This is a genomic window from Desulfurella multipotens (assembly GCF_900101285.1).
GTDB lineage: Bacteria > Campylobacterota_A > Desulfurellia > Desulfurellales > Desulfurellaceae > Desulfurella > Desulfurella acetivorans.
This window is the reverse complement of record NZ_FMYU01000003.1, coordinates 1-57,671: the sequence shown is the minus strand read 5'-3', so window position 1 is coordinate 57,671 and position 57,671 is coordinate 1. Positions and strand designations below refer to the sequence as shown.

The 57,671-nt window shown below is 31.9% G+C and carries 55 protein-coding genes, 2 tRNA genes and 1 pseudogene (1 of these 58 running past the window's edge); 16 read left to right on the top strand and 42 right to left on the bottom strand.

Annotated features, from left to right (window positions below):
- Together BLQ93_RS02315 and surE are read right to left on the bottom strand one after the other, a co-directional pair.
- On the bottom strand, positions 1 to 216 hold the 5' portion of the coding sequence (locus BLQ93_RS02315; RefSeq protein WP_092127918.1) for a peroxiredoxin. The gene continues 444 nt to the left of window position 1, outside the view; only the first 216 of its 660 coding nucleotides appear in the window; its start codon is at positions 214 to 216; its stop codon lies off the left edge, out of view.
- Between the two features lie 362 nt (positions 217 to 578).
- Positions 579 to 1,325, bottom strand: a complete 747-nt coding sequence (gene surE, locus BLQ93_RS02310; protein ID WP_025392179.1) for a 5'/3'-nucleotidase SurE — start codon at positions 1,323 to 1,325, stop codon at positions 579 to 581.
- Between the two features lie 97 nt (positions 1,326 to 1,422).
- On the opposite strand from surE, the gene BLQ93_RS02305 reads away from it, so the two are divergent.
- On the top strand, positions 1,423 to 2,571 hold the full coding sequence (locus tag BLQ93_RS02305; protein ID WP_092127916.1) for a glycosyltransferase family 4 protein: 1,149 nt from the start codon (positions 1,423 to 1,425) through the stop codon (positions 2,569 to 2,571).
- Entirely contained in the window at positions 2,543 to 3,151 is a 609-nt protein-coding gene (locus BLQ93_RS02300; protein WP_092127914.1) for an HAD family hydrolase, read from the top strand. The genes BLQ93_RS02305 and BLQ93_RS02300 overlap by 29 nt, the downstream gene beginning before the upstream one ends.
- Here BLQ93_RS02300 and speB read toward each other — a convergent pair.
- The 9 genes from speB to BLQ93_RS02255 all read right to left on the bottom strand — a co-directional run bounded on the left by speB (position 3,146) and on the right by BLQ93_RS02255 (position 11,012).
- Positions 3,146 to 3,973, bottom strand: a complete 828-nt coding sequence (gene speB, locus BLQ93_RS02295) for an agmatinase (RefSeq protein WP_092127912.1) — start codon at positions 3,971 to 3,973, stop codon at positions 3,146 to 3,148. The two genes, BLQ93_RS02300 and speB, sit on opposite strands and share 6 nt — an antisense overlap.
- Positions 3,970 to 4,452, bottom strand: coding sequence for a pyruvoyl-dependent arginine decarboxylase (locus BLQ93_RS02290; protein WP_025392183.1), 483 nt, complete (start codon positions 4,450 to 4,452; stop codon positions 3,970 to 3,972). The genes speB and BLQ93_RS02290 overlap by 4 nt, the downstream gene beginning before the upstream one ends.
- Complete coding sequence (gene speD / locus BLQ93_RS02285; protein ID WP_025392184.1) at positions 4,449 to 4,847, bottom strand: adenosylmethionine decarboxylase; 399 nt, start codon at positions 4,845 to 4,847, stop codon at positions 4,449 to 4,451. The genes BLQ93_RS02290 and speD overlap by 4 nt, the downstream gene beginning before the upstream one ends.
- Positions 4,848 to 4,957: 110 nt before the next feature.
- Positions 4,958 to 5,473 (bottom strand): hypothetical protein, encoded by a 516-nt coding sequence (locus tag BLQ93_RS02280; RefSeq protein ID WP_092127910.1) that lies wholly within the window; start codon positions 5,471 to 5,473, stop codon positions 4,958 to 4,960.
- On the bottom strand, positions 5,470 to 6,540 hold the full coding sequence (locus tag BLQ93_RS02275; RefSeq protein ID WP_092127909.1) for a PilW family protein: 1,071 nt from the start codon (positions 6,538 to 6,540) through the stop codon (positions 5,470 to 5,472). Before BLQ93_RS02275 ends, BLQ93_RS02280 begins: the two co-directional genes overlap by 4 nt.
- The gene (locus BLQ93_RS02270; RefSeq protein WP_159427473.1) at positions 6,537 to 6,929 is read right to left on the bottom strand and encodes a prepilin-type N-terminal cleavage/methylation domain-containing protein; all 393 of its coding nucleotides are present in this window, start codon (positions 6,927 to 6,929) and stop codon (positions 6,537 to 6,539) included. Before BLQ93_RS02270 ends, BLQ93_RS02275 begins: the two co-directional genes overlap by 4 nt.
- Positions 6,907 to 7,338 (bottom strand): pilus assembly FimT family protein, encoded by a 432-nt coding sequence (locus BLQ93_RS02265; RefSeq protein WP_159427472.1) that lies wholly within the window; start codon positions 7,336 to 7,338, stop codon positions 6,907 to 6,909. Before BLQ93_RS02265 ends, BLQ93_RS02270 begins: the two co-directional genes overlap by 23 nt.
- Positions 7,335 to 10,733, bottom strand: coding sequence for a pilus assembly protein (locus BLQ93_RS02260; RefSeq protein ID WP_092127903.1), 3,399 nt, complete (start codon positions 10,731 to 10,733; stop codon positions 7,335 to 7,337). Before BLQ93_RS02260 ends, BLQ93_RS02265 begins: the two co-directional genes overlap by 4 nt.
- A 3-nt stretch (positions 10,734 to 10,736) precedes the next feature.
- Complete coding sequence (locus BLQ93_RS02255) at positions 10,737 to 11,012, bottom strand: hypothetical protein (protein ID WP_092127900.1); 276 nt, start codon at positions 11,010 to 11,012, stop codon at positions 10,737 to 10,739.
- A 171-nt stretch (positions 11,013 to 11,183) separates the two neighbouring features.
- Between BLQ93_RS02255 and nikR the strand changes: the two genes are divergently transcribed.
- Positions 11,184 to 11,597, top strand: coding sequence for a nickel-responsive transcriptional regulator NikR (nikR, locus tag BLQ93_RS02250; RefSeq protein WP_092127898.1), 414 nt, complete (start codon positions 11,184 to 11,186; stop codon positions 11,595 to 11,597).
- 1 nt (position 11,598) lies between these two features.
- Here nikR and BLQ93_RS02245 read toward each other — a convergent pair whose 3' ends face one another.
- From BLQ93_RS02245 to BLQ93_RS02205, 9 genes are all read right to left on the bottom strand, one after another.
- Complete coding sequence (locus BLQ93_RS02245) at positions 11,599 to 12,351, bottom strand: ABC transporter ATP-binding protein (RefSeq protein WP_025392192.1); 753 nt, start codon at positions 12,349 to 12,351, stop codon at positions 11,599 to 11,601.
- Positions 12,348 to 13,355, bottom strand: coding sequence for a FecCD family ABC transporter permease (locus BLQ93_RS02240; protein WP_092127896.1), 1,008 nt, complete (start codon positions 13,353 to 13,355; stop codon positions 12,348 to 12,350). The genes BLQ93_RS02245 and BLQ93_RS02240 overlap by 4 nt, the downstream gene beginning before the upstream one ends.
- Positions 13,355 to 14,395, bottom strand: a complete 1,041-nt coding sequence (locus BLQ93_RS02235; protein ID WP_092127894.1) for an iron ABC transporter substrate-binding protein — start codon at positions 14,393 to 14,395, stop codon at positions 13,355 to 13,357. The genes BLQ93_RS02240 and BLQ93_RS02235 overlap by 1 nt, the downstream gene beginning before the upstream one ends.
- Complete coding sequence (locus BLQ93_RS02230; protein WP_092127892.1) at positions 14,396 to 15,070, bottom strand: FmdE family protein; 675 nt, start codon at positions 15,068 to 15,070, stop codon at positions 14,396 to 14,398. It abuts the gene before it with no gap.
- A 9-nt stretch (positions 15,071 to 15,079) separates the two neighbouring features.
- Positions 15,080 to 17,263, bottom strand: coding sequence for a TonB-dependent receptor (locus BLQ93_RS02225; RefSeq protein ID WP_092127890.1), 2,184 nt, complete (start codon positions 17,261 to 17,263; stop codon positions 15,080 to 15,082).
- A gap of 77 nt (positions 17,264 to 17,340) precedes the next feature.
- Positions 17,341 to 17,922 carry a phosphatase PAP2 family protein gene (locus BLQ93_RS02220; protein ID WP_025392197.1) on the bottom strand — a complete coding sequence of 194 codons (582 nt, stop codon included), beginning with the start codon at positions 17,920 to 17,922 and terminating at the stop codon, positions 17,341 to 17,343.
- On the bottom strand, positions 17,919 to 18,476 hold the full coding sequence (locus BLQ93_RS02215) for a DUF4337 domain-containing protein (protein WP_025392198.1): 558 nt from the start codon (positions 18,474 to 18,476) through the stop codon (positions 17,919 to 17,921). The genes BLQ93_RS02220 and BLQ93_RS02215 overlap by 4 nt, the downstream gene beginning before the upstream one ends.
- A gap of 58 nt (positions 18,477 to 18,534) precedes the next feature.
- Entirely contained in the window at positions 18,535 to 19,323 is a 789-nt protein-coding gene (locus tag BLQ93_RS02210) for a COG4705 family protein (RefSeq protein ID WP_092127888.1), read from the bottom strand.
- 57 nt (positions 19,324 to 19,380) lie between these two features.
- On the bottom strand, positions 19,381 to 19,680 hold the full coding sequence (locus BLQ93_RS02205; RefSeq protein ID WP_025392200.1) for a DUF2325 domain-containing protein: 300 nt from the start codon (positions 19,678 to 19,680) through the stop codon (positions 19,381 to 19,383).
- 120 nt (positions 19,681 to 19,800) lie between these two features.
- Here BLQ93_RS02205 and BLQ93_RS02200 point away from each other — a divergent pair.
- The 4 genes from BLQ93_RS02200 (at position 19,801) to BLQ93_RS02185 (ending at position 21,617) form a co-directional block, all read left to right on the top strand.
- Positions 19,801 to 19,890 (top strand) — tRNA-Ser (locus tag BLQ93_RS02200).
- Between the two features lie 11 nt (positions 19,891 to 19,901).
- Positions 19,902 to 19,995: transfer RNA gene (locus BLQ93_RS02195), tRNA-Ser, on the top strand.
- 6 nt (positions 19,996 to 20,001) lie between these two features.
- Positions 20,002 to 20,670, top strand: coding sequence for a M48 family metallopeptidase (locus BLQ93_RS02190; RefSeq protein ID WP_092127886.1), 669 nt, complete (start codon positions 20,002 to 20,004; stop codon positions 20,668 to 20,670).
- A complete protein-coding gene (locus BLQ93_RS02185; protein WP_092127884.1) occupies positions 20,667 to 21,617 on the top strand; it encodes a hypothetical protein in 951 nt (316 codons plus the stop codon). Before BLQ93_RS02190 ends, BLQ93_RS02185 begins: the two co-directional genes overlap by 4 nt.
- Here the strand turns inward: BLQ93_RS02185 and BLQ93_RS02180 are convergent.
- From BLQ93_RS02180 to BLQ93_RS02115, 14 genes are all read right to left on the bottom strand, one after another.
- Positions 21,614 to 22,906, bottom strand: a complete 1,293-nt coding sequence (locus tag BLQ93_RS02180) for a diguanylate cyclase (RefSeq protein ID WP_092127882.1) — start codon at positions 22,904 to 22,906, stop codon at positions 21,614 to 21,616. The two genes, BLQ93_RS02185 and BLQ93_RS02180, sit on opposite strands and share 4 nt — an antisense overlap.
- Positions 22,907 to 23,983, bottom strand: a complete 1,077-nt coding sequence (gene pheA, locus BLQ93_RS02175; RefSeq protein WP_025392204.1) for a prephenate dehydratase — start codon at positions 23,981 to 23,983, stop codon at positions 22,907 to 22,909.
- 9 nt (positions 23,984 to 23,992) lie between these two features.
- A complete protein-coding gene (locus tag BLQ93_RS02170; RefSeq protein ID WP_092127880.1) occupies positions 23,993 to 24,943 on the bottom strand; it encodes an acetyl-CoA carboxylase carboxyltransferase subunit alpha in 951 nt (316 codons plus the stop codon).
- Positions 24,944 to 24,946: 3 nt separating this feature from the next.
- Entirely contained in the window at positions 24,947 to 26,539 is a 1,593-nt protein-coding gene (gene cimA / locus BLQ93_RS02165; RefSeq protein WP_092127878.1) for a citramalate synthase, read from the bottom strand.
- A 23-nt stretch (positions 26,540 to 26,562) separates the two neighbouring features.
- Positions 26,563 to 27,783, bottom strand: a complete 1,221-nt coding sequence (locus BLQ93_RS02160) for an aspartate kinase (protein ID WP_025392207.1) — start codon at positions 27,781 to 27,783, stop codon at positions 26,563 to 26,565.
- 12 nt (positions 27,784 to 27,795) lie between these two features.
- Positions 27,796 to 29,913 carry an FtsK/SpoIIIE family DNA translocase gene (locus tag BLQ93_RS02155; protein ID WP_143338660.1) on the bottom strand — a complete coding sequence of 706 codons (2,118 nt, stop codon included), beginning with the start codon at positions 29,911 to 29,913 and terminating at the stop codon, positions 27,796 to 27,798.
- Positions 29,914 to 29,915: 2 nt separating this feature from the next.
- Positions 29,916 to 31,562 carry a ribonuclease J gene (locus tag BLQ93_RS02150; RefSeq protein ID WP_092127874.1) on the bottom strand — a complete coding sequence of 549 codons (1,647 nt, stop codon included), beginning with the start codon at positions 31,560 to 31,562 and terminating at the stop codon, positions 29,916 to 29,918.
- A complete protein-coding gene (gene rsmA, locus BLQ93_RS02145) occupies positions 31,553 to 32,311 on the bottom strand; it encodes a 16S rRNA (adenine(1518)-N(6)/adenine(1519)-N(6))-dimethyltransferase RsmA (protein ID WP_025392210.1) in 759 nt (252 codons plus the stop codon). The genes BLQ93_RS02150 and rsmA overlap by 10 nt, the downstream gene beginning before the upstream one ends.
- Complete coding sequence (pdxA, locus tag BLQ93_RS02140; protein WP_092127872.1) at positions 32,290 to 33,291, bottom strand: 4-hydroxythreonine-4-phosphate dehydrogenase PdxA; 1,002 nt, start codon at positions 33,289 to 33,291, stop codon at positions 32,290 to 32,292. The genes rsmA and pdxA overlap by 22 nt, the downstream gene beginning before the upstream one ends.
- On the bottom strand, positions 33,281 to 33,544 hold the full coding sequence (locus tag BLQ93_RS02135; protein ID WP_092127870.1) for an RNA-binding S4 domain-containing protein: 264 nt from the start codon (positions 33,542 to 33,544) through the stop codon (positions 33,281 to 33,283). Before BLQ93_RS02135 ends, pdxA begins: the two co-directional genes overlap by 11 nt.
- Positions 33,534 to 34,394 carry a peptidyl-prolyl cis-trans isomerase gene (locus BLQ93_RS02130; protein ID WP_092127868.1) on the bottom strand — a complete coding sequence of 287 codons (861 nt, stop codon included), beginning with the start codon at positions 34,392 to 34,394 and terminating at the stop codon, positions 33,534 to 33,536. The genes BLQ93_RS02135 and BLQ93_RS02130 overlap by 11 nt, the downstream gene beginning before the upstream one ends.
- 27 nt (positions 34,395 to 34,421) lie before the next feature.
- On the bottom strand, positions 34,422 to 37,484 hold the full coding sequence (locus BLQ93_RS02125) for a helicase-related protein (RefSeq protein WP_092127866.1): 3,063 nt from the start codon (positions 37,482 to 37,484) through the stop codon (positions 34,422 to 34,424).
- 78 nt (positions 37,485 to 37,562) lie between these two features.
- The gene (locus BLQ93_RS02120) at positions 37,563 to 38,420 is read right to left on the bottom strand and encodes a complement resistance protein TraT (protein WP_092127864.1); all 858 of its coding nucleotides are present in this window, start codon (positions 38,418 to 38,420) and stop codon (positions 37,563 to 37,565) included.
- Between the two features lie 65 nt (positions 38,421 to 38,485).
- Positions 38,486 to 39,835 (bottom strand): GGDEF domain-containing protein, encoded by a 1,350-nt coding sequence (locus BLQ93_RS02115; RefSeq protein ID WP_092127862.1) that lies wholly within the window; start codon positions 39,833 to 39,835, stop codon positions 38,486 to 38,488.
- A gap of 156 nt (positions 39,836 to 39,991) precedes the next feature.
- On the opposite strand from BLQ93_RS02115, the gene BLQ93_RS02110 reads away from it, so the two are divergent.
- From BLQ93_RS02110 to BLQ93_RS02070, 9 genes are read left to right on the top strand one after another with little or no spacing between them, the layout of a single operon-like run.
- Positions 39,992 to 41,290, top strand: a complete 1,299-nt coding sequence (locus tag BLQ93_RS02110) for a putative manganese-dependent inorganic diphosphatase (protein ID WP_025392218.1) — start codon at positions 39,992 to 39,994, stop codon at positions 41,288 to 41,290.
- A gap of 13 nt (positions 41,291 to 41,303) precedes the next feature.
- A complete protein-coding gene (locus BLQ93_RS02105) occupies positions 41,304 to 43,373 on the top strand; it encodes a sodium-translocating pyrophosphatase (RefSeq protein WP_051438131.1) in 2,070 nt (689 codons plus the stop codon).
- A gap of 14 nt (positions 43,374 to 43,387) precedes the next feature.
- The gene (purS, locus tag BLQ93_RS02100) at positions 43,388 to 43,630 is read left to right on the top strand and encodes a phosphoribosylformylglycinamidine synthase subunit PurS (protein ID WP_025392220.1); all 243 of its coding nucleotides are present in this window, start codon (positions 43,388 to 43,390) and stop codon (positions 43,628 to 43,630) included.
- Positions 43,611 to 44,276, top strand: coding sequence for a phosphoribosylformylglycinamidine synthase I (gene purQ, locus BLQ93_RS02095; RefSeq protein ID WP_092127860.1), 666 nt, complete (start codon positions 43,611 to 43,613; stop codon positions 44,274 to 44,276). The genes purS and purQ overlap by 20 nt, the downstream gene beginning before the upstream one ends.
- Before the next feature lie 2 nt (positions 44,277 to 44,278).
- Positions 44,279 to 45,580 carry a glutamate-1-semialdehyde 2,1-aminomutase gene (gene hemL, locus BLQ93_RS02090; RefSeq protein ID WP_092127858.1) on the top strand — a complete coding sequence of 434 codons (1,302 nt, stop codon included), beginning with the start codon at positions 44,279 to 44,281 and terminating at the stop codon, positions 45,578 to 45,580.
- Positions 45,577 to 45,837: an AtpZ/AtpI family protein gene (locus BLQ93_RS02085; RefSeq protein ID WP_025392223.1), complete on the top strand. Its 261-nt coding sequence runs from the start codon at positions 45,577 to 45,579 to the stop codon at positions 45,835 to 45,837. The genes hemL and BLQ93_RS02085 overlap by 4 nt, the downstream gene beginning before the upstream one ends.
- On the top strand, positions 45,815 to 46,165 hold the full coding sequence (locus BLQ93_RS02080) for a hypothetical protein (RefSeq protein WP_092127856.1): 351 nt from the start codon (positions 45,815 to 45,817) through the stop codon (positions 46,163 to 46,165). Before BLQ93_RS02085 ends, BLQ93_RS02080 begins: the two co-directional genes overlap by 23 nt.
- Positions 46,165 to 46,839 (top strand): F0F1 ATP synthase subunit A, encoded by a 675-nt coding sequence (gene atpB / locus BLQ93_RS02075; protein WP_025392225.1) that lies wholly within the window; start codon positions 46,165 to 46,167, stop codon positions 46,837 to 46,839. The genes BLQ93_RS02080 and atpB overlap by 1 nt, the downstream gene beginning before the upstream one ends.
- 32 nt (positions 46,840 to 46,871) lie before the next feature.
- A complete protein-coding gene (locus BLQ93_RS02070; RefSeq protein WP_092127854.1) occupies positions 46,872 to 47,213 on the top strand; it encodes an ATP synthase subunit c family protein in 342 nt (113 codons plus the stop codon).
- A gap of 46 nt (positions 47,214 to 47,259) precedes the next feature.
- On the opposite strand, the gene BLQ93_RS02065 is transcribed toward BLQ93_RS02070, so the two are convergent.
- The 8 genes and pseudogenes from BLQ93_RS02065 to BLQ93_RS02030 form a co-directional block, all read right to left on the bottom strand.
- Complete coding sequence (locus BLQ93_RS02065; RefSeq protein ID WP_092127852.1) at positions 47,260 to 48,072, bottom strand: HD domain-containing protein; 813 nt, start codon at positions 48,070 to 48,072, stop codon at positions 47,260 to 47,262.
- 36 nt (positions 48,073 to 48,108) lie between these two features.
- On the bottom strand, positions 48,109 to 51,153 hold the full coding sequence (locus tag BLQ93_RS02060; protein ID WP_092127850.1) for an efflux RND transporter permease subunit: 3,045 nt from the start codon (positions 51,151 to 51,153) through the stop codon (positions 48,109 to 48,111).
- Positions 51,150 to 52,199, bottom strand: coding sequence for an efflux RND transporter periplasmic adaptor subunit (locus BLQ93_RS02055; protein ID WP_092127848.1), 1,050 nt, complete (start codon positions 52,197 to 52,199; stop codon positions 51,150 to 51,152). The genes BLQ93_RS02060 and BLQ93_RS02055 overlap by 4 nt, the downstream gene beginning before the upstream one ends.
- Before the next feature lie 11 nt (positions 52,200 to 52,210).
- Positions 52,211 to 53,545 carry a TolC family protein gene (locus BLQ93_RS02050; RefSeq protein ID WP_092127846.1) on the bottom strand — a complete coding sequence of 445 codons (1,335 nt, stop codon included), beginning with the start codon at positions 53,543 to 53,545 and terminating at the stop codon, positions 52,211 to 52,213.
- A 58-nt stretch (positions 53,546 to 53,603) separates the two neighbouring features.
- Positions 53,604 to 54,965, bottom strand: coding sequence for a sensor histidine kinase (locus tag BLQ93_RS02045; RefSeq protein WP_092127844.1), 1,362 nt, complete (start codon positions 54,963 to 54,965; stop codon positions 53,604 to 53,606).
- Positions 54,946 to 55,617, bottom strand: a complete 672-nt coding sequence (locus BLQ93_RS02040) for a response regulator (protein ID WP_092127842.1) — start codon at positions 55,615 to 55,617, stop codon at positions 54,946 to 54,948. Before BLQ93_RS02040 ends, BLQ93_RS02045 begins: the two co-directional genes overlap by 20 nt.
- Complete coding sequence (locus BLQ93_RS02035) at positions 55,614 to 57,161, bottom strand: DHA2 family efflux MFS transporter permease subunit (RefSeq protein ID WP_092127840.1); 1,548 nt, start codon at positions 57,159 to 57,161, stop codon at positions 55,614 to 55,616. The genes BLQ93_RS02040 and BLQ93_RS02035 overlap by 4 nt, the downstream gene beginning before the upstream one ends.
- 10 nt (positions 57,162 to 57,171) lie before the next feature.
- A pseudogene (locus tag BLQ93_RS02030) lies at positions 57,172 to 57,671 on the bottom strand (hypothetical protein); the annotation flags it as partial.

Sequence of the window (57,671 nt, the reverse complement as noted above, 5' to 3'; positions counted from 1 at the left end):
ACCTAAAATTTCGCAGTTTCTCTTTTTAAACTCCTCGTACTCTTTATTGAAAGCAATAAATTCTGTCGTGCAAACAGGTGTATAATCAGCAGGATGAGAAAAAAACACAACCCATTTTCCTTTGAAATCATCAGGAAAATTGATATAACCTTTTGTTGTTTGTGCTTGAAATTCAGGTGCTTTTTCACCTATTAACGGTAATCTTTGCTCGTCCATATAAACCTCCTTAAAATAATTATCTTTTTATTATTTTATTTATATATCTGTTTTATTTATATATCAAGTAAAATTTTACTTGATATTTTATAGAAATTAATTTTATTTAATAAAAAACTGACCAAAGCAACATCTCTTAATATATTTGGCGGTATAGCACAATGCAATAATTTGCAAAAATATGGTTCGCTACCAGTTTTATAAAATAACAAGCTTGTTTACACTATATCAGATAGAGATATTTTTAAGTTAATATAAGCATAACAGCTTCAAGCAAATGGATTAGAATATACGCTCAAATATTAGAAAGCCAATTAACTAAAAAATTTGGATTTGTATTAATTCAAAAGTTTTAATTTGTTTTAATCTGTTTTAATGAGTTTTTCTAAAAGCGCATAATTTGTTAAATCGGCTTTTATTGGTGTAATGGATACATAGTTGTTTTCCAGTGCCCAAAAATCAGTATTCTCAGAATTATTAGTTTTAATTAAATGACCGCCTATCCAAAAATAAGAGTTTTTTCTTGGATCCTGACGCTTAATAATATTTTCTTGATAGATACGAGAACCCTGTTTGGTAAATTTTATACCTTTTATTTGATCCAATGGTTTGTTTGGTACATTAACATTTAAAATTGTGTTTCCATTTAAATCTATGCTTTTAATTATTTCTATAACTTTTTGGGCATAGAAAAAAGCGCTGTCAAAATACTTTGGTTCATCATCAATCCATGCAAGACTTATAGCAAAAGATTTTATACCAAGCAATCTTGCCTCAAATGCTGCTGCAACAGTACCAGAATATATTACATCTTCACCCAAATTTGCACCATCATTTACACCAGAAATTACCAGATCAGGCAAATTATCTTTGTATAAATACCTGATTGCTATTAAAACACTATCTGCTGGGGTACCATCAATAACATGTACATTTTCCTGAACTTTCCTTAGTCTGAGAGGTCTGTGTAGAGTAAGAGAGTGACTTGAGCTGCTTCTATTTCTATCTGTAGTCACTATAAAAACTTCGTTATTTTTTGATAAATATTCCTTTAATTTACTTATACCTTCACTAAAAAAACCATCATCGTTTGTTAATAGGATTTTCATAAACAAAACCTTTGCCTAATTCCTTATAATAATAATCTGATTTAATGTCAAGAAAAATCTTGTATGTACCTAAAAATCTGGTATAATAAAGGAGTAGATGAAAAAAGTATTGCTCGTATATAAAAAATTATCAAACTATGGTGGTACAGAACGCTCCATTGTATATACAGCAAAAGAACTTATTGAAAAAGGCTACAGCGTAAAGATTTTAGCATCGCAGGTAGATAAAATAGATACATCAAATCTTGATATAAAAGTTATAAAAGTCCCCCACTGGCCAAGCTGGCTGAAACTTGCAAGCTTTGCTATTGTAAGCTATATTTACATAAAAAAAGCCCAAAAAGACAATTATATTTCATATTGCTTTGGAAACAGTATAGGTTGTGATATATTAAGAGTAAGCGGTGGAACTCATAAATGTTATGTCAAACAAGCCTATTTAAGACATACAAATAAATTGTCCTTAATGCTTGCCAAATTAAAACGAAACTTATCTGTTTATCATTGGTTGTTAATATATATTCAAAAAAAAGCTTTTACTTATAATAACACCAAGTATTTTGTTGTCCCTTCTGAATATGTTAAAAACCAATTAATACAAGGTTATAATGTTGATAGTTCAAAAATTGTTATTCAATATAATAAAATTGATTTAAAAAAATTTAATCCCGAAAACAAAAATAAAGTATTTTTAAAAACCCTAAACCTAAATCAAGACAAATTTTATTTCTTGTATGTCTCAACAAACTTCTGGCTTAAAGGTTTTTTTTACTTACTTGATGCTTTTAAGATTGCATGCAAAGATAAAGAATTTTTTGCCAGAGCACACTTAATTGCTGTTGGACAAGATAGCGTTAATAAATTTAAAGCAAAAGCCAAAAAACTATCAATTGAAAACAAAATATCATTTTTTGGAAAAAGAAATGATTTAGAAAACTTTTATAAGTCTTCTGATTGTTTTGTTTATCCAAGTTTATACGATAGTGCAGGTTTTGTAATAGAAGAAGCGCTTGCCTGCGGTCTACCAGTTATTGCAAGCAAATTTGCAGGCTACAGTGAGCTTGTAGAAAAATCTAAAGCAGGCATTGTAATAGATCCTACAAATCTTAAAGAATTTTCAAAAGTGCTATTAGATTTTTTCTACAAGAAGACTGATGAGCTTAAATTAATGTCTAGTAATGCATCTAACTTTATGGTACAATTAGACAAATTAGAAAATGAAGACATTTTTGATAGATTTGGATAAAACGTTATACAAACCTCAAACTGGTATATTTGACCATATTAACAAAAATATTAAAAAATTTATGATGCAATATCTAAATATGGAAGAAAAGTTTATAGAAAATTTAAGATCTTTTTATGTAAAAACATATGGTTCTACACTTATGGGATTAATTAAAAATTACAACATTGATCCTTATTTTTTTTTAGAGTTTGCACATAATGTAGATTTATCCTCTATTAAACCAAATAATAATTTGAAAGAAAAACTTAAAAAAATAAATGGCAAAAAAATCATCTTTACAAGTGCACCCAAAAAACATGCTTTAAATGTTTTAGAACGCCTAGAAATCCTTAGTGAATTTAATGACATATTTGATATAATAGAAGCAGACTTTATAGCAAAACCAAATAAAGAACCTTACATTAAAATTATTAAAAAATTTCCTTCTTTGTTTTATACAATGATTGATGATATGGAACAAAATTTAATTACAGCAAAAATGTTTAAATTTAAAACAGTACTGGTTAATACAAAAAAATCTGATTGTGTAGATTTATGTGTTGAAAGCTTTGAAGAAATACCTATTGAGTTTTTATAAAAAACACAAGACTTCCCTTGCAACACTTGCTGCAACAATTGAAGAAACGCCGCTTGTGTCATATTGTGGTGATAATTCAACTATATCGCAGCCAACAATATTTAAAACGCTAAGTTTTTTGAGACAATCAATTAGTTCTTTGTAAGTAACACCACCAGGCTCTGGTGTACCTGTGCCTGGGAAAATTGAAGGGTCTAATACATCTAAATCTATTGTTAGATAAACTGGCCTATCACCAATCCTTTCAACAAAATCTTGAGCTTTATCAAAATTAAACAAACATAAGTTTTCTTTTCTATATGGGAGATTTAGATCTGTGCTATTTAAACTTCTAATCCCAAGTTGGTAAACATTTTCAAAACCTACTATTTCACAAACACGCCTAATTACACTCGCATGAGACAATTTTTCTGAGCGATAAGAATCTATTAAATCACTATGAGCATCTAAGTGTACTACTGAAATATTTTGGTATTTATTTGCAAATGTTTTGATTAAAGGAAAAGTTATTAAGTGTTCTCCCCCAATAGATAAAAGCTTTTTTCTGTTTTTAATAAGCTTGTAAGAAAACTTTTCTATTATATCAAGCACAAAAGCTTTATCACCAAATGGCAAAGGCATATCACCCATATCACAAATTTTTTTTTCTCTTAAATCTTTATCAAAATATGGCGAGTAAGACTCTATACCGTAAGAATTTTCCCTTATAGCGTTTGGAGCAAACCTTGAACCAGGTCTAAAAGAGGATGTGCCATCATAAGGCACACCCACAATAACTATTTGAGCTTTTTCAAAACTTGAATTTGCACAATAATAATTCATTTCCACCACAACACAACACAGGCAAAAGCACAACCGCATTTTTCAACTGTGTGTTCGGCAGAAATACTAACAATTTTTTCTATTTCGTAACCTCTTCTATCCATTCCCCACTTTGCCATCTCAATAACTATTCTTTCTGCCTCATTTTTTGAGATATCGTAGTTTTCGTATTCCATAATAAGACCATTTTTTGTTTTGTCTTTAGGTATTGCTGCTGCAACAGCTGCAGCAATTTTTTGTCCTTTTTTATCTGACACTATCGATGCATAAGCAACGGGCACTAGTGCACCCAATGGAAGCTTGATTTCTTCTTGATACTCGCAGTTTGGTGGCAAAATTGAACTCATTTTTACAAGGTTAGTATTTCCTACACCGCTTTCAAGTAAAGCTACATCAAATGCATTTAACAAAGTCAAGCCTTCTGCGTTAGAAGAAGAAAGCTTATAAATATTTGGAACACTTGAAAAGATGTCTATCATTGCTCTACCACCAAATTACATTGAGCTTTATAAGTAAAATGTTCTAAGTCGAGGACACCTCTTAAAACCTCTTGCTCTTTTGTGTAAAGTGGTTTGAGCAAATTCTTTAGATACTCATGCGCTTTCCATGGATCTGCAGAATCCCCGCATGTAAAAAAGTCTATTGCTGCATAACCATATTCTGGCCAAGTGTGGATCGCCAGATGAGATTCGGCAATTATAACTATACCGCTTACGCCAAAAGGCTGGAAAGTTCGAAAAGATGAAGAAATAACAGTAGCGTTTGCAGCTTTTGCTGCATCGTTCAAATACTTTTCCAAAGCAACCACATCATTTAAAATGTCTTTATCACAGCTAAAGTACTCTGCTAAAATATGCCTCCCGAGTGCCTTCACCCATGTGCCCTCCTTAAAACATAAAATTTTTTACTAGCTTTTAAAATGCTAGCAGCCTTTTTTAGCATTTATTTTAAAAATTGTCAATACCTTTTTAAAAATTTGCAAAATCACTGACCCAATGCATAAACAAAATCAAGACCTGATTTGTCAAGCCTTGTAGAGTTTGTTGCATCAATTGAAACCGAATAGTAGTATTTTGCAGGGCTTGAAGATGCAGCACAAGGTGGCGCAATAGTCGTAGATGTTATAGTAACATTTACAGTGTAATAATCACTGCTTGAGTTAATCTTGCCAAAATTTATAACAAGATCTGGGTTAGAATTTAAACAATTTCCCCAATACTGTATTGGATTTTCTCTTTTTGTTCTAAAGCATGTTTGATCATTTATATTGTAAGAATTATCTGGCAAACTTGGGTTTTGCCCCCAATACAGAGCATCTATTATAACCTCTGCACCACCAATTGCTGCATCGTGCGCACTTGCGTATTGCTTGTACATGCCACTCATTTTTGTCCCAGAAATGACAAGCCACATCAATGCACTAATTAAAGTCAATGCCATAAAACTAAGCAGTATCGCTACAATTAATGCTATGCCTTTTTGGTTTTTTAAATCTTTCATTGAACTAAATTCCTCGGTACTATTGATAAATTAATTGTCTTCCATTGGTAATGCACTTGATTGCCAGACGGTGTAAAAGTGCTTAAAATACCCGTGTCGCTATCGCCAAGATTGATTGTTTTGGAATTTGTATATTCTTGGTTAAACTTTCCAGATTGTTGGAGTATAAATATTCTTATTTCTTGAGTGTTTTGAGCATCAATTTGACTACCAAGAGGGTTTTTGCTTGTATACCAATTATTGCCACTTTTAATTGCAACCTCAAAATCCTTAACACAATCCAAAAGCGGCTGTTTGTTTATTGCACCATTTGATTGGTTAATGGTAGCTCTATATAATTCATAAGTTGAAGGCTCGCAAAATTTTGGCAAATTAGTATTATCCAAAAAATAATCTACTCTATTAAAAGGCATGCGAAGTGTAGTATCTGCATCAACACCATACACAACATATGTATAATCGGATGGTGGTATATTGGCATTTGATGGAAGTGTGCTAAGCTTAAAGTAATACAAACCGTTTGATTTAGCATACAGGTCTTTATTGTGTAAAATTATTACATAATCATTGTCATCTGTGCCTTTTGTAAAATGATTGTCAGCTTCATTTTTTGGCCAGCTTAAACTATCGCTGTAACCCTGAATTTGCCAATTTGTGCCATCATAATACATTACGCTCCACTTCCTTGAAGCAGAGTTTATATTGGCTATAGTTGAACGTATAACTAAATACGAAGCATTGTTATATGTGCCAATTTGCACTGGCCAAGGCACACCTGGTTCATTATTGTAATTATTAGCTGGACTTGAGGATGCTTCGGCATAGTTGCTTGAGTCGACCCCTTTGGGTATGCTTTGCGTAAGACCATAACCTGCCATCTCGCAATCGTACCTTAGCAAATCAATACCCATTAATGTATTAATCTGGGATTTTTGCGTGCTTGAATGATAAAAGGATAACTTTAAAACTTTGACAAAAGTATAATAACCTATTGCCAAAGCCACCATAACTATAAATAGCGTAACAATAATCTCTAAAAGCGTAAATCCTTTTTTATTGTGATTCATTGTTTCCTCACTACAACAATCCTTGTTGTATGCTCTAATTTACCTTTATAATTCCAACTAAAATTTGCAATACATATGGTATTTGAAGTCTGGTCTTGTTTTGTAGTTTGTATTGTATAGCTTGGGATATACTTTGATATAGTTGAGTTTGTAATATTTATATTTGTTGGTTGAGAGTAATCATCACAAAGCGCAATATTCGATTCAATCTCATTGCGCTTTTGATCAATGATTTTTAGCACAGCATTTCTTACTTCATTTTGGCTTTCTACATTCATTGCCAGGTTTAGTGCACCTAAAAGCCCAATTAAAGCAATCAAAATTATAAATAGCGCAATTATGGCTTCTATCAAAGAAAAACCATTTTTATTGCGTGCAGCTTGTACCATCATAAACTCCTGATATTATTCTTGTAAAAGATACGCTTGTGCAGTTTGGGTTATTGCTTTCAACAGTATATACGCTTGCTGGTGTAGGATATCCAAGCGGGTAAAATATTATTGGTGAGTTGGCTGGGTTTGTAGAACAACTATACTTTAAATTTATTGGTCCTTTAATAATTTTGTTGTTTGTAGAGTCAAAAATTGTGTAGCTATTTGCAGAAAATACGACACTTACCTGGACTTTGCGTGTAAATGCGTATGTTTTTGACCAATCTAAATCTGATTCAATCTGGTTAAACTGACTTGTAATCTCAAAGCTTTTCATGTATTTATTAAAATTTGGTATAGCAATAGCAAGTACTATAGCCAAAATCGCTATAGTTACAATAACTTCAAGCAATGTAAAAGCTTTCACTTCTCCAACCACTGAATAATAATACCTTTATTTGTTCCAGCTGGGACTTGCGTTGGTTTTTTAACAGCTGGTATACCGGTATATGTGCCAATAATTCCTGTTGTATTAGAAGTATTTGCACTTGCTGAATACAAGCCTCCAGAAGATGTAGAAATAATATAGCTTTGTCCGCTTGTATTTGGTGCACCCGTTCCGCAAGATAGAGACCACACTCTTGTTTGGCCGCCATAACCACTGATGCATAAAGATTTAGAAGCATTTCCCCCACCTGATGGTATTGCTGTTGTAAATGTAACAGAGTTTGAATCTGCTGCAGGATCACTAATATCTCTTTCTCCCAATTTTGCATCAAGTGGTACGTACCATGAAAAACCTGGTACATAAGATTTTCCTATTTGATTAGATGGTGTAATTTTTGTTAAACTAACAGTACAACTTTCTGAATTTATACAGCTTGTCACATCTGCGCCAAAGATATTTTCGTTTGGACTTGTAATACCATCTGTAGCTTTAAAGTACCTGCCTGTCCCAAAATATATATATTGTCTGCTATTTTGGCACTTTGAAGTCGCAACCTGAGCGGTAACTGGCCCAATATCAATATTAAAAGTAACGGGCACGATTTTCCATTTTGTATAATCAGCATTTTCAAAAGTATTAAGTAAAAAAACCTTCCCATGCCAATTACCACTGCTGTCTTTATAGGATATACCAAATGGTATTGCTGCTGTTAAGCTATTTGAATTATCCACTATGCCTCCAGTAAATAATCTTCCACCAAAAGCATTCTTGTAAATTGAGCCGCCAAAATTTGTAATGGTTTGTTTAAGCTCTCCAGAAAACAAATCTAATATATATGCGCTCAAAGACTGATTTGATGTTCCATCATAATCGGTTGGGCCAGATAAAAACATTACAAAATACTTATTTTCTTTATCATATTCTTTTATTATAGCAGGTCCAGAATAGCTAAAACCTAAACTTGCGTCGCTAAACTCCCACAACAAACTTGGGTTTTTGGGGTCTGTAACATCAAGTGCATAGTATGAAGAATAACCTGCGCCATTTGCATCACTTGGTGGATTTACACAACCACCAAGCCTCATACCTCCAATTAGGATTGTTTTCACACCGCTTGATGTAAAAACTCTAAATACAAAAGGTTCTAAATCATTAAAATATATATGTTTGCTTGCATCATAGTTTGGATCTGCCAAGTATTTTAAATACGGCAAGGAATTTTTTGGTATAAATGCCCAAAGCTCACTGCCCACCTTGTCATTGTCATCTGTGCAGGTTATGTTTCCTTGACTATCTGTTGTAAATTTATCATCATTGCAAAGTTTTACTATCGTATCTTTTTGGTAGGTATTTATGGGCTGCCCCATAAGAAACGCATGCAGCATACCATCGTTTGCACCAGCAAATATAACATTGTAGGTTTTTGAAGCGTCGTTATAGTTAACTGCCTGCATAACAGCTGGAGACGAATATACAATATCACCAAGCTTCCAGACGCCTGTTGTACCACTTTGAGTAACGGTGCGATTTCTTGCGCCACTTATATCTGTGCCTCGTATATAGTTTATTAAATTAGTTGCTTGATTTGAGCTACCCAGATAGTCTGGCAAACTGCCAAAATAAGGACTTATTTTATTAAGATTAACACTACTAAAGTCTATTAAAGTTTTGCCATCAACTGTAGTATAAATAGTCCTTTTGTCCGGGCTTGTACTAAGCAAAACCGCGCCTGATTCAAATACCGGTGTGTTGTTGTCAAATACACTTGATGGGTTTGTGCCAAAAGTTATTGTAGGGTCTGTCGTGTCAAGCTGTTTGTTGCCATTGTCTGCTTTCAGCAAAGGCGCAGAACCAGGGCTCTGGTATAGCCACCATGCATATAGCTTTCCTACCCAAGAAAGTGTATTACCATTATCAAATGTTTTTTGGGGCCAAAATACAGATTGCAAAACAATAGAACCCTGATTGCTTGAGCTTGCAATGGCTGCAGATGAGCCAGATGAAACATTTTTTGCTATATCTTCAAATATCGCAGCAAGGCTGTTTTTTAGCTCAAGTGCATTGTTTGCACTAAAGGCTGTTGGAGGATTTGTTTGAGTTGGATCCGGGTTTGGCGTGTAGCAGTAGCTGCCGTATGCACCGTAATAGCCATAATCTGTATTTGAGCAACTATTATTGCAATTTGAACAATTAGTAGGATACGTAGCAAAATTATTTGACCCGTAAAGTGAAACATTCTTTAGTGCCTTAAAACCACAAGCACCGCTTCCTGTGCTTAAAAACATACCCACACTGTAGACTCTGTTTATCTTAAAATCTGTGTTATTTAGCGTCCTTTTAAATTTATTGTGCATATACCATGCAGGCTTTAGTGGATCACCACCTGTATTCCAATCACCATCAGACATCAAAATTACATAGTTATTGGCGCACTCTGCAGAACAAAAATCACAGTTTTCTGTTATACAGTCTTGGTTGCAGGGCTGATACATAGGATCCTTCCATGTACCCTGACCATAGCTGAAACCGTTGCCGTATGGGTAGCCTTGGCCTTTACAATCTGTATCTATATCTAGAGTGCCTTGATTAAAATAATCCAAAGCTGCTTTCATCGCTGGTCCTGTTGCCGTTGCACCACCTGGAGTTGCACCGTTTATCATTCTAATTAAATATGTATAAGGATAATTTGGATCAGTATTGCCTGAGCTATCATAACCGCCAATATATACTTTTTTTGTATCTACGTTTGACGAAAACATTTCTAAACCAATGCGAGGCTTAACATTTTTGGAATCGTTAGCTAAAGATAAAAGCAAAGAATTATTTATTCTACTAATTGGAGAAAGGATTTGTATACCATTATAAGTTGATAATAAAATACTACCGCTTATTTTATCATTTGGGTTAGGAGTTCTTGGGTCGCAGTCTGAATCTGCAGATGAGCAATGCGCTGGTGAGCCTCCAGTTAATACCCACTGCAAAAGGTCAATGCGTGTCATATAGTGGTAATTTAGACACGATCCTTTATAGCTTGTATCAGAGGAAATATAATAACTGCTCTTTGGACATGCAGCTGCTTTAGCATTATTATTTATATACCAATAAGAACCATTGTAAGAATAAACGCTATTTGGGTCAAAATAGCCCTCTTCGTTTCCTTGATAAGGACTACCAGGAGTATAATAGCTAGGAGCATAAGCAGGCCAGCTCATAGAGCCGCTTATATCCATAACAATTAATACATTTGGAGCTATAGCAGTCTGCTTACCAAGAAACGGTGGTATTGCAGCAGCACTTGGCGAGGAACAATCTGCAAAAGACACATTAGCAGAAAAAACCAAAAACGCTATTGCCAAAAACAACTTCTTTATCATCTTTTACTCTCCTGTAATTACAATAGCTTCTTCACAATCTTTTACCAAATACAAGGCAATGTTTGAGTGCTCTTTTAATTTTTTCAAAACTTCATCATTTTGTATTGAAAAAGTATGAATGCCTGTGCATCTTTTAGAGTATACATCCACTTTGATCGAGGAATCCTTCAAATTAATGCTAATTACTTTACCAATAACCATTGTATATTCTGCCGCAAACGATACATTGATATACACTAACAAAGCTATACTTATTACCAAAACAAATACTTTTTTCATACTGCAACTCCAAATTTCTTTAATTTTAAATTATATTTTATATTGGATGATTTATAAATGCAAGCAAAAAATTAAAAAATGCAATAAAAAATACATAATATTGACAAAATATTTTAGTCAAGTAAAATAAGTTTGATTGTTTTGGTAAACAAAAACTTTGGGAGTATACTTATGGATGAAACAATTAGATTCAGCATATCTTTACCTGAATCTCTTTTAAAAGAATTAGATGAAAAGATGATAAAAAAAGGTTACGCTTCAAGGTCTGAGTTTGTTAGAGATTTAATAAGAAAAGAGCTTGTAGAAGAAAAATGGTCAAGTACGAGTGAAGAAGTCTACGGCGTATTGACTATAATTTATGATCATCATAAAAAAGAATTAGCAGAAAGACTCATTGACATTCAACATGATTGGCCACTTAATATTGTATGCACGACACATATCCACATGGATCATCACAATTGCCTGGAAAATACTATTTTAAGAGGCATACCAGAATCAATTGAAGAAATTGCAATAAAAATAAGTGGACTAAACGGCGTGAAGTTTTCCAAACTCACGCGCGCAGCAAGTATTGAAAAATGATTTAAAAGTAAGGAATGCATATCTTTTTTCCTTTTTGGTTTAATATATCCATTTTAACACCGTATGTTTTGTCTATGACACAGTTATCCAATTGTTCTAAGCTGCAAAAATCAATAACATAACCATCCCTTAGAAACAGTAATTTATCAGCATAATTAAAAGCGATATTGAGGTCGTGCATAGCTACTATAACTATAAGGTTTTTTTGTACAATCAAACTTTTTAATAAACGCATGACTTCAATCTGATTCTTTAAATCAAGGTTATTTAAAGGCTCATCTATTAGTAAAATTTTTGATTCCTGCGCTAAAAGTTGTGCAATGCGAACTTTTTGTGCTTCTCCCCCGCTTATATGGTCTAGTTTTTTTAGTGATAAGTGGGCTATATTTAGCATTTTTATAATCGATTGAACAATTGCATAATCTTTTGCGCTAAATGAATTTTTAATGTGTGGTTTTCTTGACAATAAAATACTTTCAAATACACTTAAACCACTATTTCCAGAACTTTGGGCAAAATAAGAAACTATTTTTGAAATTTCTTTAAAAGACATTTTGTTTAATAATCTACCGTCAAATATTACTTCTCCAAAAGGTTTTAAAAGCCCAGATATACATTTTAGCAATGTTGTTTTTCCTGCACCATTTGGCCCTAAAAGTGCCAAAAGTTCACCTTTTTTTGCAACAAATGATACATCTTTTAAAATTTTATTGTATTTGTAAGAAAAACTCATATTTTTAACTTCTAAACTCATTTTTTACCTCTTATTATAAGATAAAAAAATGCTGGAGCACCAATAAATGAAGTTACTATACCAACAGGCAAAACAACGTTTTGTAAAACATTTTTAGCAAGTAAATCTGCCCCAACTAAAAAAATCGATCCAGTAATTGAACTTGATATTAAAAAATAATCAAGACCCATTATCCTTTTTGCAACATGAGGCGCAATTAAACCAACAAAACCAATAATGCCGACAAATGCAACAATACTTGCACTAAGCAAAGATGCAATTACCATACTGGTAAGCCTTAAATTTTCTACGTTTACACCCAAAGACTTTGCTTGATCATCACCAAAAAGCAATAACTTATAGTCTATCGAGTTTTTTAAAAAAAACAAAAAACTTAAAATATACAAAACAAAAATTACAAATATTTCATGATAACTAGCCCTTGAACAATCACCAAACATCCAAAAAATAATAGCGCTAATCTGCGTATCACTTGAAAAATACTGTAAAATTGCAAGTAACGCGCTAAAGAGCGATCCGATTGCAACACCAGATAAAATAAGTGTTTCATTTGATGCATTTTTTAACTTTGAGATAAATACTATTATAAATGTTGCAATCAAAGAACTTAAAAAAGCACTAAAACTTACAGCGTACGGATTTTTTAAAAAAGCAGAACCAAAAAAAATTGCCAAAGCTGCACCAAAGGCACTTGAAGATGAAATTCCAAGTGTAAATGGTGAAGCTAATGGATTTTTAAGAACAACTTGTAACACAGCCCCGCATAGCGCAAGTCCACCTCCTGCTAAGCTAGCAGTAAGCGCTTGGGGCAGTCTCATTTGCCAAATCACAAGCTCTGAATTTGAATTAGCCTTAAAAACAAGCGCTTTTAGACATTCGTAAACTGAAATATTGTAAGAGCCAATCATTACAGAAGCAAAAATTAATACAAAAAGAATAATTACTAAAGCCAAAAGATAAAACAATTTTATTCTTTTTTGCTTAAGGTATGTTTTTGCTATCATTAAAAATTTAACTTGCCTAAATTCCTTTTGTAAACTTTAAGCATTTTATCGTACAAAGGTTTATTAAGCAAAAATTTGTATATTTCATCAGCTATTTGCTTTATATTATAATTTTGTTTATAAACAACATTGGCTATAAAGTATGTATCAATTAAAGCATTATCTATATTTGTAGCGTAGTAATTGTATGGCCACTCAATATACACATTGCCATTTTTAAAAGCACTTAAACTTTTATAAAATTGTTGATTTTTTTTATAATCTTTTTCAACCAAGGCTAAGCCGCCCAAATCAATAAATATATACTGGGGATTTAATTTTAGAATTTCTTCTTTACTAACCATAACTGCACCTTGAGATTTTACGCTTTTGATAACATTGTCTATACCAAGTAATTCAAAAGGTAAAAAATTGCCTTGAGTGCTTTCTATGCCATGTGCGCCCTTCATGCCCAGTGCTCCAATATATGCACTGACTTTTGGTTTATTTAAAGAAATTTCTTTAATATAGTTAAATTGCTTATCCAAAAAAGATATGATCTGTTTTGCTCTGTCTTGTTTGTCGCAAGTTTGCCCTATTAACATTAATGATTTTTTAAAATCATCATTATTGAAGGTTGCAATCTGACCATAGCTTAAAACAACAACTGGTATGTGTGTTTTATCCTGTATTAATTGTGCACCATTTTTGTCTAGCAAGTATGTTACAAAAATAACATCAGGTTTTAAGCTTAATATCTTTTCTGTATTTATACTAGAATTTGGACCACCCTGGCCTATAACAGGCAATTTTAATAATTGTTGGTTTGCAATCATATATGGTGCAGTAGATTTTTTTTCTATATTTTCTATGCCAACTACATTATTAGCTAAATCCATATAACAAATAAGCCTCAATGTGCCAGGACCAATAGCCACTATTCGCGAGACTTTGTGATTAATAGAAACGTGCCTTCCCAATAAATCCACGACTTCCATCGCGTTAGCTTTATTTGCAATAATAACGAAAAAAACTACGAGAAGTATAATAAATCTTTTCATTTAAACCTCCAAAAATAAAGATTGTATTGTTTGTATACCTCTTCCAATTAAAGCCTGGTATTCTATATTTGCGCATGTAGCGCAATAGTGTTTGCCGTCTTGTTCAATAATTTTTGTTGACATAACAAGCTCAGAACAGTTATCACACTTAAGACTGTCAAAAATTGGTGCTCTTTCAATAGGTTTTATTTTTACAGGTTTTATATCAAATATACTATTATCAATCTCTAACATTTTATAGCCTGTTTCTTCCCATAAAGCAGACATTTCCTTTATTTCCTCTTGGTTGGCGTTTCTTTGCTTAACAACTTTGTCAAAAAGCTTAAGTCCTCTTTTTGGAAAGTAACCTTTAACTTTATCGGAATCCATGTATAACCTTAAGCCTTCAAAATTGCTTCTTCTAACTATTGATAGAGAATTTTTACCAGTATCTAAGTAAATGAGGCTATTGTTTCCTATTGTGCATCCTGTTGCAATCTGAACACCATCAAGAAAACAGTTATTACACTCAACAATCGCAAGCAAATTTTCATTAATTGTATCTTCCGTGCTTGCACGTTTTATATTTAACTTTGATAAAAGCAACAGAGATGCTTTGACACCAAGCGCTACATAAGGGCAAATATGGCCGTGAAATTTTTTTGCATAATCCAGCCATTCTTTTTTGTAATTCATTAAAGCCCCCTAAAATGTTAAGCTTGCAGTTAAACTCGCATTAAACGGCTCGCCTGGATAAAAACTTGTATTTCCAGCAAGCGCATCATCCATTGAGTTTATAACAGCAATGTATTTTTTATTTAATATGTTGTTTAATTGGAGTGATAGTTTGAGTTCGTGCATTTTGTAGATATTTTTAAGTGTATAATTTATTTGTGCATTAAGTGTAGCATAAGATGCCACTTCTTGTGTGTGACCTGCATCTGCATACCTTGATCCTACATAAATAACAGAAGGTATAAACTGCCACTTATCATAATTTACAATAAATCCGCTTTTTATAAGCCATTTTGGCACATCAACAATTTGCTTATCCTTGCAACCAATCAAGCTACCTTGGTAGCTAATATCATTATCGTAGGTTAATCTAGTAAATGAAGGATTAAAAAAGAATGTGAGGTAATCATTAACATAAGCATTAAATGCAAGCTCAAAACCATAACCTGTAGCTTTGCCGATATTTTGTTGATAGTTTAACTTAACACGGGGGTCATAAACTGTTGTTAGTAAATCTTTTTGTTTTGAGTAAAAAAATGTTGGTAAAAGATCAAACCATGAACCTCTAATGCGTGCACCTAAATCAATATTATCTGAACGCTCAATATTGTACCCATCAAAAAGATCATTTAGCGTTATATGTGCTTTTTGAAATGCTTGCCTATTTGTATTATATAAATTAATAAGCGGCATGTAAGCATATGGTCTAATAAAGTTTCTGCCATAATTTGCATAAAGTTCAAACTCATCACTAAATTTATAAGATAGGCCTACGTTTGGCAACCATATATCGTAAAGTCTTTCCTTTCTGTCTAAGTCTGGCGCTCTAACCAAACTATATGGGGCAGTTTTGCTTGTTACATAGCCTTGTGAAGCAGAATCGTTAAATCTAAAATACTTTATACCTGCCTGGGCTTTAAATTTTTGGTCTTCAAAAGCAACCTGTAAAAATGGTGATTTTATATATGTATCACCAGTTGTTGCAAATACACCATAGCCTCTATAAGATAAATTATCACCTAAAATTGCATAATTTTGTGAATATATATCCATATTGGAAACTTCGTATTGCATACCACTTGAAACTTTAAAATGATTAACATTTAGATCAAACTGTGCAATAATGCCTTTTCTATCTATATCTCTTGTTCTTTTTTGAACAATATTTTGTGGAGAAATACCTTGCCAGATATGTGTATTTTCCTTAGAATAATACGGTTTTAGCACTACATCAAAAATATTGGTTGGTTTTATTGTTAAAATGCTAAAAAAATCAGTATTTTGAAAATCACCATGATTATACCCAAAATAGTTTATATCTTTTGAAGCAACAGATGTTTTTGAACTATTATAATCAAGGTTTGTATCGTCAATTTGAGCATAGGTCAAAGCTCTATAAAGGTTTTGTTTCACAAAATTGTAGTTAAAAAAAACTTTAGCATCAAACACATCGCCAACTGGTTGATCAAGCATAAAATTTACATTGTTCCTTGGGCCGATCTCACCAGGACCTCTCCATTTATTTGCAATGCCGTATGAGTATGACACACTAAATCTTGTATTGGTTTTATCGATATTTCCAGAATCAAACCTGAAAAAATTTTCGTACAATTCATAAGAGCCATAAGTTTGCTGCATTTTAAACTGTGTTGTTTTAAGTGGCCATAATGGTACAAGCTCAATTGCTCCACCTCTATTTCCAACGCCTACGCCTAAGCTTGCTGGCATTGCAGATTCGTAAACTTTTATTGCCTTAAAATTTTGCATATTGTAAATATAATCTCTGGGTCCCATAGGGTTTCCGCCATAATTTGGTATACCTTCTACTGTCATTGCCCCCAAATAACCACGCACACCTCTAATTCTAACATTTGTGCCTTCTGCATAAAGTCCACTTGAATCTGCATTTTCAATGCTAACATCAGGCAATATATTAATCGCATTATAAACGCTTGTTTGTGCTTGTGTTCCCCCTAAATCCATACCTTGTTTTGTTACCTCTAAACCGGAAAAAACAGTTTGTTCTGTTTGTTTGGTGGGTTCAACAATTGGTGTTGCGCTTACATTTACAGCTTCTAAATTTTTTGAATCATCGGCAAAAGCGTAGTTCGAAAGGATTGTTAAAAAAAGACACACTAACCATACTCGCTTCATCTTCCCCCTCCTAATATTATAAATTATAGTTCCGTAATATTATTTATCACAGTGGTAATTGTTTGTCAATAAAAAAATTAGTTTTTGAGGTTTTTTTCTAAAGAATAAGAAATTAAAACAACAAACATTGATATAGAGTAACTCACAAGCACATTGCTCAAATAATGCTTACATAAAAACATTCTTGATAGGCCAACAAGTATTGCCCACAAAATAAGTAAAATTCCAATTTTTTTGTTTTTTGCAAAAATGCTAAATGCTAAAGTTGCATTTAAAACAGTATGACCAGAAGGCATACTGTCGAAATCATGCCTAAATGTAAACGGATAAAAACCATAAATATTATCTTTTATATACATGATTGGCCTTGCCTGTCCAAGCATATATTTTAGTACTATAACCAAGGTATCTGCAAGAATTATTGATACACACATTATAAATACAAACTGTCTTAAAGGCTTAATCCAAAAAGATAAAAAAACGATCAAAGAAACAGTTAAAAAAACCCACTCAAAAGACCCAATTTCGCTGATTTTGTCAAAAAAAGGTAAAAATATTTTTTTATTGCATAAAAACACGCAAATATATCTATCAAATGCAAATATTGATACTACACCAAAAATAAGCAAAATAAAGGCTGTTATGTAGTATTTTTTCACAAAACCTCAACCAAAAAAATTAACAAACCTGCTGTAAATGATAAAAGAGAAACATACCAAAAAATTTTTCGTCTTGTAATAGCTGAAATAGATGCAACGGCTATGCTAAGCTGTATTATGATTTGTGCTATTAAAAACTTATGGTGTTTTTCAAAGTTATGATTACTTTTTTCCTGAAATTCTTTAACTTTTTCCTCAAGCTTTTGTGCATCTTGTTTTATTTGTTTCTTTTCTTGACTGTAACGCTGGGCTTGCAATTTAAACTTTTCCTTTTTTGTAAGGTCATAGGCAATTGAATACATATTTTCCCTTATTACCTTAGCTTGATAGTAACCCCAAGTATCAGAAGCCTTATTTTGCATTAAAACAGCATCGTTTTTATTTAAAATAGTTTGAGTAATATAAAGTTCAGAGTTTAATCCAACCAAAGCCGCCAAGATTGCCATAAAGGTAGTTGTAAGAGATACCCAAAATAACCATTTGTTTTTTTGACTAGCTTCTTTTAAAGCTTCTTCTATTAGTTCTTTTGATTTTTCTTCAACCGGCGATTCCATAACTTAAATATTACAAATTTTTAAAAAAGAAGTCAACCAAGACTTAAAGCAGTCTTGGTCAATTCTTTTTTAATTTTTCACAGGAAAGCATATTTTGTCTATTCAATCTCAAATGTGCTATAAAAATTAAAAAACTGATAATTAAAAACTCTACAATTGAAGCATTTAGCGTTCCAAGCTCCAAGCCGTGCATATTAACAGGTTTTGTTAACAAGTCGCCAAAAGTTGCCCCAAATGGCCTTGTAAAAACAAAAGCAACCCAAAACAGTACAACCGGGCTTACCTTGCTAAAATAATGCAAACTCAAAACAATCAAAATAACAGCACTTGTTACTAATGTGCCGCCTAAATAGCTCAAACGTAAACTATCTGATAGAAAATCTCCGAATGCTGTCCCCAAGCTATTTGAAAAAAGCACTGCTACCCAAAAAAATACTTCTTTTCTAAAGTCAGTCATTGGGTAAATACTTAAGTCTCTGTATTTTTTATACCACAAAAATAATGTTGCAAACAATGCGCTTGACAAAATTAAACTACCCAAAGGATAACCTAAATGAAGTGTCCTATCTAAAAGATCGGATATTTCTGTACCTACAGTGGTTGTGCCAATAATTGCTAGCCAAAAATACAATGGTACATACTTTTTAGAGCTTAGCTGCGCAAAAAGTGTAATTGCCAAAAAACTCATTGTAATAACAAGCGTTAAGCTATAGCCCAAACTGAGCGTCATTGACAAGAAATCCCCAAACGTTTCACCAAGCGTTGTTGCAACAATTTTTGTAAGCCAAAAAATCACACCTACTTGAGCTACTTTGTTTAAAAGTTCAGGTTCTTTTAGATCTTGCATATACACCTCCTTAATTTTTTTCAAAGAGGATTTTATTTATTAAACATTAATGTATGATTAACGTTTTGGCTCAATAGAGTCTTTTAATTCTTTTAATGCATTTTTTAGAGAACAAATACCACAAGAATGGCACAAAAAAACCGGTTTATTTGTTTTTTTTGAAAACTTAGCCACTTGATTTTTTGCTGGATGAGAAACTTTGTTTGTAAACACAATAAGCGCATCAACTTCACCAATTTTTGATGAAAAATCTGTAACGCGCTTTGTAAAAACTTTGAGCTTTATACCCATTTTGTTTGCAACTTTAATATAATCATCTTCTAACCTATCCATGCCTCCGACAACTAACACACACATCATACACCTCCAGAAATTATATTATTCTAATTTTATTATATTTATCTAACATTGTCAATAAAAATTTTCAAACTAAAATACTTGAAAATTGGCTCATATTTGTTATACTAACAAAAGATCGGAGGAGTGGCCGAGTGGTTTAAGGCGGCGGTCTTGAAAACCGTTGAAGGTGCAAGCCTTCCGTGGGTTCGAATCCTACCTCCTCCGCCATTTTTTTATTTGGAGAGGTGGCCGAGTTGGCCTAAGGCGCTCGCCTGCTAAGCGAGTGTAGGGGCAAAACCTCTACCGCGGGTTCGAATCCCGCCCTCTCCGCCAGTTTTTATGCAAATTCAAATTGTTTATTCCAAACGAAAAACTATAAGCCTTATTATTTCAAATGATGGTAACTTGCAAATAAGAGCTCCTTTTGGCACAAAAAGAAGTACCATAGACAATATTGTACAAGACAAAAAATGCTGGATTGAAAGAAAAATAAGCGAAATTAAACAAATTGCTTTACCAGCAAAAAAAACTTATAATAACGGCGAAAATTTTTACTATCTGGGTAAAATTTATGAACTTAAAATAGTAAAAGCCGATAAAAACAGTGTTTCTTTGCTGGATGGAATACTTTTATTATCTATAAAAAAACAATCAAATCCCAGGTTAGTCTTAATTAATTGGTACAAAACACAAGCGCTAAGTTTTATAAAAACTCGTTTAAATTACTATTCAAACTTACTTAATTGCACATTTAAAAGTATAACTATTACAAGCGCAAAAAAAAGACTGGGCTCTTGCGATTTTAACGGTAATTTAAGGTTTAGCTTTTATAATATTTTGCTTGATCAAGCTTATATTGATTATGTCGTTATTCATGAGCTTTGCCACTTGTTTTACCTAAATCACTCAAAAAATTTCTGGCAAAAAGTAGAAAGTATCCTGCCCGACTTTAAACAAAAAAGATTGTGGATTAGAAAAAACTTTTATATAATAGCAAACAGCTTATGATAACAAAAACAATAGTAAATGAAAATCCTGTAATTTATAGTTCTTTTCCTACTATGACAACCTATAAAGATTATTTAGTAATTTTTTTTAGGCAGGGTTTGGTTGATAAAAGTAATCCACACGGCTTTCATGGTAAGGTAAAATGTATCAAAATTAAACTAACTGACTTGAAAAAACTTTTTGATCAAAACTGTTCACTTAATATCCAAGAAGAACTCGTTTTTGAAAGCCAAAATGAGTTAGATGCAATCGTATCAAAATTAAGCGATAATTTATATACGCTTGGCACAAGAATATTTGTTAAAAATAAGATAAATAATGTATTTTTATCTGTATCTAACGATTGTAATTTTAAAGAAAGAATCCAAATAAACATTAAAGATGTTAATTTAGCTGCATTGTATGGCAAAGCAATAAGTTTTGATTCATACTATATATTTAGTGCCTATGGTAGTTTAAAAAACGAAAACTTTACTAGGCCTTTGTTTATTGCAACAAGTGATTTTTATCATTTTGAATTGTTTAGTTATTTACAAAGCTCAAAAGATTTAATGCTAAATGAAACTTCTGTGGTTAAAATTGACAGTAACTACATTGCATTTTCTCGCAAAGATACATATCCAGACTACGCGATATACTTAAGCAGCAGTAAAAATTTATCAAATTGGGATACTCCAAAAAAATTAATTGATTTTGCCCTAGCCCCTATGGCAATCAATATAGATGGCAAAATTTTTGTAAGTTTTAGGGATAATCAAAATAATACAAACAAAATCAGCATCATTAATACAAAAACCTTAGAAAAAAAAGTAATTGATACATACAAAGGTAGTCTTTTTGATGGGGGTTACACAGATTTAGCTTTTATTGATGAGAATATATACATAATATACTATACAAATAACATAGCACCATTTATAAAAATGGTTAAACTCGAACCCTTTTAGATGCTTTTTTTGGTCACGCTTTCCAAAATAGGATAAACACGGTTTCGACCGTTTTCTTTCGCTAAATAAAGGTTTTTATCAGCTATTTTTACAAGTGTATCTATCTCCATCCCTTTAGTAAATTCAGCTACTCCTGCAGAAATTGTTATACTAAAAGATATTGTTTTGTATTTATTAAAAGTCATTATTGTTTGTGAAATTGTGGAACGTATTTTATTTGCAAGCAAACATGCACCATAAAGGTCAGTATTTGGCAGAGCAAGGCAAAATTCCTCGCCACCATATCGGCCAAATACATCTGCTCTTCTTGTCATTTTTAAAACAATCTCTGCAAGTTTTTTTAAAACAGAATCACCTATATCATGACCATAAGTATCATTAATCTTTTTAAAATAATCAATATCTAAGATTACAAAAGAAAGCGGTTTGTTTTCTCTAACACTTAGTGCTGTCAAATTTTCCAAAAAGTGAAAAAATGTGCGTCTGTTATATATACCCGTTAAATAATCCTCTTCAGATGTTTGTTTTAATTTTTTTATTAATTTGGAAATTCTGATATTTGCCCTAACTCTAGAAAAAAATTCATTAATATTGTATGGTTTATATATAAAATCATCGGCACCTAAATTTAAAATCTCAGATAGAATATCTTTTTCTTTAAATGCAGTAAGTCCAACTATTGGAATAAAGCTAAAACGCTCATCAGACTTTAAAATACTAATAAGATCATAACCCGTGTATTGAGGTAAAAAAATATCCATCAATATAACATCTATATCTATACCACTAAGTAAATACCTCATAGCTTCAACGGCATTATTTGCGCTTATTGGTTGCATGTTTTTAAGCCTAAGCTGCTGGCAAATTGTTTCATTTTGTATTGTGGAGTCTTCAATTACAAGTACACTACCTTCAGTCAATTCTTCATTGAAATAATCTAAAAGATAACGTAATAGTTGACCTTGCTTAAAAGGCTTTTTAAGAAAATCAAAAGCACCTAAATTAAAAGCTTGCTTTTCGTAGTAATCGCCTTCATTTGCCGTTAAAATCACAACAGGTAAAAAAATTAAATTTAGTTCTTCCTTTATCCTTCGAAGCAATTCAAAACCGCCCATTTGCGGCATTTCACCATCAATTATGGCAAAATCGAACCTTTGGTCTTTTAGCAAAAAATCATAAGCATATATACCGTCATCAAAAATTTCCAAATCATAGTAATCTTGCAATTCTTTCTTTATAATTGCTCTAATAGTTGAGCTATCATCGCAAATTAAAATTCTTTTTTTCACTTACTTTATGTATTTTGGGTATGAACCTAAAAATTTAACAAAAGGTACTACTTCACTTAAGTTATCAAAAGCCCTTTTTACGCTTTCAGATTCTATATGTCCATCTATATCCACATAAAATATGTAAGACCAATTTTCTTGTTTTGAAGGCCTGGATTCTATTCTTGTCAAATTTATCTGATTATCGTAGAATATTTTTAAAATAGAATAAAGCGCTCCGACTTTGTCATGTATTGAAAACATTAAAGAGGTTTTATCTTCACCGCTGGGTGATGGAATGTGTTTTCCAATAACCAAAAAACGGGTAACGTTGTTAATTTTATCTTCTATACCTTTTGCAAGTACATTTAAATCATATAAAGCACTTGCAGCCAAAGACGAAATGGCAGCAGCGGTTTTATCTTTTGCAGCAATCTTTGCAGCTTTTGCTGTAGATGTTGTTTCAAGCAACATTGCATTTGGTAAGTGTTTTTTAAGCCAACTTTTACATTGTCCAAGTGCATTTGGGTGAGAATAAACCGTTTTTATCTCACTTAAGCTATTGGCTTTGGAAAGTAAATTATGTTTAATATCAACCATAATCTCCGAAACTATTTTAACATTAGAATTAACAAACATGTCAAGCGTATAGTTAACTACGCCTTCAATAGAATTTTCTATTGGTACCACCCCAAAATCAGCTCTATCCTGCTCTACATCAAAAAATACATCTTCAATAGATTCTTCACTTTGATAGTATAAACTCGTGCCAAATTTTTCGATTGCAGCCTGATGTGTAAATGTAGCTTCAGGGCCTAAATAGCTAATTGTAAGAGGTTCTTCCATTTTAATCGAAGCACTCATTATTTCCCTAAAAATTGCTTTTAGGGAATTTTTATTCATATAGGTAAGTTTTAAGCTATCAAGCGTTTTGTATATCTGGTTTTCCCTTTCTGGAGCATAAAAAGACAAACCTTTTTCGCGTTTAATCTTACCTATTTCTTTTACAATTTCTGAACGCTTTTCTAAAAGCTCAATTATATTGTTGTCTATATTGTTAATCTGAGCTCTTAAAGTTTCTAAATCTTTATTATTCATCATTGCCTCTTACAAGAAATTTGTTGTCATAGTGCGCCACTTTTCCCATCTTTTATCAAGTAATTTCTTTGCGTTATTTCGTGTTAATTCTTTTAAATTGTCTATTATATAATTCTTTATTGAATAGGCTGCTTGCTGAGGATTTCTATGTGCACCGCCAAGAGGTTCTTGTATGATATCATCTATAACTTTTAAATTGTATAAATCTTTTGCCGTTACATGCATAGCTTTTGCAGCTTCAACTACATGGTTGCCATCTCTCCAAAGTATTGATGAGCAGCCTTCAGGTGAAATCACACCATATATTGCAAATTCAAGCATAGCTATTTTATCTCCAACGGACAATGCAAGTGCACCGCCACTTCCACCTTCACCTGTTATTATGCAGATTATAGGCACTTTTAAACCAGACATAATATACAGATTCCTTGCAATGGCTTCAGACTGGCCTCTTTCTTCTGCACCTACACCAGGGTATGCACCAGGTGTATCTACAAATGTTACAATTGGCAGGTTAAATTTTTCTGCCAGTTTCATAACTCTTTGGGATTTGCGGTAACCTTCTGGGTTTGCCATGCCAAAATTTCTGTATAAATTTTCTTTTGTATTGCGCCCTTTTTGATGACCAATTATAGCAACTTTATATTTGTCAATATATCCAAATCCTGTTACAATAGCTTTATCATCTGCAAATAATCTATCACCATGAACTTCGACAAAGTCTTTAACAATATAATTTACAAAATCAAGCGTATAAGGTCTATTTGGATGTCTTGCAATTTTTATTACTTTGTCAATAGATAAATTTTCAAATTCTTTCTTAATTATTTCATTTTTTTTGCGTTCGAGTGCTTCAATTTCTTCATGTACGTCAATCGAGCTATTTTGTGCCATTTGCCTTAAATTTTCAATTTCTTCTTCTATTTCATAAATTGGTCTTTCAAAATCATATATGAACATATTTCACCTCTTGCTAACTAAACCATCATCTTTCATCAATTTATATATAATTGAATCAAATAATGCTTTCTTTGACGCTTCAATAACATCTTCTCCTACGCCAACTGTTTCCCACCTATCTTTTTTATCCGTCGATTGTATAAGAACCCTTACACTTGCACCCGTACCTTTTTCACTCTTTAAAATTCTAACTTTATAATCAATAAGCGCTAATTCTGCAAGATTTGGGTAAAATACGATTAAAGCTTTTCTTATAGCATTGTCAAGTGCATTAACCGGACCATTGCCTAAACTTGCAGTGTGTTCTACTTTATCTTTGACTTTTACAATGACTGTAGCTTCAACAGGACTGCGCTCGCTATTGTCGCAACGCTCCCTATCAATTACGGTATAAGATAACACCTCAAAATAATCCCTAATCTCACCTCTATGTTTTCTCAAAAGCAATTCAAAAGATGCGTCTGCAGTTTCAAAATAATAACCTTCATTTTCAAGTTTTTTAATCTCAGCCAATGCGCTTTTACCTGCTTTTGAGTCTTTATCTATTGGTATACCCATATTCTGGGCTTTGTACATAATATTACTAATACCTGATAAATCCGACACCAAAACTCTCTGTGAGTTACCCAGAAGCTCTGGCACAATATGCTCATAGGTTTTGGGGTTTTTAAGTATTGCGCTTACATGAACACCACCTTTGTGGGCAAATGCACTTTCACCGACAAATGGCAAATGTTTATTGTGTGGCAAATTAAGTATTTCATCAATCTTTTTAGATACGCTTGTAAGTTTTTTCAAATTTTCGTCGCTTATGCAATCGATACCCATCTTTAGTTTTAAATTAGGAATAATGGAACACAAATTAGCGTTTCCGCAACGTTCACCATAACCATTAATTGTACCTTGAACGTGAACTATGCCATGCTTTACAGCTAAAATACTATTTGCAACACCAAGCTCGGAATCATTGTGCTGATGTATGCCAAGCGGGACATTCGGAAATCTGGCTTTAACATTCTCTATGATATCTTCAAGTTCCCATGGCAATGTACCACCATTAGTATCTGCTAGCACAATTACATCAGCTCCGCCTTCAATAGCTGATTGAAGCGTTTTTAGGGCGTACTCTGGATTGTGTTTAAAACCATCAAAAAAATGCTCTGCATCGTAAATAAACTCATCACAATGTTTTTTTAAATACTGAACAGAATCGTAGATTATTTCTAAGTTTTCATTCAATGTTATTTTTAAGGCTTCTTTAACATGCAAATCCCAGCTTTTGCCAAAAATTGTTATAACCGGTGTTTGACTTTCTACTAACTGTATAATATTTGGATCTTCTTCTACTTTAAGTTTGGCTCTTCTTGTAGAGCCAAACGATGAAATTTTAGCATGTTTTAAACGTAAGCTTTTTACCTGCCTAAAGTAATCTTCGTCTTTTGGGTTAGAACCAGGCCATCCACCTTCAATATAGTGCACACCCAAATCATCCAGTATCTCTGTTATTGTAAGCTTATCTTCTACAAGCAAACTTACATCTTCTGACTGTGTCCCATCCCTTAACGTTGTATCAAATATTTTAACTTGATCGTGCATACCCCCCTCCAAATCTTATTTGATTATTCTTTGTCTAACCCAAAAGCGCTATGTAAAGCCCTTACTGCTAACTCTAAATACTTTTCTTCTATTATACATGAAACCTTTATTTCAGATGTTGTAATCATTAAGATATTTATACCTTCTTTTGCCAATGTATCAAACATTTTGGCAGCAACACCAGGATGAGATCTCATACCTACACCTACTATAGATACTTTAGAGATATCTTTTCTAATCTCAATATCGCTTGCGCCAATCTCTTTAATGACAGGCTTTAACACATCAACGGCTTTGTCTGCTTCATTTCTTGCAACTGTAAATGAAATATCGGTAAAACCAGCTTCACTTGCGTTTTGTACAATTACATCAACATTGATATTTTTTTCTGCAATAGCTCCAAATATTCTTGCAGATATACCGGGTTTGTCTGGTACTTTAGTAATAGTAATTCTTGCCTGATTTTTATCGTGTGCAATGCCAGAAACTAATACTTTTTCCATATTTTCATCCTCCCATGTAACTAATGTGCCTGGATTATACGTATAACTTGATATAACCATAATTGGTACATTGTACTTCATCCCAAATTCAACTGACCTAATCTGCAAAACTTTAGCACCTAAACTCGCAAGCTCCATCATTTCTTCGTATGTTATCCTGTCTAATTTTCTTGCTTTTTCTACAATCCTTGGGTCTGCAGTATATACTCCATCAACATCCGTATAAATCTCACAAACATCAGCTTTTATTGCAGCAGCAATAGCAACAGCTGTTGTATCAGAACCACCCCTACCAAGCGTTGTAACATCATCTGTATCTTCTGATATACCCTGAAAACCAGCCACTATAACAACATAATCATCATCAAGCATCTTTAAAATTTTTTTTGCATCAATGCTTTTTATACGCGCTTTTGTATGAGCTGAGTCTGTTATTATCCCACACTGTCTTCCAGTTAACGCAACAGCTTTTACACCAATTTCATTTAAATGTATGGCTACAAGTGCGCTTGATATACGCTCACCACTTGAAAGTAATAAATCCATTTCACGCTCTTTTGGATTTTTTGCTAAAGCATATGCCATTTCAATAAGTTTATCTGTTTCTCCAGCCATAGCAGAAATGGTAACAACAAGCTTATGGCCTTTTTCTTTCGTCTCTTTGATGTGCTTACAAACGTTTTTAATTTTTTCTAATGTTCCAACAGAAGTACCACCGTATTTTTGAACTATAAGGCCCATTTAAACCCCCTTTTATATTAATAATTCCCTTTTGCCTTTGTCGTCTGGTTTTGACAATATTCCCATTTTCTCCATTTGTTCTACGATACGAGCAGATCTATTATAGCCAATTTTTAGCCTTCTTTGAATGTAAGAAATTGTAGGCGAACCACCCTCTTTTATGATTTTTAATGCTTCATCAAAAAGCTCGTCTTTTTCTTCATCAATCGCTTCTTCTATGCCGCTTTCTTCTTTAGCTTCGTTTATCAATTCTTCATTATAAATTGGTGTGCCTTGAGATTTTACATAATCAATAATAGACTTTAGTTCATCATCTGCGATATATGCACCATGGACACGCACAAAATGTGATGTACCAGGTTGCAAAAATAGCATATCACCTCTTCCAAGTAGCATCTCAGCCCCTTGGGAATCCAAAATTGTTCTTGAATCAATTTTGGAAGATACTTTAAAAGAAATACGTGCAGAAAAATTCGCTTTAATAAGACCTGTTAACACATCAACACTTGGCCTTTGCGTTGCGACAATTAAATGAATACCTGCAGCACGAGCCATTTGAGCAAGTCTTGCAATTGATAACTCAACTTTTTTAGATGATACCATCATTAAATCAGATAATTCATCGATAACAACAACTATATATGCAAATGGAGGATAATCGATTTGACCATTTCTTGCTTTTTCGTTAAAACCATCAATATTTCTAACGCCTGACTCACTCATAATTTTATACCTTGTTTCCATTTCTTTAACCAAAGCAGCCAATGCGCCACTTGCCTGTTTTGGATCTACAACAGGTGGCATTAATAAATGAGGTATACCATCATACATTGAAAGCTCAATCATCTTTGGATCAATAAGAACAAATTTTACCTCATCTGGCGTTGACTTGTAAAGTATACTAATTATCATTGTATTTAAGCCAACACTCTTACCTGCTCCTGTTGCCCCAGCAATCAATAAATGGGGCATCTTAGCTAAATCCGCTACAAAAGGATTACCCATTATATCTTTACCTAATGCTAATGTCAATGGAGATTTTGAGTTAATAAATAATTTAGATGACAAAATCTCTTTCATATAGACTGTTTGAATTTGTCTATTTGGTATTTCTATGCCTACAACATTTTTGCCAGGAATAGGTGCGATTATTCTAACAGCAATAGCTTTCATAGCCATTGCTAAATCATTAGAAAGATTTGCTATTTTGCTTATTTTAATCCCAGATGACGGTTTAAACTCGTATAAAGTAACAACTGGCCCTGGCCTTACTTCAACAGTTTTACCAGTGACACCAAAATTTCTTAATTTTTCTTCAAGTATTTTTACATTTTCTAAAATTTCGTTTTCTTCAACTTCTTTGTTTATGTGCACAGGATCATTTAAGAGATCAAGACTTGGCAACACATAACCATTTTTTTCTTTAGAGTCAATTTTTTCCACAGGATCATCTCTTACAATATTACGCTTTATACTAATGCTAGATTTTTTTTCTTTTAAATCAATAATCTTTTCGTCTGTGTTTTTTTCAGATGATGTTTGAGATTTTAAAGTTACATTTTCTTCTATTGCTGTCTCGTTTTTTTCCTTAATCTTTGGTTTTATATCAATTTTTTTTTTGAATTTAATCTTTTTTAGCTGACTAATAATAAAAATAAACATTTCTTTCGTGGAAAACAATAAACACAATGCAGCAATTGGTGAAAATATTACCATTATGCCTACCCTACCAAGGTAAAATTCTAAATACTTTCCTATATAATACCCACTTAAACCATATATAAAATAACCATTTTGAGTTAAGAATACCCTATTTTGATCACCAAATAACACAAACATCATAATATTTATTGATATGACAAACAAAAATACAAAAATTATGCTTCTTATAAACTTTATTGGTTTAATTAAATACGCAAAAACGCTTCCAAACAGTAAAACAGGTATTGCATATGAAAGTATCCCAAAATTTGTAAACAAAAAATTAGAAACATCAGCGCCCACATATCCAATTAAATTATGTATCTGCGTATGAGGATAAAACATATCGTGAAAATCATAAGAAATTACTGCTAAAAAAATTACAAGCAAAATAAATATATATATAGCCAAAAAAGTTTGTTTATTCAAAATCAAACCTCCATTATAATAGGCAATACCATAGGATTTCTCATAAGCTTTTTATATAAAAATTTGTTTAGAGCTTTTCTTATTTTTTTCTTTAATTCCAAAGAATCCATTCTAACATTTAAGTCACATTGATTTACTAAATTTTTAACCATACTTGTTGCTTCATTAATGAGCTTTTTAGAACGTTCTTCATAAGTTAAACCTTTTGTTATAATATCTGGACCACTAATAAGCTCACCGCTTGAGCTATCAAAAGCCAAAATAACTATAACAAAACCATCAGTTGATAGCTGCATCCTATCTCTTATTACTACATCTTCTACATCGCCAACACCTTTTCCATCAACAAAGACTCTGCCTGCCGGTACTTTTTTTGTAGCCTTCACATTATTGTTTAACTCAAATACATCACCATTGTCAAGCATAAATATATTTTCTTTATTAATTCCAACATCTATTGCAATGTCTCTGTGAGCCATGCGCATCATATATTCACCATGTATTGGTATAAAATATTTAGGCTTTACGACACCCAGTAGAATTTTTAACTCATCTTTTGAAGCATGACCTGAAACATGCACTTGACTGTTTCTATCATGATAAATTATTGCACCTTCTTTTAATAGTGTGTTTATAATTCTATATACTGCCTTTTCATTGCCAGGGATTGGTTTTGCCGATATGATGAATGTATCTGTAGGCTTTACTTTTATTTTTTGATGTTCTTTGGATGCAATTCTTGATAATCCACTCATAGGTTCACCTTGAGAACCTGTTGTAACAATAATAAGTCTGTCATCCGGGTAATCTGATAATTGCGATTCTTCAATAATACAGTTTTTAGGATCTTTTAAAAAACCTAATTCTTTAGATATGCTTGTGTTTCTGACCATACTTTTGCCCATTATACATACTTTTTTATCGGTTAAAGAAGCAACATCAATTATCTGTTGTACCCTGTGTATATTTGATGCAAATGTTACAACAATGACTCTGCCTTTTACTTCTTTAAATATATTATAAAATGCTTCGCCAACTTTTTTTTCAGACTTTGTAAAACCTTCATTTAAAGCATTGGTGCTATCGCTTAACAGCAACTTTACGCCTTTTTCTCCATAATATGCAAGGCGAGCTAGATCAATAGGCTTACCATCAACTGGCGTTTGATCAATTTTAAAATCGCCAGTATGCAAAATTATACCTGCTGAAGTTTCAATAGCAAAACCTACACCACCTATTATCGAATGCGTCATAAGAATGGGCTCAATTTTAAAATTTCCAATTTTATAAATTTTTTTTGTTTCAATCTCAACTAGATCAACATCATTAATTTTAAACTCGTCAAGTTTTTTTTGTAAAATACCCAGTGTAAATTTTGTACCATATACAGGAAGTTTTATCTTTTCAAGTAAATACGGCACAGCACCTACATGGTCTTCGTGGGCATGAGTTAAAAACAGAGCTTTAAATCTCGCAGCATTATCATAAACATAAGTAAAATCTGGTATAACCAAATCTACACCAAGCATATCCTCTTCAGGAAACATCAGTCCCGCATCAATTAAAATAGCATTTGACTTGTCTTCAATTACAGTACAGTTTAGTCCAATCTCAGATAAACCTCCAAGAGGTATAACATTTATACCCATCTTTTCTCCTTTAAATATTTAAAAAAATTATATATTTCATGAATGTCAAGCTGTCTTGGTCTTGCATTCAAGATTAAATTTTCATTTGTATTTAATTTAATAAATTTTCTTATGTTATTTCTTACGGTTTTGTTTGGCTGAGCAAAAAGTATTTTTAAAAATTCAAAAAAATCCTCTTCTATTGGAGTATTAAATAAACTAACATTATAAGGTACAAGCTCCACTACGCTTGATACAACCTTTGGTGGCGGTTTGAATGCACTAGGCTCAACATCAAAAACCTTTCTAACTTTGCAAAAAAGCTGAACAAAAATGCTAAACTTTGAATATTCTTTTGTATTTGGCTTTGCAATCATTGTTTGAGCAACTTCTTTTTGTACCATAAAAACCATTTTTTTTATAAGGTCTTTTTGTTTAATCATATTGGATATAATTTTTTTGGATACATTATAGGGTAGATTACCTACAACACAATATACTTTATTTAATTTAAACGAAGTTGCATCAGATTTTATAACATTTACATTTCTATAATTGCTAAATTTTTCTTTTAGATACTCTATCATATCGTTATCTAGTTCAATTGCATCTATATTAAATCCTTTTTTTATAAGACCTTCTGTTAAAGCACCCTTTCCTGGTCCGATTTCTAAAACCTCACACGATTCATCAATTATTAAAGATACAATACGCCAAACAACACTTTTTTCATACAAAAAATGTTGCCCTAACGATTTTTTAGCGTGCATTTAATCATACTATAGGCTTGAAGTATTGCTTCTTGCATACTTTGAAAGCTTGCTATAAATTTACCTGCTATATCAAATGCACTACCATGGTCTGGAGAGGTTCTAATAATTGGCAAGCCCAATGTTATATTCACGCTTTTATCAAAATAAAGCGCTTTCAATACGCTCAAGCCCTGATCATGATACATACTAACAAATAAATCATAAATTTTTCTATTTTGAGGTATAAATGCAGTATCCGCAGCAACAGAACCTACCACATCTATGCCTGATTCTTTTGCCTGCTGAACTGCTGGTATAATTTCTAATTCCTCCTGACTACCAAACATACCATTTTCTGAATTATGAGGGTTTAGAGAGCAAACAAGTATTTTAGGTTTTTTAACACCAAACTTTTCGATCAAATCTTTGTGGCTTATTAAAATTGTATCAAATACGCGTTCTTTTGTTACAAGATCGCTTACCTGCCTTAAACTCACATGCGTTGTAACAAGACTAACTCTAAAATTTCTATAGCCAAGCATCATTACATATTTTTTTGTATTTGTTTTTTGCGCCAAGATTTCAGTGTGTCCTGGATAATTAAAACCTGCTAAATTCATAGCTTTTTTGTTTATTGGAGCGCTTACATAGGCATCAATTTTTTGGCTTATTGCCATATCTATAGCATAATTAATAGACTCAAAAGCTAACTTACCAGACTGTTTATCAATTTGACCAATAGCTACCTCTTTTGGATTAGAACTCGTGCAATTAAATACATTTAACGCTTCTTCTTTTATATTATCCAAACGGTCAATTGCATTGATTTTAAAATCCAGCTTAAACAACCTTTTATAAAATTCAAATACATTGCTTGCACCAAAGACAACAATATTAAAATTACCTTTTTTACCATATAAAAAATATTTTATTATAATTTCAGGTGAGATACCTGAAGCATCACCCATACTTATACCAATTATTGGCTTATTTTTCATAAAATTCCTCGCTTAAAATATCATACAACAAAGCAGATTGAGATTTGTTTATTGCTTTTTCTGGTAAACCTAAAACTTTGTAGACTACCTTTTTAGAAGGAAAGTATATAGTAATAATATCATTTACCTTTACATTGCTTTGGGCTTTTGCCTTTGAATCATTTAAAAAAACAAAACCACCATCACACATCTGCTTTGCAAGCGTACGTCTTTTAACAATACGCGATTGTTTTAAAAAAAGATCAATTCTCATCAAAAGTGCTAATATCCATAGAGCTTTTTATCCCGCTTAACCAGCTCGAAAATCTCTCATTTAATTTTTCTTCAAATAATAAATTTCTAATTTTATCTTTTACGTCGTCAAATGACAAATTAACATTTTTTTTATCTAAAACTTTAATGATAAAGTAACCATTGGTAGATTCTATTATTGGACTAATCTGGCCAACCTCCATTTTTTCTATGATACCTTGTAATTGTTTATTAATATCTGCTACATCGAGTTGTTTTGGTTCACTTTTGTTTATTGAATATTTTCCTTTTACGCTATCAAAACTAGACCCAAGCTGTAATTGTCTCATTGCTTCTTCAATATCAGATTTGCTTTTTGTCTCTATTATATCTAATGTAACAGTGCTTTGATTAAATAAGTTTGGATGATTGTCGTAAAAATTTTTGATTTCTTTTTCATCAATCTGGATTGTTGGAGCAAAAATTTTTTGCATAACTTTTAGTTTATATGCATTGAATTTTGCAAATTCTTTGTAATAATCGTAACTTAAACCTTCCTGTTTTATTTTTTGCTCTAATTCATCTTTTGTTAATTTATTATTTTTTGCAACGTTTTCTATAAATTCATTTATATCCTGGTCCGTTAATACAATACCATCTTTTTTTGCTATATCTTCTATTACATAATCGTTAATAACTTGATTTAGCAGTTGTTTTTCATCTTTTGCATGGTAAAATGGTGCAAGCTCTTTTAAGTCATAAGTTGTAATGGGCCTATCGTTTACTGTGGCAACAATTTTGTCAATCACTTCGGCTCTAGCAATATTAGCCAAAAAAAACAAACCTGTAATAAAAACTAAAATTTTTTTCATAGTCTCTCCTTTTCATAGAATATCAATTTATACAATATTAATCAAGAATTTTTTTAACACATTTAAGTTATCTTTGTCAATATTTAAAAAAACCATTGTTTCGCTCAAAAATTTTCCTTTCAAAATATTTACCTGTTTTATAAGTTTATCAGTATCAATCTTAGCATCAATATAAAATTGCACTGAAACACCTTTTTTACCAAATATTAAGCTTTTTACAAAAGCCTTTTTTGCATATAGCTTTATAATACTAATTTCTATAAGTCTTAAAACTATTTTCGGTATTTTGCCATACCTATCTTCAATGTAGGTTTTTATGTCATTTAACTCTTCTTCGCTTTTAGCTTTAGAAATAAGCGTATAAATAGCTGTTTTTTCGTTATCAATATACCAATCTGGTATATACATATTATCTATAAATTTTATCTCTACTTCGCGCTCCAGATTTTCATTGGAAATTTGAGATAATGCTTCTTGTATTAATTCAACATATAAATCATGCCCAATAGCTTTTAAGTTACCGCTTTGATCTTTACCAAAGACGTTACCTGCACCTCTGATTTCCAAATCTTTTAACGCTATATTGAAGCCAACCCCTCTTTCCATATATTCTTTTAGCGTAGTAAGCCTCATAGAAGCCTGCTCACTTAGTGGTCCATCGTATAATAAATAAGCAAAAGCTTCTATATCAGAGCGCCCTACTCTACCTCTTAACTGATATAAATCACTTAAGCCAAAATTTTGCGCCTGCGATATAATAATTGTATTTACATGCTTTAGATCCAAACCGGATTCAATAATCGAAGTAGATATTAAAATAGGGAATTTTCTATTTGCAAAATCTGTTATTATCTTTTTTATCTCATTTTTAGGCAATTTTGAGTGAATAATATGTTTTTCATACTCAGGCACCAATTTATCTAAAGAATCCTTAACTTCATAAATAGTTTCAATTCTATTGTGAACAAAAAACACACTTCCGTCTCTTGAAAGCTCCCGTTCTATTGCTTCTTTAATTATTTTATCGGTTTGTTTTATTACGTAAGTTTGGATACGTTTTCTCGATAAAGGTGGAGTTTTTATAACGCTTATGCCAAAAATAGAGTTTATTGCCATATTTAATGTGCGCGGAATTGGTGTTGCAGATAGGTAGAGCATATCTACAGTCTCATACTTTTGCTTGAAGTGTTCTTTTATTTTAACACCAAAATGTTGTTCTTCATCTATAATTACAAGACCTAAATTTTTAAAATTAATATCGGCAAAATACACTGAATGTGTTGAAATCAGAATATCAATACTACCGTCTTCAAGACCACTTTTTATTTTTTCTCTATCCGATTTTTTAGTAAAACTATTTAGAAGTGCAATTTTTACAGGAAAATTTGCAAACCTATCTGTAAATGTACTATAATGTTGCATTGATAGAATTGTTGTAGGTGATATTACAATGCATTGCCTTGAATTAAAACATGCAATAGCGCAAGCTCTCATTGCTACTTCTGTTTTACCAAATGATACATCGCCGCAAATTAGTCTTTCCATAGGTGTATTAGAGCGCATGTCATTTTTTACATCTTCAATTGCTTGCAATTGGTCTTGTGTTTCTTGATATTCAAATTCTGCTTCAAATTCTTTTATTTCAATTAAATCTGTATCGTAGGGAGCGCGTGTGAGTATTTTTCTTTTTGCATAGACATTTACAAGTTCTGTAAGTATTTTCTTTATGGCTTTTTGTGCATTTTCTTTTTTTATATGCCATGATTTTGAGTTTAAAGAATCAATTTGAGCTGTTCCACTGTATTCAAATAAACAATCAGCGTTTGTTACAGGCACATAAACTTTATCTTGATTTGCATATTCAATTTCAAAAAAATCCATTAAAGCATCTTCTACTTTTAATGTTTTAATACCTCTATATATTCCTATACCATAATTTTTATGAGCAATGAGCTTATCCTTTTGAAATTGAACTAGATGCATCTTTGGAGAAAGCTCCTGGTCTTTTTGAACTGCTACGCCAAATATCTCTTCGAAACTAACAAAGGCTATTTTGCTTGTTCTAAAACCTTTTTTCAGATATCCATTGCTTAAGTAAATACCATACTCATCGTCTGTAACAATTCTAGCACCTTTTGATTGAAGTATGTTTTTTAACTTATCAACACGAAAATCACTTGCGCATGCAATTACAACCTTCATTGATCTTGAAAGTTCTATAAGAAAATCTAATTTTTGAGGGGTTGGGATATTTGATGCAAAAATGGTTTCAAATTCATTTATAAAATTCATATAATCTATTGTTTTTTCTTTGAGTATCCTCAAATCATAAATACTATCATCGGATTTTGTACGTTTGAAAGAAAGCTCGCTTGTACGCTCATCAAAGTAGCAGTATTTAGTAAGTTCTTTAACCTTTTTATAATCCAAAAGATAACCTCTTATATTTTCTCCAATAAGCGAAAAACCGTATTCATCTTCAGCAAAGTTGTATTCTTTTGCATATGTAATGCAAGCTTTATCTATTTTTGAGTGAGTTCTTTGGTTATAACAATAAAACATTCTTATATCATCAATTGTATCACCAAAAAAATCTATTCTTAAAGGTTTCTCATAAATTGGTACAAAACAATCCACCAAACTACCACGTATACAATATTGGCCTATATCTTCAACATTTGATGTAGGATCGTAATATAAATTTACCAAAAGCTCAATAAATTCTTTTCTGTTTAGGCTTTGATTTCTCTCAATTGAATTTAACAGAAAACTTTCTTCTTTTATAGTTGGCTGCATTAATGCTTCTTGGCTTGCAACTAAAAAATGATTTCTATCTTTGCTTTTAAGCTCAGCCAATGTTTTTAAACGCATTCTTATAGTTTGACTTGATGGAGCAATACTGGAGTGTGCACCAATACTGTAAGCTTCAAAAAAATTTATATATACATCTTTTTTGTAATATTCTTTAAAAAAAATTAGCGATTCATAAAAAGTTTTTGCTTCAAAATTGTCATTTAACACAATTAAAATATTTTTTTGAGAAATTGTTTGATAAGCAAGATAAGACAGTAATGCAAAATTATAATACATATGATTTTTTTAGCATTTTTATTGATAAAATTCAATTAAACTTTAGAGGCCAAAAAGGCCTCTAAATATTTAGAATATTTAGAATATACCTGCAATTTCGCTTGAAATGAGATTCTCAAGTTCTGGCGTAACTTTTTGCAAATCCATATTTGTTTGTTTTGCTTCAACAACAATTCTTGTTCTATAGGCTTGATAATTTGATTCTTTCTGGTACTGACTTGAGACTGTTGTGCCTTCTTTATTTTCCTGGATTTGTGTTGTGGAATTATTTGAATATGAGCCTTTAGTATAGTTTGAGTTGCTATTGTAAGTGCCGCTTGATTTATGAGTTATGGTTGCGCCAACAACCGGACCAGATTCACCCTGAGAATAATTTGAAGTTACAGTTTGCTTAATAACACCATTTACCCTTTCTGAAACTTGAATATCAACAACACCTAAATAAGTATCTACATGTATTGCACTGCCAATAGCCGCGCCAAGCAATGATCCAACCGCAGCACCACCGAGTGCCGCTGCACCCTGACCGTAGCCTTGTCCTATACTTGCACCAGCTAAAGCTCCGCCAAAACCACCTGCCAAAGCTCCATCAAATGTGGCAAATTTGGTTTCTTTTCCCATATATAACACATTTGCTTGTAACCAGTAGTGAGCTTTTTGTGGATCATCGATTACCTTATACCCGTTTGCTTGTAATTTCTGTATCACCATTGCTTTCAAATCCGGCATAGACACTTGCGATGTATTTCTTACTTGAACAAATACAGTTTTTTGAGCTGGACCCACAGGTGTCAAAAAAATCGTGTTGCTCATCTTGGCTTGAGTTTGCAATTTTGCATTCTCAATACCACTCATTACGGTTGCACACGATGATAGATAAAAAACCAATCCTAAAGCAAATAATACACTAAAAAAGTGTTTGTAAAAACGTTTCATAAAACCTCCAAAAAAAATTTCTACCCAACTAAATAACGATAATTTCTAAGGATATTTGACAAAATTTATTGCTTGATAAACACTTTATTTCTCCCGGAATTTTTGGCAATATACAGTGCTTCGTCCGCTTCTTTTATTAAAGACTCAATTGTTAATAAATCACTAGGTTGACTTTTTGATATGCCGATAGAAACTGTTGCTTTTATTTCAAAGTCATTAAATAAGAAAGTAAGTTTTTCTATTTCTTTTCTTATAGTTTCTGCCTTTTCGATAACATTTTCAAATTTGCAAATAAGACCCGCTACAAATTCTTCTCCACCGTATCGCAAAAAAACATCTTCTATTCTCAATAAGCTTTTTATAGTTTTAGCTATCTGATACAAAACATAATCACCCGCTTGATGTCCAAAAGTGTCATTAATTTTTTTGAAGTGATCAATATCAACCATTATTACATAAAAAGCATTACCAGAGCGCTTAGCCCTTGAGTAATCTTCGGCTAATCTTTGCATACCAAACCTTCTGTTGTATATACCGGTAAGTTCATCTAATGCAGCAATTTTTTGCATATGCTCATACGCACTCGACCTGTCAAGTGCCAAATTATATTGATAAATTAATCTTTTGAAAAAGTTTATATCATCTTGTTTCAAATATGAGTTAAAATACAGTGCTATTAGATATTTTTCGCTTTTTTTTGTTTCAATGGGTAAAAATACAACTTCTTTTGGCTTAACAGATAATGTAGCAATACTTATTTCTATGTTTGAATCTCTAAAGCTTAACAATTGACCTTTATCCAATATATTTTTAATGGACTCTTTTTGCTTATCATTAAGTTGCTCTCTAGATAAATAACTGAATATTACATTTAAATTTCCCATTCTATCAAGGTTAAAAATCTCAATACCCAAACAATTAAAATTATCAGTAACAAATTTTGCAAAATTCCTATTTAGCTCTTTTATTTCTAAAGATTCGTTGAGTTTTAAATAAAATTCATCACTTTTTTGATACTGCCAAAAAAATTGTCTAATAATGCTGATAAATAAATTGTATTTTGTACCTAAATCATATACATCCCTGTTGTCTTCAACAAAACAATCCGTACAAGATTCAACGTATTTTATCTTTCCTTCAATGTAATTTTGTATATTTGTTGAAATCGTATCAATTTTATTTTTAAGATTTGCCAATCGTTTTATGATTGTTATTTTTATTATTAAAAAACCTATTAAACCAACAATTATACCAGAAATTATGCATACTGTAAAAAATATTGTTGTATAGACTTTTTCCTTTGGCAAAGCCAAAACAAAATCACTGAAAAAAGGAAACAAAACACCAATTAAAACACCAAAACCAAGCATCAATATAGCAGATTGAATTATTGCATTATCTTTAATAGTACGCACTAAACCACCAAATAAATATTTGTGTTAGCGAATTAAACCACAATTTAATGAAAATTGCAAGAAAATTTAAAATGTAAAAAATAAAGACTGGTAATAATTTACAAATTCTATTATTTATGGTAATATCAGCTTTGAGTTGCAAAAAGGAGAAAACTTATGAGGAGTGCAAAACATATTTTTGTAATCGGAAGAAAAAATCCAGATTTAGATAGTATAGCTTCGTGTATAGGATATGCTTATCTAAAAAACAAAATATCAAATAGCAACGAATATATTGCATGTGCAAGCGGTAGTATCAATGTAGAAACACAAAAAGTTTTAAGTTACCTGGGCGCACCTCTGCCTAATTTCATAACAAATTTAAATCTAAAAGTATGTGATATAATGACGCAAAATATTATAACAGTAGAAAAAAATGCACCAATAACAGATGTATTTAAATTAATGCTAAAAAAAGATTTAAGAATAGTACCTATTGTTGATGAAGAAAATAAATTTTGTGGATCTATAGATATGCTTGATATAGCAAGAAAAAGCATATCTGCCATAATACCTGATATATTTAGAAAAATTAAGACTAAAGTTAGTTTAATAGCAAAATCGCTTGATGGTAAAATTTTAAATGACCCATTTAGTGATGAAGAATTTGTAGCAAATGTTATTTTAGGTACAATGGACGCAGATAGTTTTTTAGAAGAAATACAAAACTTTGACCCACAAAATGTTATTTTAATTGTAGCAAACAGGCATGATATTCAAAAAAAAGCTGTAGAAATAGGTGTTAAATGCCTTATTATTTCAAACAATGCGAAGCCTTCCAAGGATATTATTGATCTTGCAAAAAAAAATCAGGTAGCAATTATTCTGTCTTCTTATGGTTCATTTGCGACAGCTGGTCTTGTCGAATGGAGCGCACCAATATTTACTATAGCAGATAAAAACCCATCTACAGTACAAGAAGGTGAATTTGTAAAAGACATCAAAGAAAAGGTTTATAGCTCTAAAAATCGTGCAATCATTGTTTTAAATCCTTTTGGCAATATACTTGGCATTATAACAAGAACTGATATTATAAAATATTCAAAAAGACAGGTAATACTTATTGATCATTCTGATTCGGTCAATGCCCCAGAAGGGATATTTGAAAGTGAAGTATTAGAAATAATTGATCATCACAGGTTAGGAGATATAAAAACTCCAAATCTTACACGCTATAGAATAGAACCATTTGGCGCAACAGCAACCATAATCGCAGATGAGTTTTTTAAAAATAATGTAATACCAGAAAAAAAGATTGCGTTACTTCTTGCAAGCGGTATAATTGTTAATACTTTATTCTTGCAACCAGATAAAACATGTGATTATGATCTAAAAATGCTTCAGTGGCTTTGTGAGAAAGCAAGTATTGATTACCAAACTTTTTCTTTGCAAATAAGAAATATTATTAATACTTAAGGGAGGTTTTTGGATGGATGTGGCAAAGGTAATATTGCTAATTGCTTTTGGTAGCTCTTTGGTCTCTATTATTTATGCCGTTATAAGTGCTTATTTAGTTATGTCAAAAGAAGAAGGCACGCAACGCATGAAGGATATAGCAAGAGCTATCCAAGAAGGTGCCTATGCATTTTTAGCAAGAGAGTATAAATACATAGCAATAGTTGCTATTGTGATTTTTGCTATTCTATGGGCTTTGGGTTCTGTATCAAGCCATTTTGGTCTACTCACAGCAATGGGATATTTGCTTGGAGCTTTTTTATCTGGGCTTGCAGGGTTTATCGGTATGGTGGTTTCCGTAAAAAGCAATGTTCGAACAGCAAATATTGCAAAAGAAGGGTTAAAAAAAGCTTTAAGATTATCATTTACAGGTGCTTCTGTTACAGGTTTTCTAGTTACAGGTTTTGGACTTTTGGCAATTGCAGGTTTTTATTATATATCCGTTTATTTACTTGGAAACTCTGTAGATCATACAATAAAAGCACTAATTGGACTTGCCTTTGGTACAAGCTTAATTAGCGTGTTTGCAAGACTTGGAGGTGGCATTTACACAAAAGCGGCAGATGTTGGAGCTGACCTTGTAGGTAAAGTTGAAGCAGGGATACCAGAAGACGATCCAAGAAACCCAGCAGTTATAGCTGATAATGTGGGCGACAATGTAGGTGACTGTGCTGGAATGGCAGCAGACGTGTTTGAAACATTTACAGTTACTACTGTTGCTGCGATGATTTTAGGTCACTCTTTATTTGATCCAAAAAATTTAATGGGTATAGCTGGAATGCTTCCTTTGTTAATTGTTTCTATTGCTTCTGTTTCTGGAATAATTGGTACTTTCTTTGTAAAAGTTGGAAAATCAGGAAATATTATGGGAGCATTTTATAAAGGTTTGGTTGCAACAGCCATTATTTCACTGATTGTTATATGGTTTGCTATGAATAATCTTATACCTGGCTCAATTGGACAATATCCAACAATAAATATATTTATTGCAAGTGTGCTTGGAATGATCCTAACGGGTCTTATAATGTTAATTACAGAGTATTATACATCATATAGCTTTAATCCGGTAAAATCTATAGCAAAATCATCAGTAACAGGTCATGCAACTAACATTATTCAGGGTATGTCTGTAATGTACAAAGCACCTGCACTTCCTGCAATAGTTATTGCACTTACAACTTATTTTTCATACCAGCTTGCTGGTTTATACGGTATTGGCATAGCTGCTGCTTCGATGCTTTCTCTAACAGGTATAATAATCTCCATTGACTCATACGGACCCATAACGGATAACGCTGGTGGTATAGCTGAAATGGCAGAACTGGATGAATCTGTAAGAAAAGTAACAGATCCATTAGATGCAGTTGGAAATACTACAAAAGCAGTAACCAAAGGATTTGCAATAGGTTCTGCTGCTTTGGCAGCACTTGTTTTATTTGCCGAATATACAAGGGTTTTAGCTTCATCAAATATAGGTGCTCAATTAACAAGCTTTGATTTAAGCAACCCATACGTAATAGTAGGCTTACTACTTGGTGGTTTACTACCATTTTATTTTGGCGCTATGTCAATGGAAGCTGTTGGACAAGCAGGCGGTTTGATGGTCGAAGAGGTAAGAAGGCAGTTTAGAGAAATCAAAGGTATTTTAGAAGGTAAAGCAAAACCTGATTATGCTGCATGTGTTGATATCGTAACAAAAGCATCTATTAAAAAAATGGTTGCTCCAGGACTTATACCTGTTCTTGCACCGATTATTGTCTACTTTTTATTTGGACCTGTTGCTTTAGGTGCACTCTCAATAGGGTCAATTGTAACTGGTTTCTTTTTAGCAGTATCAATGACAAGTGGTGGTGGTGCATGGGATAATGCAAAAAAATATATAGAAGACGGACAATTTGGCGGAAAAGGAAGTGAGGCACATAAAGCAGCAGTAACAGGCGATACGGTTGGAGATCCTCTTAAAGACACTGCAGGGCCTGCTATAAACCCAATGATAAAAATTATAAATATAGTTGCAATACTTATAGTGTTGGTTTTTGCTTAAAAAGGTATAAAATTATGAAAGCGACAATTATAGTTAAACCTAAAAAAGGCGTGCTTGATCCTCAAGGAAATGCAATAAAAAAAGTTGCCGAGAATTATTTTGGGGTGATTTTTGGTGAGATTAGATCTGGGAAATATTTTGAAGTAGAGATTGAACATGAAAATGCAAAAAACATAATTGAACAGCTTGCATCTAAAATACTATCAAACGAAATTATTGAGGATTATGAGATTATTTATGAAAGTAGGAATAGTTAGGTTTTTAGGGACAAATTGTGATTATGATTGCGAATTTGCAGCGCAATATATTGGTGCTAAAACACGTTTTGTTTGGCACGAAGAAACAAATTTAAAAGAGTTTGACTGTATAATATTACCTGGTGGTTTTTCTTATGGAGACTACCTAAGAGCTGGTGCGTTGGCAAAGTTTACTAAACTTGCCAGCGCACTAATTGAATTTGATAAATACGGAGGCTATATTTTGGGTATTTGCAATGGTTTTCAGATTTTATGTGAGCTGCATTTGTTAGATGGTGCCCTCATTACAAATGTTAATTTACGCTTTATACACAAGCAAGTGCATATAAAATTGATACCATCTATCTGCAAATTAACTCAAAACATAGAAAAAAAAATCTTGCAAATGCCTATCGCTCACAAAGAAGGCAATTTTTATTGCGATGAAACAACACTTAAAAAATTAAATGATGAAAATAGAATCGTATTTAAATACTGCGACAAAGATGGCAATGTGGATATAGGTTCAAACCCAAATGGAAGTCTTGAAAACATAGCTGGCATTTGTAACAAAAAAGGCAATGTTTTGGGTTTAATGCCTCACCCTGAAAGAGCTATAAGCTTTTTAGGACAGGATGGCGAGTACTTTTTTAGTTTTTTGAGGTAAAGATGTTTGAAGAAAGCAAAAGACTTTTTTTAGAAGCAAAAAAATACATCGTAGGCGGCGTTAACAGTCCGGTTAGAGCTTTCAAAAGTGTTGGAATTGACCCCATATTTATAAAAAAGGCAAAAGGTGCATATCTATATAGTGAGGATTCAAATACTTTTATTGATTATGTTTCAAGTTTTGGACCAAATATTCTTGGAAATGCAAACAATACAATTATAAATAAAGTAAAGGCCGCACTTGAAAACGGCTTTACATATGGCGCTTGCACGAAAGCAGAAATAGAACTTGCAAAAAGAATTGTTGAAGCTTTTGATTCAATTGAATTAACTCGTTTTGTTAACTCTGGCACAGAAGCTGTCATGAGTTCTATTAGACTTGCAAGGGGTTTTACACAAAGAGAAAATTGTCTTAAATTTATTGGATGCTATCATGGGCATTATGATGGCATGCTTGTTGGTGCTGGATCTGGTGCTGCTACATTTGGTGTACCAACAAGTAAAGGTGTTATAGAAGATATAGCAAAACACACGCTACTTTGCGAATATAATGATTTTGACGCTGTTAAAAAGATATTTCAAGATTATGGGCATACCATAGCATGCGTAATAGTTGAGCCAATTGCAGCAAATATGGGTGTGGTGTTGCCAAAACCTAACTTTTTAAAATTTTTAAGAGAAATCACACAACAATACGAAAGCTTGCTTATATTTGACGAAGTTATAACAGGATTTAGAGCATGTTATGGCGGTGTACAGACTTTAGAAAATATTAAGCCCGATTTAACAATTTTAGGTAAAATTATAGGAGGAGGCTTTCCCCTTGCTATGTATGGGGGAAATAGAGAAATCATGAGTTTAATAAGTCCGGAAGGACCGGTTTATCAAGCCGGTACACTATCTGGCAATCCCATCGCTGTCCAGGCAGGTATAGCTACACTTGATATGCTAAAAAACACAAACCCTTATGAACAATTAAAACTAAATACACAAATTTTAGTTTCAAGAATAATGGGACTTGCAAGAACTTACGATATACCTATGAGCGAAAACTCTTTTGCTTCCTGTTTTACATTTTTCTTTACAGAAGAAAAACCTACAAATTATACTGAAGTTGTAAAATCTAACGACCGTTTATTTAAAAACTTCTTTTTAGGAATGTTAAAACGTGGTATATATTTTGCGCCATCTCAATTTGAAGCAAATTTTCTATCAACTGCACACACCAAAAACGACATAGAGTACACAATAAATGCTGCGGAAGAAATATTTAAAGAATTACAAAATGCAAAATTTATAGTATGAAGAAAAATAAAAATAATAAAGATTTTTATAAAGGTTTATATGATGCTTCAACGATTGGTATGAGTTTTGTTTTTTCTATAATAATTGGGGGTCTTATTGGCTATTTTCTTGACAAACAATTTCCTTCCACACACCCATGGCTTTTATTGCTCTTTATTTTTTTTGGTATTGTTGCAGCTTTTAGAAATTTATATATTGGAACAAAAAAAATAAATAAAGAAAGTATAGATAAAAATGACTCAAATAAAAAGACTTGAAATTATTTTAGTAATGTTGTATTTTATATTCGCAATAATTGCATTTTTTGCAATTAATTTTTTATTTGTAGGTGTTTTGGTGGGTTCGAGCATAGCTTTGATTGATTGGTTTTTGTTAAAAAAAATGTCTTTTAGATTGGTAAAAAAAGGTAGATTTTCTTTTTTTGGGTACATTGTAAGATTATTAGTAGTTGCTTTTTTAATAATTGTAAGCTACAAGCTATTAGTATATAGTTTTATAGGTTTAATAATAGGCTTTTCTATATTGCCTATTTCAGTTTTAGTTTATTTTATCCTGTTTAGAAAAAATTTTAATAAGGAGGCCTAATGGAAGCACCTAACTTTTTGGAATTCATAGCACATGCACTTCATCTTCCAAATTTTATGGTTTTTACGTGGTTTATAATGCTTGTTATAATAGTGTTGGCTATAAGCGTTCGTTTTTCTCTAAAATTCATGCCATCAAATTTCCAAAATGTGGTTGAAGCATTTATATCTGGTATGTATAATTTTGTAGAAGATATACTTGGTCCAAAAGAAACCAAAAAACATTTTAAGCTAATAGCATCGCTTGGTATATTTATATTTTTTTCAAATATAGTAGAACTTATACCCTGGTTTGTCCCACCAACATCAAGCTGGAATACAACAATTGCACTTGCTATTTTAGTGTTTGTTTACTACCAATACCTGGGCATAAAACACAATGGCCTAAAATATATAAAGCATTTTATGGGTCCTGTGTGGTGGCTTACACCTTTAATGATACCTGTTGAGATAATCGGTCATTTTGCAAGGATTTTATCGCTATCTGTCAGGCTTTTTGGAAATATAGGTGGTGATGATTTACTTTTAGCTGTATTGTTCTTTTTGGTTCCAGCACTTGTACCAATTCCAGTTATGTTTTTAATACTATTTGCTGCTGTGTTGCAATCTTTTATATTCCCATTACTTACAACACTATACATTGCAGATGCTGTTGCAACACACCATGAGTCATAAAGTAGACAATTTTTTTATTGTGAGGAGGTTTTATGAAGGGTAAGGTCTTATTACTAACGGCGCTTTTACTACTTGCTGCAGTTCCAGCATTTGCAGTAGGCGCTCCACAAGCGGCAAGCTCACTTAAAGAGTATTACATGCTTGTAGCTATGGGTGGCGCAATCGGTCTTGGACTAGCTGCTGGGGGTGGTGGTATTGGTCAGGGCCATGCTGTTAACGGTACAGTCTTGGGTACTGCAAGAAACCCAAGTCTTTCTGGAAAGTTACTTACCGTTATGATGATTGGTCTTGCTATGATCGAGTCGCTAGTTATCTATATGCTTGTTATTGTTTTGATTATTTTCTATGCAAATCCATTTCATATTGTGTTTTAAATCTAAAACTATATTTAAAAAAAAGAGGGTCTATCTTGGCCCTCTTTTAGAGCTCATTCTTGCCCAGCTTAAGCCTTTTGTCAACATAATCTTCAACTAATTGAAAAATTATTTGCGTTTGTTTATTTTGTGCCATTGTGGAAAATATCTTTTCTAAGTATGATTCTCTAGTTATCCTTTCAAATGTGTAAATAAAATTAATATCAAAAACCCAACTTAGATGTAAAACTTTTAAATCCATTATGGTTTTTAAATCTTCATATTTGACAGGTTTTTTATTTAAAATACTTTTATAAACATTATCTGAAATAAATGCTCTATCTTCTAATTCAAGATTTACAATACTATTAGGTTTTTTGGAGACATAGTTTTGAGTAACAATACGATATATATCAATTTTATCAGCATCTCTAATAACCTTTGATAAAAAGTTTAGTTTGTAATCACTACATTTAGGTAATTGAGCTTTATTATGATTTTCTATAGCTTTTATTATTATGTTTTTTGTATAATCATTTATATTTTTAAGCAAATTGTTTTCTAATATAACTTTAATAGAAAGCTCAGCATGGTCTTTAGATATTCTATCGTTAAATGTATTAAAAAACGCATATTGCTCAAATCTTCCAATGTCATGAAACAAAGCTATTATATAAGCACTGAGCCTGCATTCATTGTTTTTTCTATAATATTGCATAATTTTTAAGGATTCTTTGCAAACATTATGCGTATGTATGCGCTTTAGTTCAAGGTTTTCTTTTTTTTCTGGATAATTTTTTATAAAATCATCAACATAATTTTCAAACCAGAGTTTGAACTTTATAATCTTCCCTATACTTAATTTTTCAAGTTCGCTCATCGAATAGGAATTATATCACAAATGTTAAATTTTAAGCTATTTATTTTTTAGCTTTTCCAAACCCAGTAAAGCTGTTGGCAACACAAATAAAACCATAAATAGTTGAGCAAATAAGCCAGAAATAATTGCAATTGCAAGTGGTTTTAGCATATCAGAACCATGTCCTAAATTAATTGCGATAGGCATTAATGATAAAATTGCAATTAAGGTAGACATAACTATTGGCCTCATTCTATTTTTTCCAGCATTTATAATAGCTCCAACATTATTTTTTGTTTCTATAAATTCTTTGTATTCGCTAATATAAAAAATTGCAGTTTCAGTGTTTATACCCACACTCATTATAAGGCCCATTATAGATGTTATATTTAATTGAGTTTTTGTTATATATAAACCTATAAAGTCCGCTGCTAAAGCCAAAAGTGACATTAATAAAATTAAAATTGCCAATGAAAATTCCTCATACATAAATAGCAACACTACAAAAACCAAAACAACAGCGCTTACAAGCACGATAAAAAGGCCTGCAAAAGCTTTCTTTTGCTGCGCGTAAAGACCACCAAACTCATAATATACACCTTTTACATTTAGTATTTGAGATTTGTTTAAATCCTGCTTAACCTGACTTACTGCCTGACCTAAGCTTGTATTGCTAATTCTTGCTGTTACTGCAATCATATTTTTTAAATTATCGTGTACAATTTCTGGTTGTCCAGACACTATCTGTAAATTTGCTATGCGCTTTAGAGGTATAAGCTTACCATCCTGAGTTCTTATAGGAAAATTTTCTATATCTGTAATGTTTTTCCTAAAATTTTGGGGTGTCCAGACCCTTACACCAATTATTCTTGGGCTTTCCAATATATATGTTGCATCAATTCCATTTAAGTATTGATTTAGTTGTTGTGTAATGTAGTTTGGATCAACACCTTCTATTGCAGCCTTTGATCGGTTAATTTCGATATTTAAAGCGTCTCCAGCCAATACAACACCACTTTTTACATCTACTACACCTGGCACTTTTGATATTATATTAGCAACTTTGGGTGCAATGGAAAGTAACTGAGAATAATTATCTGAGTAAATTTTGATTTCGATTGGAGAAGGAGTACCAACTAAATCGCCTATCATATCTTCCACAAGTTGTGCCATATCAATATTCACACCAGGCACTGTTGTTTCGATTTTATTTCGTATTTCATCAATTATTTTTTGGACAGATGGTCTTGGAAAAGGTTTTAATTTTATGAAAAAATCCCCTGTGTTTGGCTCAGTTAAACCACCCCCAAGCTGCAATCCAGTTCTTGCAGTGTAGTTTTGAACATACTTATTTGATTGTATAATATTTTCAATTTTGCTCAATGTATACTGCGTTTCATTTAAAGATGTACCAGGTTTTGTAACGTAGTCAAGTACAAATCCACCTTCATCCATAGAAGGCATAAAACCACTTCCAATATTTTTAAAACTATAAATACCACATATAACTAAAATCAAAACAAGTAAATATATAATAATAGGCTTTCTAAAAGAAAAATTTATTGCATTCTTGTATAATTTTGCCAAAAAATCAACAATTATGTTTTTCTTTTCTTTGCCTATACCACGGTTTAATAGTTTTCTTGCTATTATTGGCACCAAAATAACCGTAACTAAAAAAGAAATTATAAGGCTCATTGCCATAGTAATAGAAAGTGTCTTAAAAAATGCGCCCGTTACACCTGATAAAAATGCAAATGGTATAAATATTACAGTTGTAGAAAGTGATGAACCTAAAAGTGGTTTTAAGAAATCCTTAACAGCTAAAGGTATAACTTTTGATATATCTTCATTTTTGTGTTCTTCAACAAAACGCATAATATACTCAATCATAACTATTACATCATCAATAATTAAACCTACAGCGGCTGCAATACCACCCAATGTCATTATATTAAAACTCATTTTAAAAACATATATCAAAAGTATAGTGGTAAATAAGATCGTAGGCAAGCTGATTAAAAGTGTAACCGTGATTTTAAAGTTATTTAAAAAAACAAGAACGACAATAATAGAAAGAATAATACCTATAATAATAGCATCCCTTAAGCTATGCGTAGAAGAAACTATCAACTTGCTTTGATCATACCACTTGGCAATTTTTATACCGCTTGGCAATTTGCTTTTAAACTCATGTAATTTTTTATCTACATCATGCGCAATCTGAACTGTATTTCCTTGGGGCGATTGGATAATTTGTACAATAACAGCATTTTTACCATTGGCAACAACTTTAGTCCAATTAGGAACTATGGATTTTTTAATGGTTGCTATGTCGCTTAAACGCACAATACCATTTGAGCTAGTTTTTAAAACTGTATCTTCAATTGATTGCATATTGTGCAATTGAGATTTAGAAACCACTAAATAAAGCTTATAATAATCTTCAAGCCTGCCAACAGCACTAATAACATTTGAATTCGACAAAGATTTTATCACATCGCTCATTGTTAAATTGTAAGTGTAGAGTTTCATTGGATTAACTAACACATGGTATTCTTCTTTTTCGCCACCTTGAACCTGGACATTTGCGACACCTTTAATATTTAAAAGCAAAGGTTTAATCTCGTATAAAGCTATATCCCTTAACTCTACAAGTGAATGATTATCTGAAGTCAAACTATAAGCAATAGCTGGATAAACGGTTGGATACATCCTGATTGCATGAAATGTTGTGCCTTTTGGTAATGTTGGTAAAATTCCATTTAGAGCAGATTCAACGTTTAATAGATTAACATTCATGTTTTGTCCCCAACCAAAATCCAGTATAAATTCTGCAGAACCTCTGCTGGTTGTTGATCGAATATGCACTACATCTGGCACAGCTCTAAGCGTCTGCTCAACTTTCTTTGTAACCTCAATTGCCATTGTACTTGCAGGAATATCGCCACTATCAACAGTTACTCTTATGCGAGGGAATTCAACATTTGGAAACAAAGCAACTGGTGTTTTAAAAGTTGCAAAAATGCCGCCAAAAACAATTACTATGATTAAAAATATAATCGCTTTTTTCTTTCTCCACAAAAGTTCCTGAAATTTCATTTTTGAACCTTTACATTCATATTATTTTTTAATTCATATGCTCCTTGTGTTACAACCAAATCTTTGTCTGTAAGATCGGGTGATGAAACAAGAGCGTAATCTTCGTTCTTTAAAATAACATTTACAACATGTTTTTTGGCTACGCCATTTTTTACCGTATATATAACATAATGACCATCTTCATACAACAAAGCAGATTTTGGCACACCAAGGCCTGTCTTTGTAAGAATCGGAATATTGACTTCAACATAACTATTTAAAATTAAATCTTTCTTTGTATCAGGTAAAATGTAAATATTGATTAAGTGGGTTGCAGGATCAATAATATTTGATATTGAAATGATTTTACCTGTAATTTTTCTATTATAATCAATTAATGAAATTGTAGCTGGCAAATCTGGCTTTAAAAAATTAACATCTTCTGGCTCAACACCGCACTTTATTGCAATATTCTTAACATCTGCTATCGATAAAATTGGACTGCCAGATGCCACACTAGAGCCCTGCGTATAATTGATTTTGGTAACAACACCATCTATACTGGAGTAAACTTTATCTATATAAGTTTTTTTTAAATTATCATAAATTATCCTAGCCTGATTTAATGCATTTTGGGCATTTAAAATATCCTGCTTGCTTACAAGATGGAGCTTAAATTTTTCCTGTACAATTTTTAAATTTTCTCTTGCCGAATTTAGTGAGTTTTCTGCCTGCATTAATTGAGACTGAACAGTTGGAGAAGGTATTACACTAAAAAGCAATTGACCTTTTACAACATTTTGACCATCAACCACATATAGCTTGTTAATGGTAGCATCAAAATTTAAAGAAACGGTGTTGGCAGTGCCAGGTTTTGATTCAACAATTCCATAAGCTACTATATATTTTGACATTGTTTTAACTTTAATGGGTGCCACATTTACTGTAGCAATGAGAGTTCTATTGGACAGGTTATCTTGGGTTGATTTATTTTTATTGAATAAATATGCTACAATAAAAATAATTATAATTGCAAAACCTACAATTGCCAACACAACTCTTTTCATTCCTCACCTACCTAAATTTTTTTTCCTGATGCAATTTCCAAAGCTATACGCATACTGTATAAAGATTTTTCTAAATTTAATATGTTAATCTTTTTATCAATTACATCATTTGAATTTTTATAAAATTCGATTATGCTTATATAACCATTTTTATACGCTTGTTCATAATTAGTTAAAAGTTTTGAGCTCTCTTTGTAATCTGCATTTAAAATTGCAAGTTGGCTTTGAATATTTTTTATATCAGATACGAGCCTTTTTATATCAAACCTTGCTGATATAATCCTAAATACATATTCATCATACATCTTTTTTCTTGTTGCTTCCTGTAAATTTATCTGTGCTTTGTTAGTATTAAATATTGGAAAATCTATGGAAATACCAAAACCCAATGTTTGTACATTCGACGTATCACGACTAAAAGGAAAATTTATAGAAATTTTTGGAAATTGCTGGGCAAAAGCAAGGCGTGTTTTTTCTTCCTGGGACTGATATGCTAGCTTATATGCAACTATATCTACCCGATTTGTTACATTACTATATAAATCTTCAAGATCCGGTAAATCAAAATTATTGTTAGGCACAAAATTAATTTTTAATTTTGCACTTAAAGGAATGCCCAGTATATTATTTAAACTATCATTTTCTTTTTCTAAAATGGTTTTAGTATCCAGATATTGAATTTTTGATTTTTCGTACTCATTTTTTGCTAATTGCAAATCACTTAATAAAACAAGATGTTTATTGTAGGCTACCTTTACAGTATCGTAAATTTTCTTATAAAGGTTTAATTTATCTGATAGCTCTTTCAATACTTGTTCTAAATAATATATGTTTGCTACCTTTATTTTTGAATCCTGCATAATTTGGTATGCATTGAAATTATAACCTAATTTTTTTGACTCGTATTCAAGTAAAGCACTTTTTACTTTTAAATTATGTGAAAATATCCAATCAATTGGATAAGAAAATCCAATTGAATATCCATTGTATGTATTGGCAATATTTCCAGCTACAGGAAAACTCGTATCAAATGAAATGCTCGGATTTGGTATTGTTTTTGAAATACCAATTTGAGCTTCTGCAATTCTTAAATTATCTCTTTCAATTTTTAAAGTTGGGTTAAGAATTATAGCCAGACTTGCAATATCATTTTCATCCAACGACTCATTATTTTCAAGTTTTGTAAAAATAATTTTACCTCTGGGATACTTCATGAGTTCTTTTTTATCAATATGACTTATTTTTTTGTTAATCTGGGAATTATTTATTTCTAGTGGTTTATATACAGCACAAGCTGATACAAAAAAAATTACAGCAAAAAAAACCAAAAAAACACGTTTTAACATACCTACACCACCCTAGTTGATTTTACTTTCTAATTTATTTCACGAATCTTACAAGATTTTAATGGTGGAAAATTATACAAAAAATAGTTCCGCAAGTCAACTTGCTTTTTACCTTTATTTTTGCTTCATGTGCTTTAATGATTGCTTTTACCAAAGAAAGTCCAAGGCCTAAGCCTTGTTTAGATCTACTTTTATCTGCTCTATATAGTCTTTCAAAGATATATGGTAAATCTTTAGCATCTATACCTATGCCTGTATCACGTATAAAAAGGCATATTTTATCATTAATTTCCAATGCTTTAATTGAGATTTTGCCGTTTGGTTTGTTGTATTTTATTGCATTATCCATTAAATTAGATAATGCTTGTCGCAATCTATTAAAATCACCATATATGTATATATTTTCATTACATTTTACGCTTAAGTTTATATTATGTTCTTCAATTACATAATCATATAAATCAATCACATCGTCTATGAGCTTTTTAAGTTGTATCCTTTCAATATTTAACTTTAATGAACCCGTTTCAATTTGTGATATATCTACAATGGCATTTAATAATGTTAATATTTTGTCAGATTCATCAAGACAACTAAGTAATGCATCTTTTGGGTTTAGTTTAGATTGTTCGCTTAGTGCAAGCTCACTGGTAATTTTAATTCTTGTTAGAGGCGTTCTTAGATCGTGGGCTACATTGTCAATTGTTTCTTTTAAAGACTTTACAAGTACTTCAATTTTATCAAGCATTTTATTTATTATAACACTTAAATCGTAAAGTTCATCCTGAGTATTTTCTACTTTTATGCGTTCATTTAATTTACCTGTATTTATAATGTATTGAGCGGTTTGTGTAATACTTTTTATTGGTAAAAGTATTTTTCTTAAAGCAATAAGACCGCCAATTATACCCAAAAGCATTGTAAATAAAATCATACCGAAGAAAATTTCTCTAAATTTTTCAAGCAACTCTTCTGTACTTGCTACATTTTTACCAACAACTATCGTATAGCTTGTAGCTTGGTAAATTTGAAATTTAAATGTTTTATCATCCAAATTAATGGTAAAAAACTTTTTTTTGGATTTAATGTTTTCTATTATTTTATTTCCTAATTCCAACTTTTTAAAATTCTCTGAAACATATAAAGGCTTATTCTTAAACAAAATCTCGATAACAAAATCTTCTTTTTCTTTATGAGAAATATGTTTGTCGATATTTGATAAACCATATTTTTGTATATCAAGCAAAATTTTTTCCATTTCAAGACTAATAGAAGTTGTTTCTTTATCTCTAAGCGTAGCAGAAACTATAAAATATGCCAGCAAAAATAAAAATATAGCATTAGATATGAATATAGCACTATACCACAGTAAAATTTTTACTGAAATTTTAGAAAAAAAATTACTTTTCTTTAAGAACATAGCCTACGCCATGTACAGTATGTATAAGCTTTATATCGAATGGATCATCAATTTTTTTTCTAAGTCTATGAATAAGCACATCAACAACATTTGTCTGTGGATCAAAATCATATCCCCATATGCTTTCTAAAATCATTGTTTTAGTTACTATGCGTCCAGCGTTTCGCATTAAATATTCAAGTAAAGAGTATTCTTTTTTTTGCAATTCTATCTTTTTACCATCTTTTATAACTTCTCTTGTTAGTATATCCAAACTTAAATCTGCATATTGTAAAACCGTTTCCTTAATATTATTAACCCTTCTGTAAATGGCATTAATGCGCGATAAAAGTTCACTAAATACAAAAGGTTTTGTTAAATAGTCATCTGCACCAAGCTCCAAACCTTTTACTTTATCATCGGTGGCATTTTTTGCACTAAGTACAATAATAGGTGTCTTATTTGCTTTTTCTCTGAGTTTTTGTATAAGCTCAAAACCATTTAGTTTAGGTAGCATAATGTCAATAATTGCAATATCATAATTTTCATTCATAAGAAAATAATATGCATCTTCACCATTATCAAAAACCTGAATAACGTAACCCAATTCCTTAAAACCCTTAGCTATAAAGCTACTAATTTTTTCATCGTCTTCAACTAAAACAATTTTCATAGCGTCACCCTCTTATCTTTAGTTTGTTTTGTTTTTATAAAGAATATTAAAAAAAATAATGGTAATGTAAAGTAAATAATTAAGTGAAATACATCTTGATAACCCATAATTGCACTTTGTGCTGACAACAAATTATTCATTAAATCAATTGCTGCGTGGTAACTATCTGCAAAAGAAAATCCGTGTGTCACTAAATATTGCCTTGTGCTATCTAAAAAATTTTGAAAAATAACGCTAGATTGACTAAAATTTTGAACCAAAGCATCTCTATGGAAAACTTCTCTTCGCTGAAGCATCGTTGCAGCAAATGATATACCAATAGAACCCCCGATATTGCGTGCAAAGTTTATTACACCACTTGCATCTCCCATATCTTCTTTTTTTAGAAACTTATAAGCAACTAAATTGATTGGTATAAACATAGCTGGCAACCCAAAACCCATAATAATCCTTGCCCATGCAAAAACATCGAAAGATGCAGTTAAATTAAACTCACTCATTAAATGAAGAGAGTATGCAACAAGCAAAATACCAGCTCCTACAAGTATCTTAACATTAACTTTATTTGACAATTTACCGATAATTGGTGCAATCATCAAGCTTGCAACACCACCTGGTGCAATAACATATCCTGCTTTAAGTGCATCATAGCCCATAAGTGTTTGGACCAATATTGGGAGTAAAGCCAAAGAAGAATATAGCACAAAACCAGTCATAAACATTAAAAAAACACCTATAGAATAATTTACGTCTTTAAACAATTTAAACTTTATTATAGGTTCTTTAGAAAAAGCATTCTTTATGATAAACATAGAGATAAAAAAGAATGCAAACAAAGCCAAAATCACAATTAAATTTGAGTTAAACCAATCTTTATTTTGCCCTTGATCAAGCATTATTTGAAGAGAAGCTATTCCAATAAAAATAAAACTTAAAGCCAAATAATCAATTTTCAACTTAGGATTTGCCCTCGCATAAGGTGGATCTTCTACTAAAATCATAGTTAAAATTGTAGCTAAAATGCCAACTGGAACATTGATATAAAATACCCACCTCCACGAATATTGATCAGTAAGCCAACCACCAATCACAGGACCTAAAATTGGTGCAAAAATTACACCAATTGAAAAAATACTCATAGCCATTCCGCGCTTTTTTTCTGGAAAACTCTCCATCAGGATTGCTTGAGATACAGGCTGCAAACCCCCACCTGCAAAACCCTGAATTGCCCTTGCAACAAGCAAAAAATAAAAATCAAAAGATAAACCACACAATGCAGACGATATTGTAAATAAAACAATACTTCCAATAAAATAGCGCTTCCTGCCAATTTTTTGTGAAAGCCAACCAGTTATGGGCAAAACTATTGCATTTGCTGCTAAATATGAAGTTAAAACCCACGTGGAATCTGTAACAGTAACAGAAAGTGAACCAGCTATATGAGGCAATGCTACATTTGCAACAGATGTGTCAAGCACTTCCATAAATGTGGCTAGCATCACAGTAAGAGCTATAACGTATGGGTTTACTTTCTGTTGTGCCATCTATAGCCCCTTAGTGTTTAACATGCACTGTAACTTCACAGTTTAGACCAACCCTTAGGGGATATTTTTTGTAGTCATATGGGTAGAGCTCTATTCTTACAGGTACCCTCTGGACTATCTTTATGTAGTTTCCAGAAGCATTCTGGGGTGGTAGTAGTGAAAACCTATCACCTGTTCCTGCATCTATGTCTTTTACGTAGCCTTTAAATTCTACACCTGGGTAAGCATCTATGGTTACTGTTGCTTTATCGCCTATTTTTATTCTGTGTATCTGTGTTTCCTTGAAGTTTGCATTAATCCATGCAGGCTTTAGAGGTACTACCATAAGTAGTGTTTGACCTGGCTGAACATACTGACCAACCTCTATGTTTTTTTGAGTTACAATACCATCTACAGGGGCTATTATGTTTGTATGTTTTAGGTTGTTTTGGGCTATGTTTATCTGGTTTTTTAAGCTTTTTAATTGATTTTCATAAGACTTTATCTGTTCTTTTATCTTGGCTACCTGGT

Bases quoted from the DNA above. Each gene is read 5' to 3' on its own strand.
- surE (WP_025392179.1), bottom strand. From the start codon at position 1,325: ATGAAAATCCTATTAACAAACGATGATGGTTTTTTTAGTGAAGGTATA.
- BLQ93_RS02305 (WP_092127916.1), top strand. From the start codon at position 1,423: ATGAAAAAAGTATTGCTCGTATATAAAAAATTATCAAACTATGGTGGT.
- BLQ93_RS02300 (WP_092127914.1), top strand. From the start codon at position 2,543: ATGAAGACATTTTTGATAGATTTGGATAAAACGTTATACAAACCTCAA.
- speB (WP_092127912.1), bottom strand. From the start codon at position 3,973: ATGAATTATTATTGTGCAAATTCAAGTTTTGAAAAAGCTCAAATAGTT.
- BLQ93_RS02290 (WP_025392183.1), bottom strand. From the start codon at position 4,452: ATGATAGACATCTTTTCAAGTGTTCCAAATATTTATAAGCTTTCTTCT.
- BLQ93_RS02280 (WP_092127910.1), bottom strand. From the start codon at position 5,473: ATGAAAGATTTAAAAAACCAAAAAGGCATAGCATTAATTGTAGCGATA.
- BLQ93_RS02275 (WP_092127909.1), bottom strand. From the start codon at position 6,540: ATGAATCACAATAAAAAAGGATTTACGCTTTTAGAGATTATTGTTACG.
- BLQ93_RS02270 (WP_159427473.1), bottom strand. From the start codon at position 6,929: ATGGTACAAGCTGCACGCAATAAAAATGGTTTTTCTTTGATAGAAGCC.
- BLQ93_RS02260 (WP_092127903.1), bottom strand. From the start codon at position 10,733: ATGATAAAGAAGTTGTTTTTGGCAATAGCGTTTTTGGTTTTTTCTGCT.
- BLQ93_RS02255 (WP_092127900.1), bottom strand. From the start codon at position 11,012: ATGAAAAAAGTATTTGTTTTGGTAATAAGTATAGCTTTGTTAGTGTAT.
- nikR (WP_092127898.1), top strand. From the start codon at position 11,184: ATGGATGAAACAATTAGATTCAGCATATCTTTACCTGAATCTCTTTTA.
- BLQ93_RS02245 (WP_025392192.1), bottom strand. From the start codon at position 12,351: ATGAGTTTAGAAGTTAAAAATATGAGTTTTTCTTACAAATACAATAAA.
- BLQ93_RS02240 (WP_092127896.1), bottom strand. From the start codon at position 13,355: ATGATAGCAAAAACATACCTTAAGCAAAAAAGAATAAAATTGTTTTAT.
- BLQ93_RS02235 (WP_092127894.1), bottom strand. From the start codon at position 14,395: ATGAAAAGATTTATTATACTTCTCGTAGTTTTTTTCGTTATTATTGCA.
- BLQ93_RS02230 (WP_092127892.1), bottom strand. From the start codon at position 15,070: ATGAATTACAAAAAAGAATGGCTGGATTATGCAAAAAAATTTCACGGC.
- BLQ93_RS02225 (WP_092127890.1), bottom strand. From the start codon at position 17,263: ATGAAGCGAGTATGGTTAGTGTGTCTTTTTTTAACAATCCTTTCGAAC.
- BLQ93_RS02215 (WP_025392198.1), bottom strand. From the start codon at position 18,476: ATGGAATCGCCGGTTGAAGAAAAATCAAAAGAACTAATAGAAGAAGCT.
- BLQ93_RS02210 (WP_092127888.1), bottom strand. From the start codon at position 19,323: ATGCAAGATCTAAAAGAACCTGAACTTTTAAACAAAGTAGCTCAAGTA.
- BLQ93_RS02205 (WP_025392200.1), bottom strand. From the start codon at position 19,680: ATGTGTGTGTTAGTTGTCGGAGGCATGGATAGGTTAGAAGATGATTAT.
- BLQ93_RS02190 (WP_092127886.1), top strand. From the start codon at position 20,002: ATGCAAATTCAAATTGTTTATTCCAAACGAAAAACTATAAGCCTTATT.
- BLQ93_RS02185 (WP_092127884.1), top strand. From the start codon at position 20,667: ATGATAACAAAAACAATAGTAAATGAAAATCCTGTAATTTATAGTTCT.
- pheA (WP_025392204.1), bottom strand. From the start codon at position 23,983: ATGAATAATAAAGATTTAGAAACTTTAAGAGCTCAGATTAACAATATA.
- BLQ93_RS02170 (WP_092127880.1), bottom strand. From the start codon at position 24,943: ATGTTCATATATGATTTTGAAAGACCAATTTATGAAATAGAAGAAGAA.
- cimA (WP_092127878.1), bottom strand. From the start codon at position 26,539: ATGCACGATCAAGTTAAAATATTTGATACAACGTTAAGGGATGGGACA.
- BLQ93_RS02160 (WP_025392207.1), bottom strand. From the start codon at position 27,783: ATGGGCCTTATAGTTCAAAAATACGGTGGTACTTCTGTTGGAACATTA.
- BLQ93_RS02150 (WP_092127874.1), bottom strand. From the start codon at position 31,562: ATGGGTATAAATGTTATACCTCTTGGAGGTTTATCTGAGATTGGACTA.
- rsmA (WP_025392210.1), bottom strand. From the start codon at position 32,311: ATGCACGCTAAAAAATCGTTAGGGCAACATTTTTTGTATGAAAAAAGT.
- pdxA (WP_092127872.1), bottom strand. From the start codon at position 33,291: ATGAAAAATAAGCCAATAATTGGTATAAGTATGGGTGATGCTTCAGGT.
- BLQ93_RS02135 (WP_092127870.1), bottom strand. From the start codon at position 33,544: ATGAGAATTGATCTTTTTTTAAAACAATCGCGTATTGTTAAAAGACGT.
- BLQ93_RS02130 (WP_092127868.1), bottom strand. From the start codon at position 34,394: ATGAAAAAAATTTTAGTTTTTATTACAGGTTTGTTTTTTTTGGCTAAT.
- BLQ93_RS02125 (WP_092127866.1), bottom strand. From the start codon at position 37,484: ATGTATTATAATTTTGCATTACTGTCTTATCTTGCTTATCAAACAATT.
- BLQ93_RS02120 (WP_092127864.1), bottom strand. From the start codon at position 38,420: ATGAAACGTTTTTACAAACACTTTTTTAGTGTATTATTTGCTTTAGGA.
- BLQ93_RS02110 (WP_025392218.1), top strand. From the start codon at position 39,992: ATGAGGAGTGCAAAACATATTTTTGTAATCGGAAGAAAAAATCCAGAT.
- BLQ93_RS02105 (WP_051438131.1), top strand. From the start codon at position 41,304: ATGGATGTGGCAAAGGTAATATTGCTAATTGCTTTTGGTAGCTCTTTG.
- purS (WP_025392220.1), top strand. From the start codon at position 43,388: ATGAAAGCGACAATTATAGTTAAACCTAAAAAAGGCGTGCTTGATCCT.
- purQ (WP_092127860.1), top strand. From the start codon at position 43,611: ATGAAAGTAGGAATAGTTAGGTTTTTAGGGACAAATTGTGATTATGAT.
- hemL (WP_092127858.1), top strand. From the start codon at position 44,279: ATGTTTGAAGAAAGCAAAAGACTTTTTTTAGAAGCAAAAAAATACATC.
- BLQ93_RS02085 (WP_025392223.1), top strand. From the start codon at position 45,577: ATGAAGAAAAATAAAAATAATAAAGATTTTTATAAAGGTTTATATGAT.
- BLQ93_RS02080 (WP_092127856.1), top strand. From the start codon at position 45,815: ATGACTCAAATAAAAAGACTTGAAATTATTTTAGTAATGTTGTATTTT.
- atpB (WP_025392225.1), top strand. From the start codon at position 46,165: ATGGAAGCACCTAACTTTTTGGAATTCATAGCACATGCACTTCATCTT.
- BLQ93_RS02070 (WP_092127854.1), top strand. From the start codon at position 46,872: ATGAAGGGTAAGGTCTTATTACTAACGGCGCTTTTACTACTTGCTGCA.
- BLQ93_RS02065 (WP_092127852.1), bottom strand. From the start codon at position 48,072: ATGAGCGAACTTGAAAAATTAAGTATAGGGAAGATTATAAAGTTCAAA.
- BLQ93_RS02060 (WP_092127850.1), bottom strand. From the start codon at position 51,153: ATGAAATTTCAGGAACTTTTGTGGAGAAAGAAAAAAGCGATTATATTT.
- BLQ93_RS02055 (WP_092127848.1), bottom strand. From the start codon at position 52,199: ATGAAAAGAGTTGTGTTGGCAATTGTAGGTTTTGCAATTATAATTATT.
- BLQ93_RS02050 (WP_092127846.1), bottom strand. From the start codon at position 53,545: ATGTTAAAACGTGTTTTTTTGGTTTTTTTTGCTGTAATTTTTTTTGTA.
- BLQ93_RS02045 (WP_092127844.1), bottom strand. From the start codon at position 54,965: ATGTTCTTAAAGAAAAGTAATTTTTTTTCTAAAATTTCAGTAAAAATT.
- BLQ93_RS02040 (WP_092127842.1), bottom strand. From the start codon at position 55,617: ATGAAAATTGTTTTAGTTGAAGACGATGAAAAAATTAGTAGCTTTATA.
- BLQ93_RS02035 (WP_092127840.1), bottom strand. From the start codon at position 57,161: ATGGCACAACAGAAAGTAAACCCATACGTTATAGCTCTTACTGTGATG.